Here is a 57,671-nt window from a genome sequence, read left to right on the forward strand (position 1 = left end):
CACCCAAAACCCCCCACCCTGGCCCCCTTTTTCTCCTGGGGGGGTGGGGCCCCCCCCCCCCCCCCGGGGCCCCCCCCGGGGGTTTTGGGGGGGGGGGGGGGGGGGGGTTTTTCCCCCCCAACCCCCCCCCCCCACCCGCGTCACCGCCTAACCGATGCCACGCCACCCCTCGGGATCGACCCCACCCGGCACCGGGGCCGCCTCGTCGTACGGCTGCCGCGTGAACACGAAGGAGCCGAGGTCCAGGTGGCTCACGGACCCGTCCGGTCGCCGTACGGCCTGCAGAAGCTCTCCCGCGTAGTAGCCCTCCAGCCCGGTCCAGGTGCCGTCGCCGTTCGGGCGGAACCGCGAGCGGCGTCCATTGCCGGACAGCGGCTCCAGCGAGGCGAGCCCGTCGGCCGTGAGCCGCAGGGCGAAGGCGTACGTTCCCCAGTACCACTGCCCCGTGAGCTCCAGCACCGACGGGTCGACCTCCCGCAGTGGCCTCCACGGAGCGGGGATGCGCGGCTCCGCCTTGGCGACGATACGGACGAGATCGGCGCAGACGCCGGACACCAGAGGGCCCGAGGTGCAGTTGGCCAGCACGACCGCCGCTACGTCGTCCTCCACACTGATGCTCACACTCGCCAGGAAACCCGGCAGGGACCCGCTGTGTCCCACGAGCAGCCGGCCGTGGCGGCTCTGCACCTGCATGCCGAGGCCGTAGGCGTCACCGGACGTCAGGTCCGCGGCTTCCGGCGGCGCCGCAGGAGTCCGCATCTCCCGCAGGGACTCGGCGCTCAGCACACTCTCGTCGCCCCTCACCAGGAAGGCCGCGAACCGGGCCAGGTCTGCCGTGGTCGACCAGAGTTGACCGGCGGGTGCCATACGGCCGAGGTCCTCGGCGGGCTCGGGCAGCAGCACGTCGGCCCAGGGGTGCACGGCCCAGCCACCCGCGTGCGGGGCCTCGGGTCGCACACCGGTCCGGTCGAGCCCCAGTGGTTCGAGCACTTCACGCCGTAGTGCCTCCTCCCAGGAGATCCCCCGCAGCTCCTCCACGAGCGCGCCCAGCAGTGTGTAGCCGGGGTTCGAGTAGTGGTGCCGCCGGCCGACGGGGTGCAGAAGAGGCTGCTCGCCGAGCACATCGGACAGTTCCGGCCGCAGGGATCCGGGCGTGCGCTCCCACCACGGCCCGGGCGACTCGGCCGCCAACCCGCCCGTGTGTGCCAGCAGTTCGGCGATCGTGGCCTCGCCCGCGCCGGTACCCGGCACGTACTTCTCCAGCGGATCCCCGAGCCCGAGCAGCCCCTCGTCCCGCAGACGCATCACCAGAACGGCGGTGAAGGTCTTGGTGATCGAGCCGATGCGGTACTGGACGTGCTCGTCGGGCTCTTCACCGGCCACCGATGTCCGGGCGCCGTGCCACACCGCGCGCCCGTCCCGGACGACGGCTGCGACCAGCGACGGCGCCCGTCCCTCGGCCTGTGCCACGGCGATCCGGTGCAGCAGCGCACGGCGCGTGGCGGGAAGCAGCTCTTCCTGATGTGTCGTCATGGCCTCAGTTCACCTGGCCCGGCCCGGCAAGTCGACCTTATTTCGCCGCCGGTACCTGATCAGGTCTGCGCCGGTACCGGATCAGGTCTGCGCCATGTCCACGAACCGCGAGTAGTGCCCCTGGAAGGCGACCGTGATCGTCGCCGTCGGGCCGTTTCGGTGCTTGGCCACGATCAGGTCGGCCTCGCCCGCGCGCGGCGACTCCTTCTCGTAGGCGTCCTCGCGGTGCAGCAGGATGACCATGTCGGCGTCCTGCTCGATGGAACCGGACTCACGCAGGTCGGAGACCATCGGCTTCTTGTCCGTGCGCTGCTCGGGACCACGGTTCAGCTGGGAGAGCGCGATGACCGGGATCTCCAGCTCCTTGGCCAGCAGCTTGAGATTACGGGACATGTCCGAGACCTCCTGCTGACGGCTCTCGGCACGCTTGGAACCCCCGGACTGCATCAGCTGGAGGTAGTCGATGACCACCAGCCGGAGGTCGTTGCGCTGCTTGAGGCGGCGGCACTTGGCGCGGATCTCCATCATCGACAGGTTCGGGGAGTCGTCGATGTAGAGCGGGGCCGCCGAGACGTCCGGCATCCGCCGGGCCAGGCGTGTCCAGTCCTCGTCCGTCATCGTGCCGGACCGCATGTGGTGCAGGGCGACCCGCGCCTCGGCGGACAGCAGACGCATCGCGATCTCGTTGCGCCCCATTTCGAGCGAGAAGATCACGCTCGGCAGGTTGTTCTTGATCGAGGCCGCCCGCGCGAAGTCCAGCGCGAGCGTCGACTTACCCATGGCGGGACGCGCGGCGATGACGATCATCTGGCCCGGGTGCAGCCCATTGGTGAGCGAGTCGAAGTCCGTGAACCCCGTGGGCACGCCGGTCATCTCGCCGCTGCGCGAGCCGATCGCCTCGATCTCGTCGAGCGCGCCCTCCATGATGTCGCCGAGCGGCAGATAGTCCTCGCTGGTGCGCTGCTCGGTGACCGCGTAGACCTCCGCCTGGGCGCGGTTGACGATCTCGTCGACGTCGTCGTCGGCCGCGTATCCCATCTGCGTGATGCGCGTACCCGCCTCGACCAGGCGGCGCAGCACCGCCCGCTCGTGGACGATCTCCGCGTAGTAGGCGGCGTTGGCGGCCGTCGGCACCGTCTGGACGAGGGTGTGCAGATACGAGGCCCCGCCGACCTTGTTGATCTCACCGCGCTTGGTCAGCTCGGCCGCGATCGTGATGGGGTCGGCCGGCTCGCCCTTGGCGTAGACGTCGAGGACGGCCTGGTAGATCGTCTCGTGGGCCGGCTTGTAGAAGTCGTGCCCCTTGAGGATCTCGACGACATCGGCGATGGCGTCCTTGGAGAGCAGCATGCCGCCGAGGACGGACTGCTCGGCCTCGATGTCCTGCGGCGGTACCCGCTCGAACGCCGGGGCGGCACCGCCGTCCCATGCCCCGTTGTCCCCGCCGCGCTCGTGTTGCTCGTCGCGGCCTCGGGACCCCTCGCCACGTCGGCGGGAGGCGGGCAGACGATCACTGGGACCGCTGTCGGCCCACGGGTCGTCCAAGGGCTCGGAAATGCTCACCGAGCCACCTCCTCCCGTCCGCCGCAGCAGACCTCGCCGTGCCCCTCTTTTCTACGGCACGGCACTGACAAATGAGACGCCCAACTCCGGTTGACCAACGCCGGTTTTGTGACGTTTTGAAAACCGGCAGACGGAGCGGGCGCCGGACCACGTTAGGCCTGTCGGCACCGTCAGCCAATCTGGTTATCCACAGGCCATGTGGACGACGGCCCAGATGCTGTGGAGAACTCCTCAAAACCTGTGCACGACCCGGTGGACAGGCCTGTGAACAAGCTTCGACCTGCCCGGAAGAGAGGGCTCTGAACTGCGGCTTTGCCGTCCACCGGCTGTGCAGAAGAAAAACTTCCCCAACCGGTGCAAGATCACTTCGAACAGTGCACAGCAGTGCGCACCTCCGGACGGAGAGTAAGGGACGCAAGGCCATTGCATCTCTTACCTGTGGACGATTAGATTGGTGCACATGACACAGGCCCCCGCGCGCCGCACCACCGGCCGCAGACAGCACGACCGAGAGATCGTCGCTCTGGCCGTGCCGGCCTTCGGCTCCCTCGTCGCCGAGCCCCTCTTCCTCATGGCCGACACCGCCATCGTGGGCCATCTGGGTACGGCCCAACTCGCCGGCCTCGGCGTCGCCTCGGCCCTGTTGATGACCGCCGTCAGTGTCTTCGTCTTCCTCGCTTACGCCACGACAGCGGCGGTCGCCCGTCGCGTCGGCGCGGGCGACCTCCAGGCCGCCATCCGCCAGGGCATGGACGGCATCTGGCTGGCCCTGTTCCTCGGTGCTGCCGTCGTCGCAGTCACCCTGCCGACGGCGTCCGGCGTCGTCGATCTCTTCGGTGCTTCGGACGCTGCGGCTCCCTACGCGACCACCTACCTGCGCATCTCCGCGCTCGGCATACCGGCCATGCTCGTCGTCCTCGCCGCGACCGGTGTTCTGCGCGGTCTGCAGGACACCAAAACCCCTCTCTATGTGGCCGTCGCCGGCTTCGTCGCCAACGGCGCCCTCAACGCGGGGCTCGTCTACGGCGCCGACCTGGGGATCGCCGGCTCCGCCTGGGGCACCGTCATCGCCCAGTGGGGCATGGCCGTCGTCTACCTCGCCGTAGTCCTGCGCGGGGCACGCAAGCACGGTGCCTCGCTGCGCCCGGACGCAGCCGGGATCAGGGCCTCCGCACAGGCCGGTGTGCCCCTGCTGGTTCGTACGCTCTCCCTGCGGGCGATCCTGATGATCGCCACGGCGGTGGCCGCCCGTCTCGGGGATGCCGACATCGCCGCACACCAGATCATCCTGTCCCTGTGGAGCCTGCTCGCCTTCGCCCTCGACGCCATCGCCATCGCGGGGCAAGCCATCATCGGCCGCTATCTGGGAGCCGGTGACGCACAAGGGGCTCGCGAGGCCTGCCGTCGCATGGTCGAGTGGGGGATCGCCGTCGGGGTCGTCCTCGGCATCCTCGTCGTCATCACCCGACCGGCATTCCTGCCCCTGTTCACCAGTGACTCGGCGGTCAAGGACGCGGCGCTGCCCGCCCTGCTGATCGTCGCCCTCTCGCAGCCGATCTCGGGGATCGTCTTCGTCCTGGACGGGGTCCTGATGGGCGCCGGCGACGGCCCCTACCTGGCCTGGGCGATGCTGATCACTCTGGCGGTGTTCACCCCGGTCGCCCTGCTGGTGCCGGTACTCGGCGGAGGACTCACCGCCCTCTGGGCCACCATGACGCTGATGATGACCGTGCGGATGCTGACGCTGTGGCTCCGAACCCGCTCCGGCCGTTGGATCGTGACGGGCGCGACCCGCTGACCGCCGGGTTGGGCCCACGCTGACCCTGTTTCACGTGAAACACGGTGTTTCACGTGAAACGACGATGGGGGGCCGCACCCTTCGGGGTGCGGCCCCCCATCGCTCACTACTTCAGCGAGCGCGGCACTCAGGCCGCGACGACCTCGATGTTGACCTTGGCGGCAACCTCGGGGTGCAGACGCACGGACGTCTCGTGAGCGCCCAGCGTCTTGATCGGCGAGCCCAGCTCGATGCGGCGCTTGTCGACCTCGGGGCCACCGGAAGCCTTGATCGCGGAAGCGATGTCGGCCGGGGTGACGGAACCGAAGAGACGACCGGCGTCGCCGGAGCGGACCGCCAGGCGGACCTTGACGCCCTCGAGCTGGGCCTTCACCTGGTTGGCCTGCTCGATGGTCTGGATCTCGTGGATCTTGCGAGCACGACGGATCTGCTCGACGTCCTTCTCGCCACCCTTGGTCCAGCGGATAGCGAACTTCCGCGGGATCAGGTAGTTGCGAGCGTAACCGTCCTTGACGTCGACGACGTCGCCCGCGGCACCGAGGCCGGAGACCTCGTGGGTGAGGATGATCTTCATGTGTCGGTCACCCTTCCCTTATCGCGCGGTGGAGGTGTAGGGCAGCAGCGCCATCTCACGGCTGTTCTTCACGGCCGTGGCGACGTCACGCTGGTGCTGCGTGCAGTTGCCGGTCACGCGGCGGGCACGGATCTTGCCACGGTCGGAAATGAACTTCCGCAGCATGTTCGTGTCCTTGTAGTCCACGTACGTGACCTTGTCCTTGCAGAATGCGCAGACCTTCTTCTTCGGCTTGCGCACAGGCGGCTTCGCCATGGTGTATCTCCTGTGTGATCAAGAAGTTGGGGTACGAACCCGCCCTAGAAGGGGGGCTCGTCCGAGTAGCCGCCGCCACCGCCACCGGTGCCGCCGGAGCCACCGCCCCAGCCGCCACCGGCGCCCTGGTTGCCACCGGCGGGAGCGCCGGTCGCCCACGGGTCGTCGGCGGGAGCGCCGCCGCCCTGCTGGCCGCCACCGGGGCCGCCGCCCCAGCCGCCACCACCCTGGCCGCCACCGCCACCGCCACCGCCGCCGTAGCCGCCCTGGCCACCGCGGCCGGTGGTCTTGGTGACCTTGGCCGTGGCGTTGCGCAGGCTGGCGCCGACTTCCTCGACGTCCAGCTCATAGACCGTGCGCTTGACGCCCTCACGGTCCTCGTAGGACCGCTGCTTCAGCCGGCCCTGCACGATGACGCGCATGCCTCGCTGGAGCGACTCGGCGACGTTCTCCGCCGCCTGACGCCAGACCGAGCAGGTCAGGAACAGGCTCTCGCCGTCCTTCCACTCGTTCGTCTGGCGGTCGAAGGTGCGGGGAGTGGACGCGACACGGAACTTCGCGACGGCCGCACCGGAGGGGGTGAAGCGCAGCTCGGGGTCGTCGACAAGATTGCCGACCACCGTGATGACGGTCTCGCCTGCCATGGGGGAACCTCTCGGCGGGTTTGCTCTGGCTGCTTGCTACTCGAATCCCGGAATCAGCTGAGCGGGTGAGCTCAGTGGGTCTCGGGACGGAGGACCTTGGTCCGGAGGACCGACTCGTTCAGGTTCATCTGGCGGTCGAGCTCCTTGACGACCGCAGGCTCAGCCTGAAGGTCGATGACCGAGTAGATGCCCTCGGGCTTCTTCTTGATCTCGTACGCGAGACGACGACGGCCCCAGGTGTCGACCTTCTCGACCTTTCCGCCGCCGTCACGGACGACAGAGAGGAAGTTCTCGATCAGCGGGGAGACAGCGCGCTCCTCGACGTCGGGGTCGAGGATGACCATCACCTCGTAGTGACGCATGTGGAACCCACCTCCTTTGGACTCAGCGGCCACGGTCGTTCCGTGGCAGGAGGGTTGTGATGCGTAGCAACGGTATCGGCCACCACTGACAGTCGGGGGTTCTGTCGAGAAGCCCCCGTCGTGACATGGGCAGACACCGGTGCGGACGGTACAGACTACCCGCACAGTGGCTTCCGGTTGAAATCCGGCCGCGGGGGCAGCCAATCTGTACACATCGGGTGTGTATGGCGCTACGATGCGCCGACTTTCGCAGGAGGTGCCCTATGGCACAGGCATTGCGACCCAACACCGCCGGCGGCCTCTTCGCCACGGACGGCAAGCCCCACCCCCTCCAGGACGCCCTGCTCGCGGTGACCCTGGTGCTGGGCATCACGTCGTTCATCACGGCCCTCGTCGACGAGGACCTGCATCTGCTGAGCTCCTGGACCGGCCTGGTGGGCATCATCACCGGCGCGTACGGCCAGTGGGTCTCGGAGACGACCAGGGAGCGCTTCGGCCTGATCCTCGGCCTCGGTGCCGCGGGGGTCGGCTTCTTCCTGGGTATGGCGCACGGCGGTCTCTTCGGCGGTCTCATCGACTGACGCCAGGGACATCCCCTCCTGAACATCGGGTGACGCCCCGGCCGCTCACGGGCCGGGGCGAAGGTTCCGTACGCCCAACCGGCGCGCATCCAAGGCGCAGTAGGCTTCGCGCGAGAGCCGGAGCCCCTGACCCCATGGGGACACACCAGCCCGAGGAGCGCCCCGAAATGAGCCTGACCCTGAGGACCATCAGTCGAGAGCAGCATCTGGCCTACATCCAGAGCCTGCCGTCGGCGAGCCACATGCAGGTCCCGGCCTGGGCTGACGTCAAGGCGGAGTGGCGCTCCGAGAACCTCGGGTGGTTCGACGACAGGACGGGCGAGCTGGTCGGTGCCGGCCTGGTTCTCTACCGGCAGCTTCCCAAGATCAAGCGCTACCTCGCCTACCTGCCCGAGGGACCGGTCATCAACTGGTTCGCGCCGAATCTGCAGGACTGGATCGAGCCGATGCTGGCGCACCTGAAGCAGCAGGGCGCCTTCTCGGTGAAGATGGGCCCGCCGGTGGTCATCCGGCGCTGGGAGGCCACCTCCATCAAGGCGGGCATCCAGAACCCCGACGTGAAGCGGCTGCGCGATATCGAGGCCGACCACATCGAGCCGCGCGCCTTCGAGGTCGCCGACAAACTGCGCCGCATGGGGTGGCAGCAGGGCGAGGACGGCGGCGCCGGCTTCGGCGACGTCCAGCCCCGCTATGTCTTCCAGGTGCCGCTGGCCAACCGCTCCCTGGAAGAGGTCCACAAGAACTTCAACCAGCTGTGGCGCCGTAACATCAAGAAGGCCGAGAAGGCCGGCGTCGAGGTCGTCCAGGGCGGCTACCAGGACCTCGAGGAATGGCAGCGGCTGTACGAGATCACGGCCGTGCGCGACCACTTCCGGCCGCGCCCGCTGTCGTACTTCCAGCGCATGTGGACGGCCCTCAACAGCGAGGACCCCAACCGCATGCGGCTGTACTTCGCCCGGCACAACGGCGTGAACCTGTCGGCGGCGACGATGCTGATCGTCGGCGGGCACGTCTGGTACTCCTACGGCGCCTCCGACAACATCGGCCGTGAGGTCCGGCCCTCGAACGCGATGCAGTGGCGGATGCTGCGCGACGCCTACGCGCTCGGCGCCACCGTGTACGACCTGCGCGGCATCTCCGACTCGCTGGACGAGACCGACCACCTCTTCGGCCTGATCCAGTTCAAGGTGGGCACGGGCGGCCAGGCCGCCGAGTACCTCGGCGAGTGGGACTTCCCACTGAACAAGCTGTTGCACAAGGCGCTCGACATCTACATGTCGCGCCGCTGATGTCCCGTTCAGTGCTTCTATACCTCTGACACGCTCCACCGTCTGACACGCGGCACCCTCTGACACACGGCAACCACAGATTCACGGCAACCACGAGAAAGGTTCCAGGTCCGGCCATGGCGCTCACGCTCTACGTCGACACCGCGCGCTGGCGGGCGCACCACAAGCACGTGCAGGAGCAGTTCCCCGGCCTCGTGCCGGTCTGCAAGGGCAACGGCTACGGCTTCGGGCACGAGCGGCTGGCGGAGGAGGCCACACGGCTGGGCTCGGACGTCCTCGCCGTCGGCACGACGTACGAGGCCGCCCGGATCAAGGACTGGTTCGGCGGTGACCTGCTGGTGCTGACGCCGTACCGGCGCGGCGAGGAGCCCGTGCCCCTGCCGGACCGGGTCATCCGCTCCGTCTCGTCGATAGACGGCGTGTACGGCCTGGTCGGTGCCCGTGTGGTGATCGAGGTGATGTCCTCGATGAAGCGGCACGGCATCGGCGAGCAGGATCTGGCCCAGCTGCACGCCGCCATCGAGAACGTCCGCCTGGAAGGCTTCGCGATCCACCTGCCGCTGGACCGCACCGACGGCTCGGACGCGGTCGAGGAAGTCATCGGCTGGATGGACCGGCTGCGCGCCGCCCGGCTGCCTCTGCACACCATGTTCGTCAGCCACCTCAAGGCCGAGGAACTCATCCGGCTCCAGCAGCAGTTCCCGCAGACCCGGTTCCGTGCCCGCATCGGCACGCGGCTGTGGCTGGGGGACCACGAGGCCACCGAGTACCGCGGCGCGGTCCTGGACGTCACGCGTGTGGCCAAGGGCGAGCGCTTCGGCTACCGGCAGCAGAAGGCGGCCTCCGACGGCTTCCTGGTGGTCGTGGCGGGCGGTACGTCGCACGGGGTGGGCCTGGAGGCCCCCAAGGCGCTGCACGGCGTCATGCCGCGTGCCAAGGGCGTCGCCCGGGCCGGCCTCGCGACGGTCAACCGGAACCTTTCTCCGTTCGTCTGGGGCGGCAAGCAGCGCTGGTTCGCCGAACCGCCGCACATGCAGGTCTCGATCCTGTTCGTGCCCGCGGACGCGCCGGAGCCGAAGGTCGGCGAGGAACTCGTGGCCCATCTGCGGCACACCACCACGCAGTTCGACCGGATCGTGGACCGCTGACCGGCACCCGCACCGACGGACCCAGCACAGCAAGAAGGCCGTACACGGGAAACCGTGTACGGCCTTCGCATCGTTCGTACGGCCTTCGCACGGGTTCGCTCAGAGCGAACCGCCCGGTGCGCCGTGCCTGCCCCACTCGACCTGCGGCCCGTCGAACTGAGCGGCCGCGTGCCGGGCGGGACGTGCCGCGGGCCCGAGGACGAAGACGTCCTTCGCGCCGTCGAGCACCCCGCCCGACGGATCGTCGTCCCCGGACCGGCGAACGGGATCCCGCTCCGGCAGGAAGATGTCGCGCACGATCATGACGCACAGATACAGCGTCCCCAGCAGGTGCAGGCCGATGGCCCAGTGGTAGCCGTCGGTGGGCAGCCCCTTGTGGGCGTCCCCGCTGGTCGTGTACGCGAGGTACAGCCAGATCCCCAGGAAGTACGCCACCTCGCAGGCCTGCCAGATCAGGAAGTCCCGCCACTTCGGCCGGGCCAGGGCGGCCAGGGGCACCAGCCACAGGACGTACTGCGGCGAGTAGACCTTGTTGGTGAGGATGAACGCCGCGACGATCAGGAAGGCCAGCTGGGCGAGCCGTGGGCGGCGTGGTGCGGTCAGCGCGAGCACGGCGACTCCCGCGCAGCACACCAGCATCAGCAGCGTGGCGAGCGTGTTGACGGTGTCGGTGCTGAGTGGGTCGTCCGAGTTCTGCGCCATGATCAGCCAGAAGGAGCCGAAGTCGACGCCCCGTTCCTGGCTGAACGTGTAGAACTTCGACCAGCCCTCGAACGCGAAGAGCATCACCGGCCCGTTCACGACGACCCAGGCGACGGCCGCGCCGCCCAGAGCCGTCCCGAACTCACGCCACTTGCCCGCCCGCCAGCAGAGCACCAGCAGTGGCCCGAGGATCAGGAACGGATAGAGCTTGGCGGCCGTGGCGAGTCCCAGGAGGACGCCGAAGGCGAGGGAGCGGCCGCGCGACCACATGAGCATCGCCGCGGCCGTCAGGGCGACCGCCAGCAGGTCCCAGTTGATGGTCGCCGTCAGGGCGAAGGCGGGTGCCAGGGCGATCAGCAGGCCGTCCCAGGGACGCCGGGCGTGGGTACGCGTCACACAGACGGCGATGACCGACGCGCAGATCATCAGCATCCCGGCGTTGACCATCCAGTACCACTGCTCCTGGGCCTGGATGGTGCCGCTGCCGGGCGTGAGCCAGGAGGCGACCTGCATGAAGACACCGGTGAGCACCGGGTACTCCAGGTACTGCATGTCACCGGGGAGCTTGTCGAAGTACGGCACGAGCCCGTCGGCGAAGCCGCGCCCCTGGTAGAGGTGCGGGATGTCCGAGTAGCACGCGTGCGTGTACTGGGAGCTGGCACCGAAGAACCAGGCGCCGTTGTAGCAGGGTGCTTTCTGGACCAGACCGAGGGCGAACATGCCGATCGCCACCAGCGCGATCACCCGTACGGGAGTCCACCAGGACACCCCGAGCACAGCACGCCGCCCGAGCGGTCCGCCGATCAGCTCGCTGCCGGCCGCAGCGACCTTGTCCTCGTGGGTCGGCCGCACCGGGTCCGGCTCGTGGACGCTCGCTTGCGTCGATTCTGCACTGGCCATGCCGCACATCCTGCCGTACGTGTCCATCAATACGCCGAGGGCCGCCGCACCGGGTAGGTGCGGCGGCCCGTGTTTCACGTGAAACGTCTTCACGTTTCACGTGAAACACCCATGCCGGGCGATCAGCCGGCTATCCGGCGGGGCCTCCGAAGATGCCGCCGTTGCCGTTTCCTCTGCTGTTGCCGCCGTCCAGATTCGTGTCGGTCGGCGTAGGCTCGGGGCTCACTCCTCCATCCGTGCCCCCGTTGTCCGCGCCACCGTTCTGCCCGCCACTGTCGCTCTCGCACCCGAAGAACCCACAAGTGTCGCTCGGCGAGGGCGACGGAGAGGTCGGGGTCTCGCTGGGCGTAGCGCTCGGCGACTCGGTCACGGTCTCGCTGGGCGTGACGCTCGGCGTCGGGGTCGGCGACGGAGCGCCCACCTCGTGCTGGATCTCACCGATCCTCTCCGCCTCCGGGAAGCCGAGGTCGGGCTCGCCCTTCAGTGCGGCCTTCATGTACTCGGTCCACACCTGGGTGGGAGTGTCACCACCGTGGATGGACTCCTCACCCGCCGTGCCGTTCATGGAGAGCAGCTTGGCGCTCTTGGGATCCTCACGGAACATCGCGACCGAGGTCGACAGCTGCTGGGTGTAACCGACGAACCAGGCCGACTTGTTCTCGTCCGTGGTACCGGTCTTACCGGCCGCCGTACGGCCCAGGGCCAGGGCGTTCTTACCCGTACCGTTCTGAATGACGTTTTCCAGAGTGTCCGTGACGTTGTTGGCCACGTTCTCGGGCATCGCCTGCGTGATGCGCGGCTTGTCGAAGCCTTCGATTTCCTTCCCGTTGAACTTGACGCTGGTCACGGAGTACGGGGAGGCCTGCTTGCCGGCGGCGGCGAACGTCGCGTAGGCGTCGGCCATGCGGATCGCACTGGGAGTCGACGTACCGAGCGCGAACGACGGGTTGAGGGTCGCGAAACTGGCGTCCAGGATGCCGGACTTCTCGGCCACGTCCCGCACATTCCTCATCCCGACGTCCATGCCGAGCTGGACGAACGGGGTGTTGACGGACTGCTCCATCGCCTTGCGCAAGGTGATGTAGCCCCAGGGGTGGTCGCTCTCGTTCTCCTGGAAGAACGGTGTGTTGTCCTTCTTCAGGACGTAGGAGCCGTCGTTGTTCCTGACCTTGAGGTGGTCGTTGCCGTTGTACTTGCTCAGCGGCGAGAGGGGCCCGTCGCTCCGGTAGGTGCCGTGCTCCATGGCGGCGGCGAGCACGAACGGCTTCCACGTCGAACCGACCGGGACACCCGAGGTGTCCGCGTTGTTGTTGAAGTGGCCGTTCTCGTACCCCGCACCACCGTAGAGGGCGACGATCGCGCCGTCCTTGGGCTTCACCGACGCCGCGCCGAACTGGACGTGCTTGTCCAGCTCACGCTTCTCCGGGTTCAGCTTTTCCTTCTCGACCTTCTTCACGGCCTTGGCCAGCGCCTCGACCTTGTTCTTCTCGAAGGTCGTCTTGATCTGGTAGCCGCCCTGGTCGAACTGCTGCTCCGTGATGTTGGAGTGGTTCAGGACGTACTTCTTGGCCGTGTCCACCAGGTAGCTGATCTGGCCGCTCATGCCCTTGGTCGCCTTGCGGCCCTGGGGCATGGGGTACTCCTTGATCGCCTCCTGGTACTGGGTGTCCGTGAGCTTCTTGTCGTTGTGCATCTGCTCGAGGATCCACCCCCAGCGCTGCTTGGAGCGCTTGGTGTTGGCCTCTCTCGATGCCGCGGTGTCGAGGCTCGCGTTACCCGCAGGGTCGTAGTACGTCGGGCCCTTGAGCAGCGCGGCGAGGAAGGCGCACTCACTCGGCGTGAGCTTTTCCGCATCCTTGCCGTAGTAGGTCTGGGCGGCGGCCTGAATGCCGTAGGCGCCACGCCCGTAGTACGAGGTATTGAGGTACCCCTGGAGAATCTCGTCCTTCGTGAGCTTCGTGCCCACCTTGATCGAGATGAACATCTCCTTGAACTTACGGGTGATCGTCTGTTCCTGGCTCAGGTAGGTGTTCTTGACGAACTGCTGGGTGATCGTCGAGCCGCCCTGGGTGTCGCCGCCCCGGGCCATGTTGGCCAGGGCCCGGGCGATGCCCATCGGGTCGACGCCCGAGTCCTTGTAGAAGGTCTTGTTCTCGGCCGAGATCACCGCCTGCTGCATGGCCTTGGGGATCCGCTCGATCCCGACGTTCTGCCGGTTCTGGCCGCTACCCGTCGCGACCATCTGCTGGCCGTTGGACCAGTAGTAGACGTTGTTCTGCGACAGCGCCGCCGCGTTCTCCTCGTTCGGGACACCGACCATCGCGTACCCGATGCCCGCCACGGCCACCAGGCTGCCGAAGAAGCCGATGCACAGGCCGGAGACGAGCCTCCAGGACGGCAGCCAGCGCTGCCAGCCGTACTTGCCGGCCCGCGGATAGTCGATCAGCCGCTTCTTGTCGGAGTAGGCAGGCGCACGCCCCCTGCCTCGCCCGGGCCCGGCCGGACCGCCGGGAGCGGCACGCCGGCCGCCACGGGTCGGCTCTGCCGCTCTGCGTCGGCCGCCTCCGGTGCTTCTCTGCGCCGCACGCCGGGCCTCGGCCCGACCGCCGTACGGACGCTCCTCACCCCCCGAGCCGTAGGAGTCCGACCCATAGGAGTCGGACGGAGACCCGGTGGCGCCTCGCGGGGCCGCACGGCGGCCGGGGGACGAGCCGGACTGGCCGCGTCGGGCCGCGGCACGTCCGCCTCCCTGCGGCTGCGGCGGTTTGCGACGGTGCTCGCTCATCGAACGACTACTCCTCGGGCAGGCGCACCCCTGCGCGCCTGGAAACGGCGGCTAGTTTCCGGTCCCCCCGAAGTACGGATGCGGTCGGCTCCGCATTCATCGGTCCCGCATGCACCCGTACTACACCGAAGACGACGACGCCCTCAGGCGTCACTTGGTTCCCGGTGATGTGCATGGCGCACAGACTACGCACCGCCAAAACCTGCCGAGGCCTGAAGTTCACCTCAAATCAGGCAACTCGTGTCTGATGAATCGGTGATGTGATCCCGTTCACCGCATCCCCCCTTGTCGCATCCGGAAGGCCGTTCTATCGTCGTGATGTATCGAGTCGATACATCAGCGCGACACATCGGGCCGACACATCGGCCCGAGACATCAGCCCGAGCCATCGGGTACCGCGGCAGAGAGGAGGCGACGATGAGCCGGCGTTCCGGGATCCTCGAGTTCGCCGTACTCGGCCTCCTCCGCGAATCTCCGATGCATGGCTATGAGCTGCGCAAACGACTCAACACATCACTGGGTGTGTTCCGTGCGTTCAGCTACGGGACGCTGTACCCCTGCCTCAAGACGCTGGTCGCCAACGGCTGGCTGATCGAGGAGCCGGGGAACGACACCGAGGCCGCTCCCCTCACCGGCCGCCGCGCCAAGATCGTCTACCGGTTGACGGCGGAGGGTAAGGAGCACTTCGAGCAGTTGCTCTCGCAGACCGGGCCCGAGGCGTACGAGGACGAGACATTCGCCGCCCGTTTCGCTTTCTTCGGGCAAACCTCACGCGATGTACGCATGCGCGTGCTGGAGGGCCGCCGCAGCCGGCTGGAGGAGCGCCTGGAGAAGATGCGGCTCTCCCTGGCCCGGACCCGGGAGCGCCTCGACGACTACACGCTTGAGCTCCAGCGCCACGGGATGGAGTCCGTGGAGCGCGAAGTGCGCTGGCTGAACGAGCTCATCGAGAGCGAGCGGGCGGGACGGGACCTGAAGGGTTCCGCCTCGGGGGAGCCCGGTTCGCGTGACACCACATCTGGAGCGTCGGGCGGCCTGCCCCGGACCGGGGGCGACCCCCGTCCGGATACGCCCGACGACACCGCCACGTGAGAGCCCGCCCAGGGCCTCACTCGTACACACAGGGAGCAACCGGAATGGGTTCGGTTCGCGTAGCCATCGTCGGTGTGGGCAACTGCGCCGCATCGCTGGTGCAGGGAGTCGAGTACTACAAGGACGCCGACCCGGCGTCCAAGGTGCCGGGCCTGATGCACGTCCAGTTCGGCGACTACCACGTCCGCGACGTCGAGTTCGTCGCCGCGTTCGACGTGGACGCCAAGAAGGTCGGCCTCGACCTGGCGGACGCCATCGGCGCCTCCGAGAACAACACCATCAAGATCTGCGACGTACCCAGCACCGGTGTGACGGTCCAGCGCGGCCACACGCTCGACGGCCTCGGCAAGTACTACCGCGAGACCATCGAGGAGTCCGCCGAGGAGCCGGTCGACGTCGTCCAGGTCCTCAAGGACAAGCAGGTCGACGTCCTCGTCTGCTACCTCCCCGTCGGCTCCGAGGACGCGGCGAAGTTCTACGCCCAGTGCGCCATCGACGCCAAGGTCGCCTTCGTCAACGCCCTTCCGGTCTTCATCGCCGGCACCAAGGAGTGGGCGGACAAGTTCACCGAGGCGGGCGTCCCGATCGTCGGCGACGACATCAAGTCCCAGGTCGGCGCCACCATCACGCACCGCGTCATGGCGAAGCTGTTCGAGGACCGGGGCGTGGTCCTGGACCGCACGATGCAGCTGAACGTCGGCGGCAACATGGACTTCAAGAACATGCTGGAACGCGACCGCCTGGAGTCGAAGAAGATCTCCAAGACGCAGGCCGTCACCTCCCAGATCCGCGACCGCGACATGGGTGCGGACAACGTCCACATCGGCCCGTCCGACTACGTGGCCTGGCTCGATGACCGCAAGTGGGCGTACGTCCGCCTGGAGGGCCGCGCGTTCGGTGACGTCCCGCTGAACCTGGAGTACAAGCTCGAGGTCTGGGACTCCCCGAACTCCGCCGGCGTCATCATCGACGCCCTGCGCGCCGCGAAGATCGCCAAGGACCGCGGTATCGGCGGCCCCGTGCTCTCCGCATCGAGCTACTTCATGAAGTCCCCGCCCATCCAGTACTACGACGACGAGGCCCGCGAGAACGTCGAGAAGTTCATCAAGGGTGAGGTCGAGCGCTGAGGCGCCGCAACCAGTCGCTCCTGCCAGGGCTGTGAGGGTCCCCGGGTCGTACGACCCGGGGACCCTCTCCGTATGTGAGGCTGTGCCCCATGGCCGTCGTCCGTGACCTGCGTGTCCTGTTGCGTTTCCAGGGCTTCAGGCGCCTGCTCGGCGTGCGCCTGCTCTCCCAGGGCGCCGACGGCGTCTACCAGGTCGCACTCGCCGCGTACGTGGTCTTCTCGCCGGAGAAGCAGACCTCGGCAGCCGCGGTCGCCTCCGCCATGGCGGTGCTGCTGCTCCCGTACTCCCTCGTCGGCCCCTTCGCCGGTGTCCTGCTGGACCGCTGGCGGCGCCGTCAGGTCCTGCTGTACGGCAGCCTGCTGCGCGCACTGCTGGCTTCGGCCACGGCCCTGCTGATACTCAGTCCTGCCCCGGACTGGCTCTTCTACGTCTCCGCCCTGTGCGTCACCGCCGTGAACCGTTTCGTCCTCGCCGGGCTGTCCGCCGCCCTGCCCCGAGTGGTCGACGCCGAGCGCCTGGTCATCGCCAACTCCCTTTCCCCGACCGCGGGAACGCTGGCGGCGACCGCGGGCGGCGGTCTCGCCTTCGGCGTCCGCCTGGTGGTGGCGGACTCCGACGCCGCCGTGGTGCTCGTGGGAGCCGTGCTGTATCTGTGCGCCGCCCTGGCGTCGCTCAGCATGGCGCGGGAACTCCTCGGCCCCGACCGGAGCTTGGTACGCGTGCGGATCGGGACGGCTCTCACGGGCACCGCTCGCGATCTGGCGGCGGGCGTACGCCACTTGGCCGCACCGCAGCGTCGGGAAGCGGCCTGCGCGCTCGTGGCCATGTCGCTGATGCGCTTCTGCTACGGCGCCCTGCTGGTGATGCTGCTGATGCTCTGCCGGTACGCGCTCAGCACGACCACGGACGACGGACTCGCCCTGCTGGGGCTGGCGTTGGGCTTCTCCGGCGCCGGCTTCTTCGCGGCGGCCGTGGTGACGCCCTGGACCGCGGGGCGGCTCGGGCCTGGCCGCTGGATCGTCGTGTGCGCGGGGGCCGCGGCGCTGCTGGAGCCCGCTCTCGGGCTGCCGTTCGCCGCTGCCCCTCTGCTGGCCGCGGCGTTCCTCCTGGGCCTGACCACCCAGGGGGCGAAGATCGCCACGGACACGATCGTCCAGTCCTCCGTCGAGGACGGCTTCCGTGGCCGGATCTTCTCGGTCTACGACGTCCTTTTCAACGTCGCTTTCGTCGGCGCCGCCGCCATCGCGGCCCTGATGCTGCCGCCGGACGGCCGATCCGTGCCGCTGGTGATCACGATCGCCGTTATCTACGCGGCGGTAGCTATGACTATGGGTCGGTTTGACCGCCAGTAAGTGTCACATCAATGACACAGAGCCACGTCCGGCTACTGCGGTGCCAGTGGGGACCGCTACCTTACGTGGGTCTTATCTCGCGACATGTTCGCGTCACTCCACCATGTTCTAGGGGGACCCCCAAGTGACTACTCCGCCGCCCCAGGGCAACCCGTTCGCGCAGGGTCAGCCCCCGCAGGCCCCGTACCCGCCGCAGGGCGGCTACCCCCAGCAGCCCGGCCAGCCCGGCTTCCCGCCTCAGGGGGCGGCTCCGTACGCTCCGGTTCCGCCGCAGCCGACCGGCCGCAAGCTCAGCTTCAAGACCATCAAGAACATCGCCATCGTCATCGCGGTGGCGGGCATTGCCATCGGCGGCTACATAACGAGCCGGGACGACGCCAAGACGGCGGCCGTCGGCGACTGCATGCACCGCGGTAGCACCAACGACGACAACCCGGACCTCGAAGTCGTCGAGTGCAGCGATGCGAAGGCTCAGTACGTGGTGCTGGCCAAGATCGAGGGCTCATACCTCACCCAGACTCTGGCGTCGAGCAAGTGCGAGGCCGAGGCCAAGGACTTCCAGTACACGTACACCGAGAGCGGTGACAGCAAGGACTTCCTGCTCTGCCTGAAGGACAAGAAGTAAGGCAGACACAGCGAGGGGCGGTGTTTCACGTGAAACACCGCCCCTCGGTCCGTCTCCCGGGGTCATGTTTCACGTGAAACATGACCCCGTTTCACGGCCTCAGCTCTCCTGCTCGGCCCACCACTCCTTGAGCGCTGCCACCGCGGAGTCGTGCTCCATCGGCCCGTTCTCCAGGCGCAGCTCCAGCATGTGCTGGTACGCGCGGCCGATGACCGGGCCGGGTCCGACGCCGAGGATCTCCATGATCTGGTTGCCGTCGAGGTCGGGACGGATCGAGTCCAGCTCCTCCTGCTCCTGAAGCTTGGCGATCCGCTCCTCCAGACCGTCGTACGCGCGTGACAGGGCCGCCGCCTTGCGCTTGTTGCGCGTGGTGCAGTCCGAGCGGGTCAGCTTGTGGAGGCGGTCGAGAAGCGGACCGGCGTCACGGACGTAGCGGCGGACCGCCGAGTCCGTCCACTCGCCGGTGCCATAGCCATGGAACCGCAGGTGGAGTTCGACCAGACGTGAGACGTCCTTCACCAGCTCGTTGGAGTACTTCAACGCCGTCATGCGCTTCTTGGTCATCTTCGCCCCGACCACCTCGTGGTGGTGGAACGAGACCCGGCCGTCCTTCTCGAAGCGACGCGTACGGGGCTTGCCGATGTCGTGCAGCAGGGCGGCCAGGCGGAGAGTCAGGTCGGGACCGTCGTCCTCCAGCGCCATCGCCTGCTCCAGGACGATCAGCGAGTGGTCGTAGACGTCCTTGTGCCGGTGGTGCTCGTCACGCTCCAGGCGCAGGGCCGGCAGCTCGGGCAGCACGCGGTCGGCGAGGCCCGTGTCGACGAGCAGCGTCAGGCCCTTGCGGGGGTGCGGCGAAAGGACCAGCTTGTTCAGCTCGTCCCGCACCCGCTCGGCCGAGACGATCTCGATACGCCCGGCCATCTCCTTCATCGCCGCGACGACCTCGGGGGCGATCTCGAAGTCGAGCTGAGCCGCGAAGCGCGCGGCCCGCATCATCCGCAGGGGATCGTCGGAGAAGGACTCCTCCGGCGTGCCAGGAGTACGCAGCACACGGGACGCGAGGTCCTGGAGCCCGCCGTGCGGATCGATGAACTCCTTCTCCGGCAGCGCGACGGCCATCGCGTTCACCGTGAAGTCACGGCGGACGAGGTCCTCCTCGATGGAGTCGCCGTACGACACCTCGGGCTTGCGCGAGGTCCGGTCGTACGCCTCCGACCGGTAGGTGGTCACCTCGATCTGAAAGCGTCGATCAGCGTCTCCGACGCGGGCATCCTTCTGCACTCCGACAGTGCCGAAGGCGATCCCGACCTCCCAGACGGCGTCCGCCCACGGGCGCACGATCTTGAGCACGTCCTGGGGGCGAGCATCGGTCGTGAAATCCAGATCGTTGCCGAGCCGGCCCAGCAGCGCGTCCCGGACCGAGCCGCCGACCAGGGCAAGTGAGAACCCGGCCTCCCGGAAGCGGCGGGCGAGGTCGTCGGCGACAGGAGCGACCCGCAGCAGTTCACTCACCGCGCGGTGCTGCACCTGGCTCAGGGCACTGGGCATTTCTTCGTTGGCGTTCGGCACAACAGAAGAGGGTACGTGGCCCGGGCGCCCCCGACCTCACCGTATGACGCATGCAGACACGTCCCTCCATACGCGCACAAGGGATGCTCTTGAGAAGGAGACAACCGCTCTCCGTCATACAGCGACATACCGGACACCTCGGCGCCGGGCCGCGATCTTGTGGAACGGACCGCGGCACTTCCCCTCAGCGCGCATCGTTACCATGCGTGGACGCACATTCCGACGACCACTGACGACGACGAGGGACGGGCGAGCGCGTGGCCGAGGCGGCAGACTTCCAGGGGACCAGTGCCTCACCTGCCCGCCGGTGGCTGCGGCGCACCGGGGCACTGCTCGCCGGTGCGCCCCTGCTGGCCGGACTCCTCCAGTTGCCCGCTGCGACGCCGGCGGACGCGGCCGGGCAGGAGTCCCTCCAGGCCGCCTCCGGCACGAGCGGCTCGGTGTCCGTCGCGGTCGACTCACTCAGCCCCAGCGCCCCCACCGAGGGGGACACGGTGAACGTGACAGGCACGGTGACCAACAACGGCAAGCAGCCGGTCACCGACGCCCACGTCGACCTGCGGGTGGGGCCCTCGCTCGACACCCGCTCCGCCGTCGACGGCCTGGCCAAGAAGAGCGACGACGTCCAGGGCCCCGCCGGCGAGCCAGTCGGCGCCAAGTACACCGAGAAGTTCCCCAAGCTCACCCCCGGAGTGGCGGAGCCCTTCAACATCTCCGTGCCGGTCGACGAGCTGGACCTCGGCCAGGACGGCGTCTACCAGCTGGCCGTCGCGCTCTCCGGTGAGACCGCCGCGCAGCCCTGGGACCAGGTTCTCGGCGTCCAGCGCACGTTCCTGCCGTGGCAGCCGGAGGAGGCCGGCACGAAGACGAAGACCACGTTCCTGTGGCCGCTCGTCTCCGACGTCCACATGACGGCCGAGACGGGGTCAAACGAGCAGCAGACGCCGGTCTTCAGCAACGACGACCTCGCCGAGGAGATCGCCCCCGGCGGGCGCCTCGACCAGATGGTGTCACTGGGCAAAGGCCTCGACATCACATGGGTGATCGACCCGGACCTGCTGGCGTCCGTCGACGCGATGACGAGGAACTACGAGGTCAGGGGCGAGGACGGCGCCACGACCCCCGGCAGGAACCAGGCGGCCGCCAAGCAGTGGCTCGCCGAGCTCCAGCAGGCGGTGGCGGGCAAGGAGGTCGTCGCTCTGCCGTTCGGCGATCCGGACCTGGCCTCCCTCGCCCACAACGGCACGGCCGTCACGGGCTCGCTGAGCCACCTCAAGGAGGCCACCGACGCCGTCGACAACACGGTGCAGACGATCCTCCACGTGAAACCGTCCAAGGACTTCGCGTGGCCCGTCGACGGCGCCGTCGACCCGTCGATCATGAAGGTCGCGACCTCGGCGGGCGCCGACAAGGTGATCGCCCGCAGCGACAGCCTCCAGGACAACCTGTCGTACACGCCCTCCGCGGCCCGGCCCATCGGCGGCGGCACCACAGCGGTCGTCGCGGACTCCAGGATGTCCACGGCGTTCCAGGGCAACCTGACGACGGCCTCCGCGTCCACACTCGCCGTGCAGCGCTTCCTGGCTCAGAGCCTGACGCTCGGCCTCCAGACCGGCAAGCAGCGCAGCGTCGTCGTCGCCCCGCAGCGCATGCCCTCCGTGAACCAGGCGCAGGCGATGGCCGAGGCGCTGGGAGTCCTTCAAGGCGGGAACTGGTCCGAGTCGCAGGACCTCACGGCCGCCGCGAAGGCCAAGCCGGACCCGTCGGCCAACAGGAAGGTGCCGCCCGCCTCCGCATACCCCTCCTCGCTGCGCAAGCAGGAGCTGCCGCGGGCCGCCTTCGAGCAGATCGCGAGGACGCAGGACAATCTCGGCAACTTCAAGGTGATCCTCACCGACGAGTCCCGGGTGGTCACTCCCTTCGGGCGGGCCATGAACCGCGAGATGTCCACGTCGTGGCGTGGCCGGGGCGTCGCGGCGGTGGGATACCGCGACGACGTCGAGTCCTACCTCGGCGGACTGATCGGCGGGGTCAAGCTGATCGATAAGTCGGAGACCAAGCTCTCCGGCCGCAGCGCGACGATCCCGGTGACCGTCCAGAACAACCTGGTCCAGGGCGTCGAGCACCTGGAGCTGCGGCTCACGTCGCAGAACCCGACGCGACTCAAGATCGGCGGCTACGCCTACGACGAACAGCGGGTCGCCGTGAACGGCGGGCACAGCCAGTCGGTGAAGTTCACCACGTCCGCCAACGCCAACGGCCGGGCGAAGGTGGAGGCCCAGCTGTACACGGAGGACGGCCAGAAGTACGGCGAGCCCGTCACCTTCGACGTGAAGGTCACCGAGGTCACGCCCACCGTGATGCTGGTCATCGGCGGTGGCGTCCTGCTCCTGGTCCTCGCCGGCTTCCGTATGTACACCCAGCGCAAGCGCGCCGCCGCTCGCGAGGCCGCCGAGGACGCCGCCGCGGAGGCGGACGACGACGTCGACAGCCCGATCGGCGCTCCGCAGAACCCGGAGGCCCCCGGCGACCGTCTCAACGAGGAGTCCGAGACCGGCTCCCGGGCAGACGCCCCGCAGCAGCCGAGTGACCCGGCCCCGGACACCGCAGCGGAAAGCGCCGACCCGCCCGGCACGGGTGAGAGAGTGGACCGTTGAGATGTCGTGGCCGGTGGGCCCGGGACGATGAGGTGGGGTAACCATGAACGCGCCGTACGACGGTGACCACGGCCGTGGCGTGGGCAGCTCGGGCCACCCCGAGTCGGGCGGGCCCGAGGGCTCGCCGCCCGAGCACGGCCAGGTGCCGCCGCAGCCGCCCGCGGACATGTACCTCCAGGACGCCTACGGCCAGGACCCCTACCGGGCACAGGACCTCTCCGCCCAGGACCCGGTCGCCGAAGCGCGCTACGACCGGGCCGCGCATCCTCCGCCTCCTGAGGGCACGTACCAGCCGCAGCAGCAGTTGTACGCCCAGCCGCCGCAGTCGCCGTACGCGCCCGACCCCCGGGTGTGGGCCCAGACGCCTCCGCCGGAGCCGGAGGGCCCGACCAGGCACCTGCCGTACGGCGACGACGCCCGGACCACCCAGTTCGTGGGCGTGGACGACCTCGTCTCCCAGGCGGGCGAGCCGCGCCAGGAGCCGGACGCGTTCGCGCATCTCTTCCGGGACCAGCAGCAGGGCAGCGGCCACCCGTCCTACGAGTCGCCGTCGGTCCCCGGCCCGTCACCGGCCCCGGGCCAGATGGCGCAGGGGCAATACGCGGCACAGGAGCAGTACGCGGCACAGGGGCAGTACGCGGCGGGCCAGTACCCGGCACCCGGCGAGACCGCGGCGACGCCGGCGGTGGACGACACCCCCGCCCCGGAGGCCGCTGCCTCGCCCGCTCCGAAGAAGGGCGGCCGCGCCGCGGGCCTGATGAAGTCCAGCGCCGTGATGGCCGCGGGCACGATGGTCTCCCGTCTCACCGGCTTCATTCGCTCCGCGCTGATCGTGTCGGCCCTCGGCGTCGGTCTCCTCGGTGACACCTTCCAGGTCGCCTACCAGCTGCCGACGATGATCTACATCCTCACGGTCGGCGGCGGTCTCAACTCCGTCTTCGTGCCTCAACTCGTGCGCGCCATGAAGGAGGACGAGGACGGCGGCGAGGCGTACGCCAACCGCCTGCTGACCCTCGTCATGGTGTCGCTCGGCACGCTCACCGCACTCTCGATCTTCGGCGCGCCACTGCTGATCCGCATGCTGTCCGACCCGGTCGCCAGCGACCCGGCGGCGAACCAGGTCGGCATCACCTTCGTCCAGTACTTCCTGCCCTCGATCTTCTTCATGGGCGTCCACGTGGTGATGGGACAGATCCTCAACGCCCGCGGGAAGTTCGGCGCGATGATGTGGACCCCGGTCCTGAACAACATCGTCATCATCGTGACGCTGGGCATGTTCATCTACGTCTACGGCACCGCCGCCGAGTCCGGGATGAAGGTCACGAACATCCCGCCGGAGGGCCAGCGCCTGCTCGGTATCGGCGTCCTGCTCGGCCTCGTGGTCCAGGCGCTGGCGATGATCCCCTACCTGCGCGAGACCGGCTTCCGGCTGCGGCTGCGCTTCGACTGGAAGGGTCAGGGCCTCGGCAAGGCCATCACGCTCGCCAAGTGGACGGTCCTGTTCGTCCTCGCCAACCAGGCGGGCGCCATGATCGTCATCCAGCTGTCCACCGCGGCGGGCAAGGCCTCACCGGTCGATGGCACCGGTTTCGCCGCCTACGCCAACGCCCAGCTGATCTGGGGCCTGCCGCAGGCCATCATCACGGTCTCCCTCATGGCCGCCCTGCTGCCGCGCCTGTCGCGCTCGGCGGCCGAGGGCGACGGCGGTGCCGTCCGCGACGACATCTCCCAGGGCCTGCGCAACACGGCGGTCGCCATCGTGCCGACCGCGTTCGGTTTCCTCTCCCTCGGCATCCCCATGTGCACGCTGATGTTCGGCTCCTCCGGCACCAGCGAGGCCACCAACATGGGCTTCATGCTGATGGCATTCGGTCTCGGCCTGATTCCGTACTCCGTGCAGTACGTCGTCCTGCGCGCCTTCTACGCCTACGAGGACACCCGAACTCCCTTCTACAACACGGTCATCGTGGCCGCGGTCAACGCGGGCGCCTCGGCGGTCTGCTACTTCGTCATCCCGTCGCGCTGGGCCGTCGTCGGTATGGCCGCCTCGTACGGCCTGGCCTACGCGATCGGCGTCGGCGTCGCCTGGCGCCGGCTGCGCAAGCGGCTCGGCGGGGACCTCGACGGCGCCCGTGTCCTGCGGACTTACGCCCGGCTGTGCATCGCGTCGGTCCCGGCCGCCCTGCTCAGCGGCGCGGCCTGCTACGGCATCGGCCGCACGCTCGGCCAGGGCGTCGTGGGCTCGCTCGCCGCCGTACTGGCCGGAGGCGCCGTTCTACTCGTGATCTTCTTCGTCGCCGCCCGCCGCATGCGCATCGAGGAACTCAACTCGCTGGTCGGCATGGTCCGCGGACGCCTGGGACGCTGAGTCGGGGGTGGGCGCACAACCATCGTCAGCCACCGCGTGTCGTGCATAGCGGCGGACTGTGGGCACAATTGGTTTCGGCGTCGAACGGCGCGCAACGGATGCCGGGCGGCGCGCAATGGATGGGGAGGCAGGAACGACGGTGGCGGAACGGAGTACGGCTGCCGTCGACGTGGCAGACAACAGCGGCGAGTCGTCGCTGACCGCACAGGCGGACCAGTCCACGGCCGACGGGGTGGCCAAGAACCGGGAGCGGGACACGGACAGCGACGAGGTACAGGAGAGCACCCGGGCCGACGGTCCAGGGAAGACCTCGCCGCCTGAACTGCACAGTGGTCACAAACTCGCCAGACGCTACCGCCTCGAGGAGTGCGTTACCCGTCTGGACGGTTTCAGCAGTTGGCGTGCCGTGGACGAGAAGCTCCGCCGTGCCGTCGGCGTGCACATCCTGCCCGCGGACCACTCACGGGCCCGGTCCGTCCTGGCCGCCGCCCGCTCCTCCGCCCTGCTGGGCGACCCGCGCTTCGTCCAGGTGCTGGACGCGGTGGAGGAGAACGACCTCGTCTACGTCGTCCACGAGTGGCTTCCGGACGCGACCGAACTGACCACGCTCCTCGCCGCCGGGCCGCTGGAGCCGTACGACGCCTACCAGATGATCAGCCAGGTCTCCTCCGCCATGGCCGCCGCCCATCGCGAGGGCCTCGCCCATCTGCGGCTGAACCCCAACGCCGTCCTGCGTGCCTCGACCGGCCAGTGGCGCATCCGGGGGCTCGCGGTGAACGCCGCGCTGCGGGGCGTCGCGTCCGACACCCCGCAGCGCACCGACACCGAGGCGATCGGCGCCCTGCTGTACGCGGCGCTCACCCAGCGCTGGCCGTACGAGAGCGATGCCTACGGGCTGTCCGGCCTGCCGAAGGACATCGGCCTGATCGCGCCCGACCAGGTGCGTGCCGGCGTGCACCGCGGCCTCTCCGAACTCTCCATGCGCGCGCTCGCCAACGACGGCGCCACCGCCTCCCGCCACGAGTCGCCGTGCACCACCCCGGAGGAGCTGGTGAAGGCGATCGGCGAGATGCCCCGCATCCGCCCGCCGGAGCCGGCGTTCACCGCCCCGCCCGAGTACCAGCGCACGTCGTATCAGCAGGGCACGTACGGCCGCCAGGCCCCACGCCCCGGTGCCACCCAGCCGGTCCTGACCCCGCCGCCCCCGTTGCAGAGCCGCACGGGCAAGGCCCTGAAGTGGGCCGTGTCCGCACTCCTGATCGCCGCGCTGGGCCTCGGCAGCTGGCAGCTGGCGGACGCCCTCATGGACCAGGGCGGCAAGAGTGACGACCCGGGCAAGACGCAGAACAACGACGGCGGCGACAAGAACAAGAACCGCCCGGCACCCAAGCCGATCGCCATCAAGGGCGCCGAGGAGTACGTCGCCAAGGGCGACGCCCAGCACCCCAACGACGTCACCAAGACCTACGACGGCGACCCGTCCACGGCCTGGCGCACCAACAGCTACCTGGACGGCCCGAAGATGGTGATAAAGCCCGGTGTCGGCATCGTCTACGACCTCGGGTCCGAGAAGGAAGTCTCGGCCGCGACGCTCTCGCTGCGGTACGGCAGCGACCACACCACGGTGGAGCTGTACGCGACCGACACCCTCGGTTCGTCCACGCCACTGAGTGCCATGAAGAAGCTGGGCACGGCCACGACGAGCAGCACCTCCGCGAAGGTGACCGTCGACAAGCCGGTGAAGAGCCGGTACCTCCTGGTGTGGCTCACGGCCCTGCCGTACTCCGGCGACGACCCCACCAACTTCAGCAACAAGGGCTACAAGCAGGCCATCACCGAAGTGAAGTTCACGGGCTGAGAGCCGGCCGAGGGGAAGGGGGTTCGATGGCGGACCGCGCCGAGCACAGCGGTGCAAGTGATCAGGACCTCCTCGCCCGGCATGTCGAGGGCGACCCCGACGCCTTCGGTGAGATCGTGCGGCGGCACCGCGATCGGCTCTGGGCCGTCGCCCTGCGGACGCTGGGAGACCGCGAGGAGGCCGCTGACGCGGTGCAGGACGCCCTCGTCTCCGCCTACCGGGCCGCCCACACCTTCCGGGGCCAGTCGGCCGTCACGACGTGGCTGCACAGGATCACGGTGAACGCCTGCCTGGACCGCGCCCGCAAGGTCGCCTCCCGGAAGACCTCTCCCGTCGACGACACCGAGCGCCTGGAGCAGCTGCTGGAGCCGCACGAGTCGGCTTCGGCGCCCGCTGAGCGGAATGATCTCCACCGGCAGCTCATCGAAGCGCTGGGAACCCTGCCGGCCGACCAGCGAGCGGCGCTCGTCCTGGTGGACATGCAGGGCTACCCGGTCGCCGAGGCGGCCCGCATCCTCGACGTGCCGACCGGCACCGTGAAGAGCCGGTGTGCGCGCGGGAGAGCGAGACTCCTGCCCCTGCTCACCCACCTACGGCCGGACAGCACCGGTGGGAGCGAGAAGCCTGGCAGGGAAGGGAACCGGACGCAGGGGCCAGCCGTCCCACCCGCAGCGGGACCGCACCGAGCGGAACCACCGGACGCAGGACCGAGCGACCCAGCGGCAGTGAAGGGCGGAGGTGGACGAGCGTGACGTCGACGACAGACATGGCCGGGCACCCGGACGTCGCGGAGATCTCCGACCTCACCGAGGGTCTCCTCCCACCGTCCCGGAGCACCGACGTGCGCCGGCATCTGGACGGGTGCGAGTTCTGCGCGGACGTCTACGCCTCTCTGGAGGAGATCCGCGGGCTGCTCGGCACGCTGCCGGGCCCACCGCGCATGCCCGCCGATGTCGCAGGCCGCATCGATGCCGCCCTCGCCGCCGAGGCCCTGCTGAACGCCAAGGGGCCGGAGACCGCAGAGCACCAGACGCCGGTGAGCACGCCCCATGCCACGTCCGAGAGCGGCAGCGGTGCGCATGTTTCACGTGAAACATCGACTCCCGCCGACCGCCCCGCCGGACGCCCCCGCTCTGCCACCACCGGCCCGGGCCGCAAGGACCGAACACGGAACGGGCGCCGAAGGATCGCCGTTCTGGGGACCGTCTTCACCGTCGCCGTCCTGGGGCTGGGCTCAGTCCTGCTGTCGTCACTCGACGACGGCACACCCTCGCGTGACACGGCGGGCGGACCGCAGACCGCCCCTGCGGACACCTTCTCCGAGGGGAAGCTCGAGAAGCAGGTCACCGATCTCCTGGCGGACCAGCAGGGCAAGGAGGGCGGCGGCTCCCGCACCCCCTTCGGCGCGAAGACTGCCGAACCCCACCATCCTCGGGTCTTCCGGGAGCCCGCCGTGCCCGCCTGCGTCCGCGACGGCATCGGGCGCAAGGACGCGGCCCTCGCTGTCGAGAACGGCAGGTATCAGGGGAAGAAGGCCATGCTGGTGCTGCTCCCCGACGCATCCGACGCCACTCGGGTCACCGCCTATATCGTCGACGCGACCTGTGTGGATCATGCCTCGGCCAACGCCGAGGGCAAGGTCCTTCTTCAGCGCTCGTACCCGTCCGCCTGAAGCGCGCCTTCGTCTTCACTCTGCGCGGTACCCGCCCCGGGGCCGCATCTCCGTGTGCCCGGACACAGCGGGAATGCTCGCCCCTTAGGATCCGTTGGGTGGGGTGAGAGTTCCGAGAGGAGCTCCCACCGGTCGAACGACGCAGTCCAGAGACGAGGAATCAAGCCGTGAGCGACGTCCGTAACGTGATCATCATCGGCTCCGGGCCCGCCGGCTATACGGCGGCGCTCTACACCGCACGCGCGTCGCTGAAGCCACTGGTGTTCGAGGGCGCCGTCACCGCCGGCGGTGCGCTCATGAACACCACCGACGTCGAGAACTTCCCGGGCTTCCAGGACGGCATCATGGGCCCCGAGCTCATGGACAACATGCGCGCCCAGGCGGAGCGCTTCGGCGCCGAGCTCGTCCCGGACGACATCGTCGCCGTCGACCTGACCGCTGAGATCAAGACCGTCACGGACACGGCGGGTACCGTCCACCGCGCCAAGGCTGTCATCGTCGCCACCGGCTCGCAGCACCGCAAGCTCGGTCTGCCGAACGAGGACGCTCTCTCCGGCCGTGGAGTCTCCTGGTGCGCCACCTGTGACGGGTTCTTCTTCAAGGACCAGGACATCGCCGTGATCGGTGGTGGCGACACCGCCATGGAGGAGGCCACCTTCCTCTCGCGGTTCGCCAAGTCCGTGACCGTCGTCCACCGCCGCGACACCCTGCGCGCCTCCAAGGCCATGCAGGAGCGTGCCTTCGCCGACCCGAAGATCACGTTCGTGTGGGACAGCGAGGTCGCCGAGATCCAGGGCGACCAGAAGCTCTCTGGTCTGAAGCTGCGCAACCTCAAGACCGGCGAGCTCTCGGACCTGCCGGTGACCGGTCTGTTCATCGCGATCGGCCACGACCCTCGCACCGAGCTCTTCAAGGGTCAGCTCGACCTGGACGACGAGGGCTACCTGAAGGTGGCCGCGCCGTCGACGCGCACCAACCTGACCGGTGTCTTCGCCGCCGGCGACGTGGTCGACCACACCTACCGTCAAGCGATCACCGCGGCGGGGACCGGCTGCTCCGCTGCTCTCGACGCCGAGCGCTACCTCGCCGCCCTCGCGGACGAGGAGCAGCCCGAACCCGAGAAGACCACCGTCTGACCTCTCCCTACCCGCCCCACGCACCAACCAGTTAAGGAGCCCGCCGTGGCCGGCACCCTGAAGAATGTGACCGACGACTCCTTCGAGCAGGACGTCCTCAAGAACGACAAGCCCGTTCTGGTGGACTTCTGGGCCGCCTGGTGCGGTCCGTGCCGTCAGATCGCGCCGTCCCTCGAGGCGATCGCCTCCGAGTACGGCGACAAGATCGAGGTCGTCAAGCTGAACATCGACGAGAACCCGGGTACGGCCGCCAAGTACGGCGTCATGTCCATCCCGACCCTGAACGTCTACCAGGGTGGCGAGGTCGCCAAGACCATCGTGGGCGCCAAGCCGAAGGCCGCGATCGTTCGCGACCTCGAGGAGTTCATCGCCGAGTGAACCGGCGGAGCCGTCGGAGCGACGGTGCATGTTTCACGTGAAACACGAATGGGCCAACCCGGAAGGGTTGGCCCATTCGTTTGAGTACCTGCCGCCACAGCGGCCGCCGAATACCGCCCTACAGCGGCCGCAGCGCCGGCTCCTTCTGCACGGCTCCCAGGAGCCGGTCCAGGGCCATCTCGACGTCTTCCTTCCAGGAGAGCGTCGACCGCAGTTCCAGCCTCAACCGGGGATAGGTGGGGTGCTGCCGAACCGTCTTGAAGCCCACCGCCAGGAGGTGATCGGCGGGCAGCACACAGGCCGGTTCCTTCCAGCGCGCATCCCCGAACGCCTCGATCGCTTTGAACCCCCGCCGCAGCAGGTCCTTGGCGACCGTCTGGACCATAACCCGGCCGAGCCCCTGCCCCTGGTACCCCGGCACGATGAACGCGGTCATCAGCTGAACCGCGTCGGGGGAGACGGGACTCGTGGGGAACGCCGTGGAGCGCGGGACATAGGCGGGGGGCGCATAGAGCACGAAGCCCACGGGCACGTCGTCGACGTACACGACTCGGCCGCAGGAGCCCCAGTCCAGCAGAACGGCCGAGATCCAGGCTTCCTTCTCCAGTGCGGACTCGCCCGCCTTTACCGCGGCCTCACCGCTGACCGGGTCGAGCTCCCAGAAGACACACGACCGACAGCGTTGGGGGAGGTCCTGAAGGTTGTCCAACGTGAGCGGTACGAGCCGGCGACCCATGAAGGCTGATCCTCGCTTCCTTCGCCTGCCGCGTCGCGGGCGGCTGTGAGAGCGCTCCGTTCCCTGAGGAGACTGCCGATGAACCCACCGACCGCCCCCAGCCCCAAACCGGCGCTCACCAGTCCGGTGCGGCTCATCGTTCGCATGGCCCCTGCCTTCCTCTCAGAGGTACTGCCGGGTGGTTGCGCCGTATCCGAACGCATCGTATCCACGATGCGATTCCATCGATACCGCCAGAAAGGAAAGAGCGAGCCACGTTCCGGCACACACCGGACATGGCCCGCTCTGTCATCCACAACAGCGGCTCCCGCCGGAGGCTCAGGACTCGCTCTCCTCGGAGTCGCCCTCCAGCAGGCTCTTCTGCAGAACCGGTCCCTCGCCGGGAGCGAGTGAACCGAGGATCCGCTCAAGGTCCTCCATGGAGGCGAACTCGACGGTGATCTTCCCCTTCTTCTGGCCCAGGTCGACCTTCACCCGCGTCTCGAAGCGGTCCGAGAGCCGTGTGGCGAGCTCGGACAGCGCGGGAGAGACACGAGCACCGGCACGCGGGCCCTTGGGCCGCTGGGCCTTCTGGGGACGCGAGCCCATCAGGGTCACGATCTCCTCGACGGCCCGCACCGACAGCCCCTCGGCCACGATGCGGTGAGCAAGCCGGTCCTGCTCCTCCGAGTCCTCGACGGACAGCAGGGCCCGAGCGTGACCGGCGGAGAGCACTCCGGCGGCGACCCGACGCTGCACCGCCGGAGAGAGCTTCAGCAGGCGCAAGGTGTTGGAGACCTGTGGGCGGGATCGGCCGATGCGGTCCGCCAGCTGGTCGTGCGTGCAGTTGAAGTCCCGCAGCAACTGGTCGTAGGCGGCTGCCTCTTCCAGCGGGTTCAGCTGGGCTCGGTGCAGGTTCTCCAGCAGAGCGTCCAGGAGGAGCTTCTCGTCCTCCGTGGCGCGCACGATCGCCGGGATCGCCTCCAGCCCCGCCTCGCGGCAGGCCCTCCAACGGCGCTCGCCCATGATGAGCTCGTAGCGGGCGGGACCCACTTGCCGTACAACCACCGGCTGGAGGAGTCCCACTTCCTTGATGGAGGTGATGAGCTCGGCCAGCGCATCCTCGTCGAAGACCTCACGCGGCTGCCGCGGGTTCGGCGTGATGGAGTCGAGGGGAATCTCGGCGAAGTGCGCACCGATGGGCGCCGCAGGCGTGGCGGGAGCACTGGGCTGCGCCGGTTCCTCTGTTTCACGTGAAACGTTCGGCAGGGTCGCCACCTTCGCTGCGGCCACCCCACGGTCGTTCGGCAGCACGGGTACTGCCGCGGGGGACGTGGAAACGGCACTCCCTGCCGCAGCCTGGGCTACCGACTTCTCCGTCGGCGCAGCAGGGATCAGTGCGCCGAGACCACGGCCCAGCCCCCTCCGTCGCTCGCTCACTGAATGCCCTCCACCATGCTCGGGTCGTTCTGCTGTGCGCCGATATGGGCGTGCGTCGCGTCATAGCTGATGCCGACACCCTTCAGCGCGATCTCTCGTGCCGCCTCTAGATAAGAGAGGGCACCACTCGAACCAGGATCGTAAGTCAGGACCGTCTGCCCATAACTCGGCGCCTCGGAGATACGGACGGACCTGGGAATGCTCGTCCGCAGCACCTCGTCGCCGAAGTGGGTGCGCACCTCTTCCGCGACCTGGGACGCGAGTCGCGTCCGGCCGTCGTACATGGTGAGGAGGATGGTCGACACATGCAGGGTGGGGTTGAGATGCCCCCGCACCAGGTCGACGTTACGCAACAGCTGACCCAGACCCTCCAGCGCGTAGTACTCGCATTGGATCGGGATCAGAACCTCCTGGCCCGCCACCAACGCATTGACCGTCAGAAGGCCGAGCGAAGGCGGACAGTCGATGAGGATGTAGTCCAGTGGCTGTTCGTACGCCTGGATGGCGCGCTGCAGCCGGCTCTCTCGTGCCACCAGGGACACCAGCTCGATCTCCGCACCGGCGAGATCGATCGTGGCAGGGGCACAGAAGAGACCCTCGACATCGGGGACCGGCTGGACGACCTCGGAGAGCGGTTTACTCTCCACCAACACGTCGTAGATGGACGGGACTTCGGCGTGATGGTCAATGCCCAGCGCGGTGGACGCATTGCCCTGTGGGTCGAGGTCGACCACCAGAACCCGGCCACCGTGCAGGGCCAGCGACGCGGCAAGGTTGACGGTCGTCGTCGTCTTGCCCACACCGCCCTTCTGGTTGGCGACCACCATGATGCGGGTTTGCTCGGGCCGTGGCAGGCCCTCGCCAGCGCGGCCTAGAGCCTCCACCGCCAGTTGGGCAGCACGACCGATGGGAGTGTCGTCCATCGGAGGCGGTGTTTCACGTGAAACATCCGCCCCCATCGACTCGGTACGGGGACCGGGGACCGGATCGGTCATCGGTCCCGCGATGTTGGCGTCGGACCGCAAGGATTCACTCTCCTCGACTTCAGGCTCGCAATGAACAGAGCCTCCCATGTCTTCGGGGTCGTGAACCAGTGAGGCCTTCCGTTCTGTGGAGAAATCCACCTCTGTGGACAACTCAGTTCCCTCATCGAGTGACCCGAGAGGCTTACGGTCGCGGGGTTCGGCCGCAGCGCGGCCACGACTGATGATGCCGTGCAGCAGTGAGCGACGTTTCACGTGAAACACGATGCACAGTCGCCGTGGCCCAACTGCCGCGACACTCCGGCTTGCGTACGTTTGGCGGCTTGTGTGGAGTACGTCTCGTCCTCAGGACGGATCAGCGTCGTCGGACGGGATCGCCGTTCCCCTCAGGTTCACCGTTCCCCGCGGGGATCAGCGTCGCCGACGAGCCCGCCCCGTGCGAGCCGCCTTGGCTCGCTTCGCCGCGAAGCGCACCCCACCGGGACTCTCCCCGACCTCCACCCGTACGACTGTGGACATCGGATCCACCACGCCCTCACCGACATGCAGGATGGACGTCTCCACCGCACCCAGCTTGCTCAGGGCCGCCGACGCGCTCTTCAACTCCTCCTCGGCGGCGTCACCCTTGAGCGCGAGCATCTCCCCGTACGGCCGCAGCAGAGGGATGCCCCATGTGGCGAGGCGGTCGAGGGGCGCGACGGCTCGGGCCGTCACGACGTGGACGGGCTGGATCTTGCCCATGACCTCCTCGGCCCGGCCGCGCACGACGGTCACATGATCCAGGCCGAGCAGTTCCACGACCTCGGAGAGGAAGTTGGTGCGCCGCAGCAGTGGCTCCAGCAGCGTGATCTTCAGGTCCTCCCGGACCAGTGCCAGCGGGATCCCGGGGAGGCCGGCGCCCGAGCCGACATCGCACACCGTCACGCCCTCGGGCACGACCTCCGAGAGCACCGCGCAGTTCAGCAGGTGCCGCTCCCACAGGCGGGGCACTTCACGCGGGCCGATGAGACCGCGCTGCACGCCCGCCTCAGCGAGCAGCTCGGCGTACCGCACCGCATCCGCGAAGCGATCACCGAACACCTCGCGCGCCTGCTCGGGCGCGGGGGGAAGCTCCGCTGCCTCCGTCACGGGGGACCGTCCTTCCGTACCGCGTCAGCGCGCACCCGCGCCGACACCAGAACCACCAGAACTATCAGGCTGACAAAGTTCGGCCCCGCCTGCGCAACAGACGGGGCCGGGGAACGTAGAGGCCGATCAGGCGGGAAGCACGACGACGAAGCGCTCCGGCTCCTCGCCCTCGGACTCGCTGCGCAGGCCCGCGGCCTTGACCGCGTCGTGCACGACCTTGCGCTCGAACGGCGTCATCGGGTCCAGCTTCACGGCCTCACCGCTGCTCTTGACCTCGGCCGCGGCCTTGGCGCCCAGCTCCGAGAGCTCGGAGCGCTTCTGAGCGCGGTATCCCGCGATGTCGAGCATCAGCCGGCTGCGGTCACCGGTTTCACGGTGCACGGCCAGACGGGTGAGCTCCTGGAGCGCCTCCAGCACCTCGCCGTCCCGGCCGACCAGCTTCTGCAGGTCGCGGCTGCCCGTGTCGCTGATGATCGAGACAGAGGCACGATCGGCCTCGACGTCCATGTCGATGTCGCCGTCGAGGTCGGCGATGTCGAGCAGACCCTCCAGGTAGTCCGCCGCGATCTCGCCCTCCTGCTCCAGGCGGGTCAGGGTGTCTGCACCCTCGGCAGCGGCGGAGGTGGTGCCTTCCGTCACGGGATGGACTCCTTCTTACTTCTTGGACGGGGACTTGGGCCGCTGCGGGCCCTTGCGCTGTCCGGACTGGGCCTTGCTGCGGGTACCGCTGCCGGACTTCGCGCCGCCCTTCTTGGCAGCGGGGGCGGGCTTGGCGTCCTCGGGCGCGTCGGACTTGGTGAGCGACGTCTTCTGCTCGGACTCCTCGGCCGCCTTGGCGGCAGCGGACTGGCGCTGTGCCTTGGTCTGCCGCTTGGGCTGCTGACGCTTCGGCGTGCCGGTGGTCGGCGTACCGTCCTCGGCCTCGACAGCGGCAACGGTGTCGCTCTTGATCACGGTGCCGTCGGTCTGAGCGGCGAGGCCGGCCTTGCTGAGGCCGTTGATGAACTTGCGCTCGAACTCGTTACGGTCGCGTCCCTTGGCGACGATCGCCTTCACGATGACCTTGTCACGCCGCCGGCTGACCTTGCCGTGCGTCGTGACGTGCTTGTGCAGGCGCTCCAGGTACGCGGCCTGGGCCTTGGAACCCGGGGTCGGGTTGTTGTGGATGACGTACATCTGCTGGCCCATGGTCCACACGTTGGTGGTCAGCCAGTAGACGAGGACACCGACCGGGAAGTTGATGCCGAAGACGGCGAACATGACGGGGAAGACGTACATCAGCATCTTCTGCTGCTGCATGAACGGGGTCTTCACCGTGGTGTCGACGTTCTTCGTCATCAGCTGGCGCTGGGTGAAGAACTGCGACGCCGACATCAGGACGATCATGATGGCGGTGACCACGCGGACGTCGGTGAGGGAGGCACCGAGTGCTTCCACCTTCGACGCGCTGTCGGTGAACTTCACCGCCAGCGGCGCACCGACGATGTGCGCCTTCTGCGCGCTCTCCAGAAGACTGGTGTTGATCACGCCGATGGTGTCGTTCGACGCGATGCTGTTGAGCACGTGGTACAGGGCGAAGAAGAACGGGGACTGCGCCAGGATGGGAAGGCACGAGGAGAGCGGGTTGGTGCCCGTCTCCTTGTACAGCTTCATCATCTCTTCGGACTGACGCTGCTTGTCGTTCTTGTAGCGCTCCTGGATCTTCTTCATCTCGGGCTGGAGCGTCTGCATGGCCCGGGTCGCCTTGATCTGCTTCACGAAGAGCGGGATCAGGCAGATACGGATCAGGATCACCAGGGACACGATCGACAGGCCCCAGGCCCAGCCGGTGTCGGGGCCGAAGATGGCGCCGTACACCGAGTGGAACTGGACGATGACCCAGGAGACGGGTGTGGTGATGAAGCTGAAGAGGCTGGCAATCGTGTCCACTAATCATGCTCCTTGGGCATGGGACGGTGTCTCTGCGGCCGGGCTCGAAGGACTCGGGGGACTTGTGGGAGAAGTCTGTCCTTCGATGGCCGGGTCGGCGGCGGAGGGCCCGCCCTTGCGTGCACGCCACGCGTTACGCAGCATTTCGTGCCACCGCGGGCGCTTGCGCGGCGGGACATGGTCCACACCACCCAGCGACCACGGGTTGCACCGCAGGATGCGCCAGGCCGTGAGTGCCGTTCCCTTGATGGCACCGTGCCGGTCGATGGCCGTGAAGCCATAGTGGGAGCACGACGGGTAGTACTTGCAGACCGGCCCGAGCAGCGGACTGATCGTCCACTGGTAGAGCTTGATCAGAGCAAGCAGCGGGTACTTCATCGCGCGCCCCCTCCCAGCAGCCGCTGGAGGGCGGCGTCCAGGTCTCGGGCCAGCTGTGCATGGTCGGCGTCGCCCGCACCGGGCAGTGCTCGTACCACTACCAGGCTACCGGGGGGCAGCTGGGCGACTCGGTCGCGCATCAGGTGGCGAAGCCTGCGCTTGACTTTGTTGCGTACGACCGCACCACCCACGGCTTTGCTCACGACGAAACCCGCACGCGTCGGGGGAGCGCTCTCCCCAGGCGCATGCGGGTCCGTGGCACCGCTACGAAGGTGGACGACGAGGTTCGGGCGTCCAGCCCGACGTCCTCGCCGTACCGCGGTCGCGAAGTCCTCGCGCCGCCTCAGCCGGTTCTCGGTGGGCAGCACGACGTCATGACCTGATCAGAATCAGGCGGACAGGTTGGCGCGACCCTTGCTGCGACGGTTCGCGAGAATCGCGCGACCGGCACGGGTACGCATCCGCAGGCGGAAGCCGTGGGTCTTCGCGCGACGACGGTTGTTCGGCTGGAAGGTGCGCTTGCTCACTCGGGGGCTCCAGAAGAAATCGGTAGTTGCGGGGTGCCGTCCTGGCTGTCACCGTGCGCCCACGAGTAGCTCGCAGTTACGCCCGAGTGCACCGCTGACCGATCACCCAAATGATCTGTGCCCATCGGAGGCAGGCGGCAGCAGCCATCGACAACTCGACCTGGTTACGGTACGCGCGGCTACGCCATCCGGTCAAACCAGCAGCTGCCCGCAGACACTTGTCCACAGGCTGGGGACAACAACTTGAACCGCAGTGGCCGCCCTGACTACCGTGACGGAACTCCGATTCGTTCCCTTATCCCTGCCCCACCCGATTTACATCCCGAGCCGTCCCAGAACCACACGTTCGTGGGACCTGTGAGAGAGCGTGCCCTGTGGCTGACGTACCTGCCGATCTTGCCGCAGTGTGGCCACGCGTATTGGAGCAGCTCCTCGGGGAGGGCCGCGGCCAGGGCGTCGAGTCCAAGGACGAGCACTGGATCCGGCGCTGCCAGCCGCTCGCGCTGGTCGCGGACACGGCCCTGCTCGCCGTACCGAACGAATTCGCGAAAGGCGTACTCGAGGGCCGCCTTGCGCCCGTCGTCAGCGAGACCCTGAGCCGCGAGTGCGGCCGCCCGATCCGGATCGCGATCACCGTCGACGACTCCGCGGGCGAGCCCCCGGCCACACCGGCGCCCCAGCCCCGTCCCCAGTCGCGCTACGAGGAACCCGAGATTCCGGCCGCGCGCCAGGACCGCGACGGTTACGAGGGGTACGGCCGCCACCGCGCCGACCAGCTGCCGGAAACGGCCGGCGACCAGCTCCCGCCTACGCGCGGAGATCAACTTCCCACCCCTCGTCCCGCGTACCCGTCCGAGTACCAGCGCCCCGAGCCCGGCTCCTGGCCGCGGCCGACGCAGGACGAGTACAGCTGGCAGCAGCAGCGCCTCGGCTTCCCCGAACGTGACCCGTACGCGTCACCGAGCCAGGACGCCTATGGCTCCCAGGACGCCTATGGCCAGGACTCGTACGGATCTCGTGGGACCTCACAGGAGTCGTATGGATCCCATGGCCAGGGATCACACAGGTCACAGGGATCCCATGGGTCGCAGGACTCCTACGGCGCGTCCTCCCAGGACGCCTACGGCTCCCCGTCCCAGGACTACCGCCCGCAGTCCATGGAGCGCCCCTCCTACGACCAGCCGCGCTCCGACTACGAGAGGTCACGCCCCGACTACGACCAGCGCGATCCGGTCCGCCGGGAGCTGCCCGAGCCGCCGGCCGGCTCGGGCCACGTGCACCGCGGCGGCCCCGTCGGCCCGAACCTGCCCACGACCGGTGCGCCCGGCCCGCTGGCCGCGCAGCCCGCGCCGGCGACCGGCCCGGGGGAGCCCACCGCGCGCCTGAACCCGAAGTACCTCTTCGACACGTTCGTCATCGGCGCCTCCAACCGCTTCGCGCACGCCGCCGCGGTCGCCGTCGCCGAGGCACCGGCGAAGGCGTACAACCCCCTGTTCATCTACGGGGAGTCCGGGCTCGGCAAGACGCACCTGCTGCACGCGATCGGGCACTACGCGCGCAGCCTCTACCCGGGCACGCGGGTGCGGTACGTGAGCTCGGAGGAGTTCACCAACGAGTTCATCAACTCCATCCGCGACGGCAAGGGCGACAGCTTCCGCAAGCGCTACCGCGAGATGGACATCCTGCTCGTCGACGACATCCAGTTCCTGGCGGACAAGGAGTCGACGCAGGAGGAGTTCTTCCACACCTTCAACACGCTCCACAACGCCAACAAGCAGATCGTGCTGTCCTCCGACCGGCCGCCCAAGCAGCTGGTCACTCTGGAGGACCGACTGCGGAACCGTTTCGAGTGGGGTCTGATCACCGACGTGCAGCCGCCCGAACTGGAGACGCGGATCGCGATCCTCCGCAAGAAGGCGGTGCAGGAGCAGCTGAACGCGCCGCCGGAGGTGCTGGAGTTCATCGCGTCCCGGATCTCGCGCAACATCCGCGAGCTGGAGGGCGCGCTGATCCGGGTCACGGCGTTCGCCTCGCTCAACCGGCAGCCGGTCGACCTCGGCCTGACGGAGATCGTCCTCAAGGACCTGATCCCCGGCGGCGAGGACTCCGCGCCCGAGATCACGTCCACGGCGATCATGGGCGCGACGGCGGACTACTTCGGGCTGACCGTCGAGGACCTGTGCGGCACCTCGCGCGGCCGCGCCCTCGTCACCGCCCGGCAGATCGCCATGTACCTGTGCCGTGAGCTCACGGACCTGTCGCTGCCGAAGATCGGCGCGCTGTTCGGCGGCCGTGACCACACGACGGTCATGCACGCCGACCGCAAGATCCGCAATCTGATGGCCGAGCGCCGCTCGATCTACAACCAGGTCACCGAGCTGACCAACCGCATCAAGAACGGCTGACAGGCCGGTCGTACGACGCCGAAGGGCGCTCCCGGAGCAGGTTTCCGGGGGCGCCCTTCGGCGTGACGGCGGCACGGCCGTCGTCATGCCACGGCCGACCTCGTCACGCCGAAGCCGGCCGTCGTCCCGCTGTCGGCCGCCGGCTGTTCGAATACCTGCGGGGTTACGGCCGCTCTCCACAGATTCGGTGACTTTTTCCCGTCCACACCCTGGGGACCGGGAAGTTGTCCAGACTGTGTCCACAGAGGCCTCGAGTGAAGGACCATCAGACCAGCTCAGTGGCATGTGGATTCGTGGACGAACGATCTCCACAGGCTGTGGACAACGCGGGGATCCACAGGCTGTGCATCGAGTTGTCCACCGGCAACCCACAGGTTGAGGCCGGTTGTCCCCAGCGATCCCCAGCTTCTCCACATCGCTGTCCACTGTTCGGCAACGCGACGCGCCTCCTCACCGGGTCGAGTGAAAGGCGTCACACGAAGGTGCCGGGTTGGGCTGTGGGAAAGCCGGGTAAAACTGGGGACGGCGCTGGGGAGAACTCGCCTCCCCCTGTGCACGGGGTGTGCAGAACTTTCCGTTCTCCACAGAGACCCCTGGTTGTCCACCGCCGTCACCCACAGGGCCAGTGGACAAAATTCCCGCTTTGAGCTGGGCAAACGTGGTTATCCACGGTATCCACAGGCCCTACTACTACTCCCGACTAGAGAGAGCTGGGAATTCGTTTCGAAGCGGGTCCTGTGCACAACTCGCTCTCCGGCGCCCGACTGCCCCTCGTCACGACTTGACCCCGAGAGGCACCTACTGTCAGTGCGGTGCGTCAGACTGGTCCCCGGTGTCCTCCCCATCCCAGGGACCGTCGACACCGACACAGACGACGAGGGCCAGGCAGAGCGAGAAGCGCCGGCAACAGCAGGAGGCGGCAACAGTGAAGATCCGGGTGGAACGCGACGTACTCGCGGAGGCAGTGGCCTGGGCGGCACGCAGCCTCCCGGCCCGTCCGCCGGCGCCTGTGCTCGCCGGCCTGCTGCTGAAGGCCGAGGACGGCCAGCTGAGCCTGTCCAGCTTCGACTACGAGGTCTCCGCGCGGGTCTCCGTGGAGGCCGAGGTCGAGGAAGAGGGCACGGTGCTCGTCTCCGGCCGCCTCCTCGCGGACATCTGCCGCGCTCTCCCCAACCGTCCGGTGGAGATCTCCACAGACGGTGTACGGGCGACGGTGGTCTGCGGCTCCTCCCGGTTCACACTCCACACCCTGCCTGTGGAGGAGTACCCGGCCCTGCCGCAGATGCCGAACGCGACGGGCACCGTCCCCGGCGAGGTCTTCGCCTCCGCGGCCGCCCAGGTCGCCATCGCGGCCGGCCGTGACGACACGCTGCCCGTCCTCACCGGCGTCCGCATCGAGATCGAGGGCGACACGGTCACGCTGGCGTCCACCGACCGCTACCGCTTCGCGGTCCGCGAGTTCCTGTGGAAGCCGGAGAACCCGGAGGCCTCCGCGGTCGCCCTGGTGCCCGCCAAGACGCTCCTGGACACCGCCAAGGCCCTCACGAGTGGCGACCAGGTCATCCTGGCGCTGTCCGGTTCGGGCTCGGGCGAGGGCCTGATCGGCTTCGAGGGCGCCGGCCGCCGTACGACGACCCGCCTGCTGGAGGGCGACCTCCCGAAGTACCGCACGCTGTTCCCGACGGAGTTCAACAGCGTCGCCGTGATCGAGACCGCCCCCTTCGTCGAGGCCGTCAAGCGTGTGGCCCTGGTCGCCGAGCGGAACACCCCGGTGCGCCTCAGCTTCGAGCAGGGCGTGCTCATCCTGGAGGCCGGCTCCAGCGACGACGCACAGGCTGTGGAAAGGGTCGACGCCCAGCTCGAGGGCGACGACATCTCGATCGCCTTCAACCCGACGTTCCTGCTGGACGGCCTGAGCGCCATCGACTCCCCGGTCGCCCAGCTGTCCTTCACGACGTCCACGAAGCCCGCGCTGCTCAGCGGCAAGCCGGCGCTGGACGCCGAGGCGGACGAGGCCTACAAGTACCTGATCATGCCGGTGCGGCTCAGCGGTTGAGTTCCGACCGGTTGTCCACAGGCTGGGGGCAAACCCGCAGGTGAGGGCCTACGACTGAGCGCGTATGCCCACAGATGTGCGCGAGCGTCCGGGTTTAGGCTCGGCGCGGTACGAAAGTGCCGCAACGCCACATCGGACACCTGCAAAGCTAAGGAACACAACTGATGGAGCTCGGTCTCGTCGGCCTCGGCAAGATGGGCGGCAACATGCGCGAGCGGATCCGCCGCGCGGGCCACACCGTCTTCGGATACGACCGCAACCAGGACCTCGCCGATGTCCACAGCCTGCCGGAGCTTGTGGGCAAGCTCAGCGGCCCGCGTGTGGTCTGGGTGATGGTCCCGGCCGGCGAGGCCACGCAGTCCACCATCGACGAGCTCGCCGAACTGCTGGAGCCCGGTGACGTCGTCGTGGACGGCGGCAACTCCCGCTGGACGGACGACGAGAAGCACGCCGAGGAGCTGGCCGCCAAGGGCATCGGCTTCGTCGACTGCGGTGTCTCCGGCGGCGTCTGGGGCCTGGAGAACGGCTACGCGCTGATGTACGGCGGTGACGCGGAGAACGTCGCCAAGGTGCAGCCGGTCTTCGACGCCCTCAAGCCGGAGGGCGACTTCGGCGCGGTGCACGCGGGCAAGGTCGGCGCGGGCCACTTCGCGAAGATGGTCCACAACGGCATCGAGTACGCGATGATGCAGGCTTATGCCGAGGGCTGGGAGCTGCTGGAGAAGGTCGACTCCGTGACCGACGTCCGGGAGGTCTTCCGCTCCTGGCAGGAGGGCACGGTCATCCGCTCCTGGCTGCTGGACCTCGCGGTCAACGCGCTCGACGAGGACGAGCACCTGGACAAGCTCCGGGGTTATGCACAGGACTCCGGTGAGGGACGCTGGACTGTGGAAGCCGCCATCGACCACGCGGTGCCGCTGCCGGCGATCACCGCGTCGCTGTTCGCGCGGTTCGCCTCCCGTCAGGAGGACTCGCCCCAGATGAAGATGATCGCGGCGCTGCGGAACCAGTTCGGCGGCCACGCGGTCGAGAAGAAGTAACCGAGCACCGAGGGAGATCGGCGAAACGACCATGCACGTCACGCATCTGTCGCTGGCCGACTTCCGTTCGTATCCCCGGGTCGAGGTCCCGCTCGACCCGGGGGTGACGGCCTTCGTCGGCCCGAACGGGCAGGGCAAGACCAACCTCGTCGAGGCCGTCGGCTATCTCGCCACCCTCGGCAGCCACCGCGTCTCCTCCGACGCCCCCCTGGTCCGCATGGGCGCCGAGCGCGCGATCATCCGGGCCCAGGTGCGGCAGGGCGAGCGGCAGCAGCTGGTCGAGCTGGAGCTGAACCCGGGGCGCGCCAACCGGGCCCGTATCAACCGCTCCTCGCAGGTCAAGCCGCGTGACGTGCTGGGGATCGTACGGACCGTGCTGTTCGCCCCGGAGGATCTCGCCCTGGTCAAGGGCGACCCCGGTGAGCGGCGCCGCTTCCTCGACGAGCTGATCACCGCCCGGTCCCCGCGCATGGCCGGAGTCCGCTCCGACTACGACCGGGTCCTCAAGCAGCGCAACACGCTTCTCAAGTCGGCCGCGCTGGCCCGTCGGCACGGCGGCCGCAGCATGGACATGTCGACGCTCGACATCTGGGACCAGCATCTCGCGCGCGCGGGCGCCGAGTTGCTCGCCCAGCGTCTGGATCTGATCGCCGCCGTGCAGCCGCTCGCCGACAAGGCGTACGAGCAGCTCGCCCCCGGTGGCGGCCCGGTCGCCCTGGAGTACAAGCCGTCCGCGCCCGGCGAGGCGCACACCCGCGAGGATCTGTTCGAGCAGCTGATGGCCGCGCTCGCCGAGGCTCGCAAGCAGGAGATCGAGCGGGGCGTCACCCTGGTCGGCCCGCACCGGGACGACCTGCTGCTCAAGCTCGGCCAGCTGCCCGCCAAGGGCTACGCCTCCCACGGCGAGTCCTGGTCCTACGCGCTGGCGCTGCGCCTGGCCTCGTACGACCTGCTCAGAGCCGAGGGCAACGAGCCGGTGCTGGTGCTCGACGACGTCTTCGCCGAGCTGGACACCCGCCGCCGTGAGCGACTCGCCGAGCTCGTGGCGCCCGGCGAGCAGGTCCTGGTGACGGCCGCGGTCGACGACGACGTACCGCATGTGCTGTCCGGGGTGCGGTTCGCCGTGTCCGAGGGGGCGGTGGAGCGCGTATGACGGAGAACACACCGGAGAACGCACCCGACAGCGCACTGGGGAACACGCCGGAGAGTCCGTCTGGGAAGCCGCCCGGGCCCCGGCCTCCCGAGCCGTCCGGCGTGGACCTGGCGCGCGTGGCGCTCCGTGCCGCCAAGGAAGCCGCACGCGCGCGTGGGGACGCGGCGCAGCAGAAGAAGCAGGCGCGCCGCGGTGGACTGCGCTCCGGCGCGCGCGCCGACGGCCGCGACCCCATGGCGCTCGGCTCCGCGATCAACCGGCTGATCACCGAGCGCGGCTGGGAGGCCCCGGCCGCGGTGGGCGGGGTGATGGGCCGCTGGCCGCAGATCGTCGGCGAGGACGTGGCCAAGCACTGCGTGCCGGAGAGATACGACGAGGACGAGCACGTCCTGTCCGTGCGCTGCGACTCGACGGCCTGGGCGACGAACCTCCGGCTGCTCGCCCCGACCCTGGTCGCACGCCTCAACGAGGACCTGGGGCACGGCACGGTGAAGATGATCAAGGTGCAGGGCCCCGGCGGGCCCAACCGCCGCTACGGCCCGTTGCGCGCCCCCGGGAGCACCGGCCCGGGCGACACATACGGCTGACGGGGCCCCTGTCCCGAAGCTGGCGTCCCCTCCCGGAGGCTCTCCGAGCACCGGCCCGGGCGGACACGTACGGCTGACAGGCCCCCTGTCCCGAAGCTGACGGGATCCCCTCCCCGAGGCTCTCCGAGCGCCCGGCAAGGGCCGTGCGGGAGGCCCTGCGGGGGCCCGATCGGCACCCGTTTCCCGCCAATCCACAGCACGTGACTGACATCACAAAAATGGGCGCCGACGGTCCGTCCGGAGCCCCGGCGCCCCTCTCTCCGCACCACCGCACACGGTTGCGAATCGCGACCTGACTCCGAAGTAGCCAAGGGCTGACGGCCGGAAGCGCTGAGTGCCTCCGTGAGCCTCTTGGAGCCCCCATCCGCATATCGGGAGTCGGGGAAGACCGGTTGAGGGCGGCACATGCGGACTCAGGTACCGGCAAACCCCCATCAGTGTCAGTGCTACCGGTAGACTGGAAGCAATCCCGCCCCAATCGTGGGGACCGTCCGGGAAAAGCTGAGCAACGCTGATCAAGGCTTACCAACGCAACATGCCGCAGCCGCTCCGGCAACCCGCCGACGAGCCTGGCTCGTGCTGTGCCAGAAAGGGCGCTTCGTGGCCGATTCCGGCAACCCCAACGAGAACATCCCGTCCACCGAGGCCCCGGCCGGAGTCGCCGAGGCCTCCGTAACGGCGTCGTACGACGCCAGTGCCATCACCGTCCTCGAGGGTCTGGACGCGGTCCGCAAGCGACCCGGCATGTACATCGGCTCGACCGGTGAGCGAGGACTGCACCACCTCGTGTACGAGGTCGTCGACAACTCGGTCGACGAGGCGCTGGCCGGCCACGCGGACACCATCGACGTGACGATCCTCCCCGACGGCGGCGTCCGGGTCGTCGACAACGGCCGTGGCATCCCGGTGGGCATCGTCGCCTCCGAGGGCAAGCCGGCCCTTGAGGTCGTGCTGACCGTGCTGCACGCGGGCGGCAAGTTCGGCGGCGGCGGTTACGCGGTCTCCGGCGGTCTGCACGGCGTGGGTGTCTCCGTCGTGAACGCGCTGTCCTCGAAGGTCGCCGTCGAGGTCAAGACCGACGGCTACCGCTGGACGCAGGACTACAAGATGGGCGTCCCCACGGCGCCGCTCGCCAAGCACGAGGCCACCGAGGAGACCGGCACCTCGGTCACCTTCTGGGCCGACCCGGACATCTTCGAGACCACGGACTACTCCTTCGAGACGCTCTCGCGGCGCTTCCAGGAGATGGCGTTCCTCAACAAGGGCCTGCGCATCAATCTCACCGACGAGCGTGAGTCCGCGAAGGCCACCTCCGGTGCGGACGAGGCGGGCGCGGACGAGACCGCCGACGTCAAGACGGTCAAGTACCACTACGAGGGCGGCATCGTCGACTTCGTGAAGTACCTCAACTCCCGCAAGGGCGAGGCGGTTCACCCCACCGTCATCGACCTGGAGGCCGAGGACAAGGACAGGCAGCTGTCCCTCGAAGTCGCCATGCAGTGGAACAGCGGCTACACGGAGGGCGTGTACTCCTTCGCCAACATCATCCACACCCACGAGGGCGGTACGCACGAAGAGGGCTTCCGGGCCGCGCTGACCTCGCTCATCAACAAGTACGCGCGTGACAAGCGACTGCTGCGCGAGAAGGACGACAACCTCACCGGTGACGACATCCGCGAGGGTCTGACCGCGATCATCTCGGTCAAGCTGGGCGAGCCCCAGTTCGAGGGCCAGACGAAGACCAAGTTGGGCAACACCGAGGTCAAGACCTTCGTCCAGAGGGTCGTCTACGAGCACCTGAACGACTGGCTGGACCGCAACCCGAACGAGGCCGCGGACATCATCCGCAAGGGCATCGCGGCGGCCACCGCGCGCGTGGCTGCCCGCAAGGCCCGCGACCTGACGCGCCGTAAGGGCCTGCTGGAGACGGCGTCCCTGCCGGGCAAGCTCTCCGACTGCCAGTCGAACGACCCGACCAAGTGCGAGATCTTCATCGTCGAGGGTGACTCCGCCGGCGGCTCGGCCAAGTCCGGCCGCAACCCGCAGTACCAGGCGATCCTCCCGATCCGCGGCAAGATCCTCAACGTCGAGAAGGCGCGCATCGACCGGATCCTGCAGAACCAGGAGATCCAGGCGATGATCTCCGCGTTCGGCACGGGTGTGCACGAGGACTTCGACATCGAGAGGCTCCGCTATCACAAGATCATCTTGATGGCGGACGCGGACGTCGACGGCCAGCACATCAACACCCTGCTGCTGACCTTCCTGTTCCGCTTCATGCGGCCCCTGGTCGAGGCCGGGCACGTGTACCTCTCCCGTCCGCCGCTCTACAAGATCAAGTGGGGCAAGGACGACTTCGAGTACGCCTACTCCGACCGCGAGCGCGACGCCCTCATCGAGATGGGGCGCCAGGCCGGCAAGCGCATCCGGGACGACTCGGTGCAGCGCTTCAAGGGTCTCGGCGAGATGAACGCCGAGGAACTGCGCATCACGACCATGGACCAGGAGCACCGCGTCCTCGGCCAGGTCACCCTCGACGACGCCGCCCAGGCCGACGACCTGTTCTCGGTCCTCATGGGTGAGGACGTCGAGGCCCGCCGCGCGTTCATCCAGCGCAACGCCAAGGACGTCCGCTTCCTCGACATCTGAGTCGGTCTCAGCTGACCGCACCAGGAAGGACCTTCACCAGCAATGACCGACGAGAACACTCCCGTGACGACGCCCGAGGGTGAAGCCCTGGCCATGCGCGTCGAGCCCGTCGGGCTCGAGACGGAGATGCAGCGCTCGTATCTCGACTACGCGATGTCCGTCATCGTCTCGCGTGCGCTGCCGGACGTCCGCGACGGCCTCAAGCCCGTCCACCGCCGCGTGCTGTACGCCATGTACGACGGCGGCTACCGCCCCGAGCGCGGCTTCTACAAGTGCGCCCGCGTCGTCGGCGACGTCATGGGCAACTACCACCCGCACGGCGACTCCTCCATCTACGACGCGCTCGTGCGTCTCGCCCAGTCCTGGTCGATGCGCATGCCGCTCGTCGACTCCAACGGCAACTTCGGCTCCCCGGGCAACGACCCGGCGGCGGCCATGCGGTACACCGAGTGCAAGATGGCGCCGCTGTCGATGGAGATGGTCCGTGACATCGACGAGGAGACCGTCGACTTCACGGACAACTACGACGGCCGCTCCCAGGAGCCGACCGTCCTGCCGGCCCGCTTCCCGAACCTGCTGATCAACGGCTCGGCCGGGATCGCGGTCGGCATGGCGACCAACATCCCGCCGCACAACCTGCGCGAGGTCGCCGCCGGTGCCCAGTGGTACCTGGAGAACCCCGAGGCGTCCCACGAGGAGCTCCTGGACGCGCTGATCGAGCGCATCAAGGGCCCGGACTTCCCGACCGGCGCGCTCGTCGTCGGCCGCAACGGCATCGAGGAGGCGTACCGCACCGGCCGCGGCTCCATCACCATGCGCGCGGTCGTCGAGGTCGAGGAGATCCAGAACCGCCAGTGCCTGGTGGTCACGGAACTGCCGTACCAGGTCAACCCGGACAACCTCGCCCAGAAGATTGCCGACCTGGTCAAGGACGGCAAGATCGGCGGCATCGCGGACGTCCGCGACGAGACGTCGTCCCGCACGGGCCAGCGGCTCGTCATCGTGCTCAAGAGGGACGCGGTCGCCAAGGTCGTCCTCAACAACCTCTACAAGCACACGGACCTGCAGACGAACTTCGGCGCCAACATGCTGGCGCTGGTGGACGGCGTGCCGCGCACGCTCTCGCTCGACGCGTTCATCCGCCACTGGGTGACGCACCAGATCGAGGTCATCGTCCGCCGTACCAAGTTCCGCCTGCGCAAGGCCGAGGAGCGGGCGCACATCCTGCGCGGTCTGCTGAAGGCCCTGGACGCCATCGACGAGGTCATCGCGCTGATCCGGCGCAGCGACACCGTCGAGATCGCGCGCGGGGGCCTGATGAGCCTTCTGGAGATCGACGAGATCCAGGCCAACGCCATCCTCGAGATGCAGCTGCGCCGACTGGCCGCCCTGGAGCGCCAGAAGATCGTCCAGGAGCACGACGAGCTCCAGGCGAAGATCACCGAGTACAACGAGATCCTGGCCTCCCCGGTCCGTCAGCGGGGCATCGTCAGCGCCGAGCTGGCCGCGATCGTCGAGAAGTACGGCGACGACCGCAAGACCAAGCTGATCCCGTACGAGGGCGACATGTCCATCGAGGACCTGATTGCCGAGGAGGACATCGTCGTCACGGTCACCCGGGGCGGCTACATCAAGCGCACCAAGACCGACGACTACCGCGCCCAGAAGCGCGGCGGCAAGGGCGTCCGCGGCACGAAGCTCAAGGAAGACGACATCGTCGACCACTTCTTCGTGTCCACGACGCACCACTGGCTGCTGTTCTTCACGAACAAGGGCCGCGTCTACCGCGTCAAGGGCTACGAGCTGCCCGACGCCGGCCGGGACGCGCGCGGCCAGCACGTCGCGAACCTGCTCGCCTTCCAGCCCGACGAGGCGATCGCCGAGATCCTGGCGATCCGCGACTACGAGGCGGTTCCTTACCTCGTTCTCGCCACCAAGGCCGGACTTGTGAAGAAGACGCCTCTGAAGGATTACGATTCGCCGCGTTCCGGCGGTGTGATCGCGATCAACCTCCGGTCGATGGAGGACGGTTCGGACGACGAACTGATCGGAGCGGAACTGGTCTCGGCCGACGATGATCTGCTTCTGATCAGCAAAAAGGCACAGTCGATCAGGTTCACCGCCTCGGACGAAACCCTGCGCCCCATGGGCCGCGCCACCTCGGGTGTCAAGGGCATGAGCTTCCGCGAGGGCGACGAGCTGCTCTCGATGAATGTTGTTCGACCGGGTACGTTCGTGTTCACTGCCACCGACGGCGGGTACGCGAAGCGGACCAACGTCGACGAGTACCGCGTCCAGGGCCGCGGCGGCCTCGGCATCAAGGCCGCCAAGATCGTGGAGGACCGTGGATCTCTCGTCGGCGCCCTGGTGGTCGAGGAGACCGACGAGATCCTCGCCATCACGCTGGGCGGCGGTGTGATTCGTACGCGAGTCAACGAGATCAGGGAAACCGGCCGTGACACCATGGGCGTCCAACTGATCAATCTGGGCAAGCGCGATGCCGTCGTGGGCATCGCACGCAACGCCGAGGCGGGACGCGAGGCGGAAGAGGTCGACGGCGACGTGGTCGTCGACGAGACCGCCGAAGGTGCCGCGACCGCCGGCACGGACGAGGGTGAGGCGCCCTCGGCCGAGTAGCACGAGGAGTGAGTCAGCGTGAGCGGAGCCACGGGCGCCGGACCGACCGGTACCCCGAAGGGTACGGATACGGACGACGGCGGCCGTGGCTCCGCCGCGCGTGCGGCTGATCCGCACACGACCAACCTGAAGGCGATCAAGTCCCCGACCAAGGACTCGTCCGACAGGCATGAATCACAGGGGGGAACTGTGACGGACACCAGAGGTCCGCAGACCCAGCAGAACACCGCTGGAGCGGGCCCGTCCGCATCCGGCGCCCAGCGGCAGCCCGAGCCGGCCGCGCAGACGGCTTCCCCCCTGCCGGGGGAACGGCATGCACAGCAGCAGGCGGGGCCGTACCACCCGCCGCAGGCCTACCCGGCGCAGGCCGCCGCGGGCGGAGCCGGTGCCGCCGCCGCTGCCGTACGGCGTCCGCGCACCGGTGCGCGCACCACGCCGCGTGTCCGCAAGGCCCGCCTGCGGGTGGCCAAGGCCGACCCGTGGTCGGTGATGAAGGTCAGCTTCTTGCTCTCCATCGCCCTGGGCATCTGCACGATCGTGGCGGCCGCGGTGCTGTGGATGGTGATGGACGCGATGGGCGTCTTCTCCACGGTCGGCGGCACGATCTCCGAGGCGACGGGCTCCAACGAGTCCAACGGCTTCGACCTCCAGGCCTTCCTGTCGCTGCCCAACGTCCTGATGTTCACGTCGGTCATCGCGGTCATCGACGTCGTTCTTGCGACGGCCCTCGCGACGCTCGGCGCGTTCATCTACAACCTGTCCGCGGGCTTCGTGGGCGGTGTGGAGCTGACGCTCGCCGAGGACGAGTAGCTCTCCCCGGCGGCGGCTGTCGGTGTCCCGACAACCGATTTTGGGACTGCCCATGTCGTGCGCTAATCTTCAGGGGTCAGCGCGCGGGACACACACCGCAGAGCGCGGCGGGGCTATAGCTCAGTTGGTTAGAGCGCATCCCTGATAAGGATGAGGCCACAGGTTCAAATCCTGTTAGCCCCACCAGCGAAAAGACCCCCGGTCCACAGGGCCGGGGGTCTTTTGGTACCAACGGTTTGACACACACCGCTCGTCGGCCGCCAGGTGAACGTCGCCCTCCCAGACGTAGAAGCCGTCGTCCAGCCGGAAGCTGAACAAATGACCACCTCCGAGCCCGAGTGCATCCTCGATGGCGGCTGGATCATCGACACGAACCTGAGGCCTCTGTGTGAATCGGTCGCAGAGTTCGCGGGATACGAGTTCAGTGAATCGGACTGGCAGGCTGTCGAAACGGCGCTGCCCGCGACGGACGTCGAACAGGCCACCTGGTACGACTATCCGATGTCGGGTCGGCTGCCCCTGACGCTGCTCGTCGCAGCCGACCCAGGGTCGTCCGTGGTCTTCATCAGAGTCGCAGGTGTTACCGACGGCCGCACCAGAGCACAGATCGAGGCGGCGCTACACATCTTCGCGACTTGGGAACTGGCCCGGCAGCCCCGCTAGGCCGTGTGTCCGGCGCTGATCACGGTGCTGACAGCAGCCGGCCCGCCCTACGCTTACCTCGCAGGTAATCGCGGCGTACGGAGCGCCTGGCTACGTTCAAGGCGTCGTACCGGAGCGAACGAAGGAAGCGGACGTGCCCGCATATGGCTTTGCGCACCTGCGTGACCGCCGTCATCACCCTGACATCCTTGAGTACTTGGAACGCATCCAGGACACTCTCGACCCCTTCCACGGCCGCTTCCTGATCCACGGCCCGCCGACCGAGGTGGTGGAGGGGAGCTGGCCGGGCAGCATGGTGCTGATCGAGTTCCCCGGCCTGGCCGAGGCCCGCGCCTGGTACGCGTCCCCCGCGTATCAGGAGATCCTGCGGCTGCGGACCGACCACATCGACGGGGACGTCGTGCTGGTCGAGGGCGTCGGTCCTGAGTACGACCCGCGTGAGCGTGCGGAGAAACTCAGGGATTCCTGAGGCCGCTGTGACGCCTGATGACGCTCCGGCGCTTCTTCAGTGAGGCCGGTCGGCCTCCCAGAGCATTCCCTTGGGGGGAACCTTGACGAGAAGCACCATGCCCAGACGCGTCCTGGCCCGGACGGTGGGCGTTGTCGCGGCGCTGGCCGTCGCGCTCGCGGTCGCGCCGCTGGCGGGCACCGCGCAGGCCTACGGCGCTGCGTCGGGAACGCTGAGCTTCAGCGGTGACGCGGGTGAGCCCATATCCGGCGGTCAGTCGTACGCGTACACGGCCGGAGCGGTCCAGATGTTCGACGTCCAGGGGAGCACGGACGGGAACAGCCTGACCGTCGCCGTGGACGCGGAGCCGGGCACGCTGTGGCGTCTCATCGTCGCCGCCCCCGATGGCCAGAAGCTGACCGAGGGCACGACGTACACCGGGGCGAAGCAGTGGCCCGACGCCCAGCCGGAGGATCCGGAACTGGTGTTCAGCGGGATCGACAACGGGACCGAGAAGGGGTGCAACACCAACTCCGGTTCCTTCACCGTCGAGCACATCGCCTTCGGCCCCTATGGCTACGTCAGCGAGCTCGATGCCACCTTCGAGCAGTACTGCAACGGCTCGGCGGTGCCTCTGCGCGGTGCGGTGCACGCGGTCATGCCCGAACCCCCGGCCGAACTCGCCATGGGGATGACCCTCGACCCCCAGGGCACGGCGGAGGTCCCCGAGGGGCGGATCACCGTCGGCGGCACCGTGACGTGCAACAAGCCCGCGAGCGTCTCGCTCGCCGGCCAGGTCTTCCAGATCCAGAAGAAGGGGACACCGGGCGCGTCCTACCAGACGACCGTGGCCTGCACGCCGGGCGCGCCCGTGCCGTGGTCGGTCAGCCTGACCAGCCAGGAGCCCGGCACCTCGTTCCAGCCCGGTAGCGCGACGATGCGCAGCAGGGCCCGGGCGGATGACCGGGACTACCCGGTGACGGTCGACACCGGACAGCAGGAGTCACAGATCACGCTCTCCAAGGGCTGATCGCCGTTGAAGAAGGCCCGGTGGCTCCTCGGAGCCGCCGGGCCTGTACGCGCGTCGCCGGGAGGTACAGGTGATATCAGCGCTGCAGGGGAGTGAGATGGTCCGCCGGGTCGCCGTCGGCGTCGGTGTCGTCGTCGGTGCAGTCGGAGGTGGGTGACGCCGTCGTGTCCGCGAGCGGGCGGTGGCGGCAGCTGGGGGACTTTCCGTGGGCCTCGGCGTGGATGCGCTGCTTCATCGTGGGGGGCAGGGCCTTGGCGTAGGACAAGGACCAGGGGGCGGTCGCCGCCGGTGCCGTCCGCTGCTGCGGGATGAGCGCGCTGTTGCGCTTCTGCTCGGCCTGCGGTACCGCCGCCGCGGCGGTCGTGGTGACGAATCCGAGCGCCGTGCACAGCGCGAGGAAGGCGGTGACGATGGCGGTCCACAGCTTCATGACCTTGTTCCGGGCCATAACCCCTCACTTTCGGGTTGGGCGATTTGCGTACTTTCCTCATGATGTGTATGGGGGGCGAGAAGTGGTGGACCGACGCCCGTGGCGCGTCGATGTTCAGATGAACACCACCCGGATGGACGCAAGAGGGGAGAAAAGCTGAGGAAGGAGGAGAAGAGCGGTCGAAGTAACCGTCCGTCGGCGTGTGATCACTCTCCGGCCGGATCGGTGGACTCCGCTTCTATCGCGGTTTCCCGGGCGGGAGTTGAGGTCCGGCTCAGGTCACCGATCGGTATCGGTCGGTGTGTATAGTCGGGCGCCAGAGGTCCCCTACGTCAAGGAAAGACGAGGTCGCGCGGTGAAGAAGCTTCTCCTGGTCGCACTGGCCGCCATCGGCGGGCTCCTCGTGTACCGCCAGATCCAGGCGGATCGCGCCGAGCAGGATCTGTGGACGGAGGCGACTGACTCCGTGCCCACGGGTTCGTGAGTCACGACATCCCAAAGCGAGTACACCCCGGCCGCCTCGCGGTCGGGGTTTCGTGTGTTCGGGCGGACGGCGGGGCGGTGGACGCGGCGGCGGGGCAGGATGGGCCACGGTTCCACGGTTGGTGGACGCACGGCGGTTCTGCGGTCCGGTGACGTGAGGGGTGGCGCGTGAGGGGACGGTGTTGTACGGCTTGGGGGCGTGCGGCGTGGGGGCGAGCGGGTGTGTTGCGCGGTCGTCACGGTCGGCGTCCGTCGGTGGTCGTGCGCCTGGGCGCCGTGGCGGTGGTGCTGGGGACGACGGCTGCCGTGGTGCCCGGACAGGCCGCCCTGGCCGCCGCCGGAGCGTCCGGTACGGCCCAGTCGCCGAGCCCGTACGCCTTCGCCGGTGACGCCCGGAGCATCAAGGGGGCGAGGAGCACCGCCGACGCCGTGGCGCTGACGCCCGGCACGGTCTACAAGAGCTCCCTGCCGAGCAGCGGCAAGGTCAGCTACCGCCTCCAACTGGACGCCACGTCGAACGCGTACGTCTCCGTCACCGCCGTCCCCTCCCCCGGCAGCACCGTCTCGGTCATCGACGGGCTCAAGGTGTCCGTGGAGGACGACGACGGCACCCCCTGCTCCAGCGATGTCACGCCTTTCGGCGCCGCCCGCAGCCCGCACCCGATCGCGGCGTGGGGCCGGCGCGAGATCTCGCCCACCAAGCCGCTGTGCCGGGGGGCCGGGAACTACTACGTGTCCGTCGAGCGCGCCGACCCGAAGGGCGAGGGCTCCTCGCCCGACGCCTGGGACCTGGAACTCGTCGCCATGACGGAGCCCCGGACGGAGAAGACCGGGCCGACCAGCGCGCCCCAGGTGTGGAACTCCGCCTCGCCCCAGCCGCTCCAGGAGGAGGCCGAGGACCGCCGGGGCGGTGCGGGGTTCGCCGCGGCGACCCCGCTGGACCAGGGAGTCTGGCGGGACGACATCCGGCCCGGCCAGACCCTCTTCTACGAGGTGCCGGTCGACTGGGGCCAGCAGCTCCACATCACCGCCGACCTGGGCAGCACGGCCTCCGGCGGCACCGGCTACACGTCCGATGCGCTGGACCTGGCCCTGTACAACCCGGCGCGCGGCCCCGTCGCCGACGTGGGCGTCGGCTACAACGGCGGCCAGAAGTCCGGCAGCCTGCCTCCTTTGCCGCCGGTCGACCACGCCAACCGCTACGCCGTCATCAACCAGGTCGGTGCGATGCGCTTCGCCGGCTCCTACTACCTCGTCGCGCACCTCGCGGAGAGCGTCGCCGACAGCTTCGGGGACGGGCCGTTCCCGATGACCCTGCGGGTCCGGGTGAGCGGTCAGCCGCGCAGCGGTCCCGGCTACGTGGGGGAGTCCGAGCCGAAGGGCGTCTTCGAGGTCTCGGACGAGGACCGGGAGGCAGCGGCCGAAGGCGTGGCCGGGGGTGACGACACCGCGATGCGGGTCGTCGCCGTGGGCGGCATCGGCACCGGGAGCGCGCTCCTGGTGGGGCTCGGGGTGTGGACCGTGGTGGCTCGGCGCAGGAGCGCCGGGTGAGCGCCCGGGCTGATGTGGGCTGATGTCCGCGAGGGCTCAGATGCGGGTCAGGGCCCAGAACCCTACGGCGTAGCAGGCCAGGGCGAGGAGCAGAAGCGGGACTGCCACCTTGGCCGGCGGGCCGGGGCGGCGGGGACGGTGTGCCCGGTGCCGTGAAGTGCCCTGGCCGGACGGAGACCCTTGTCCGGGCGGCGGGGCTTGCGGGGTCGGGGTCTGCGTGGTGTACGGGGCCGTGGAGGTATGGGTGGGCTGCTGTGTCGCCGGGGGCAGCGGCTGGCTGGGGTAGCCCGCGTGGTGCGGGTACGCCGGCGGCGCCGGCTGTGACGGGGACACGGGGTGTGTGGCGTCGTAGGGGGAGTAGAGGGCGTGCTGGGGTGAGGCCTGCGCCTGTGCTTCTGCTCGTGCCTGTGCCTGTGCGTCATGGCCCGGCGTGGGGGAGCCGGTGCCCGTGGCCTGCGGCGGCGGCAGGTGGAAGCTGCCGGTGTCCGACATGGAGGACGGCTGGGCGTGAGCGGCCGGCGGGGCGGTGTCCTGGCCGGGGCCGGGCTGTACGGCCGCTGCGCCCGGGCCTTGCCGCGACGCCGACGCGTCCGTTCCCGAGGGGGCCGGGGCGTCCTGCCGGGACTGCTGCTCGTCAGCCGGACGGTACCGCTCCTCGTTCGTCGCCGGGCCGGCCGGTTCGTCCTCTCTCGGCGGCAGACCCCGCGCTCTCTCCAGCGGGCCGTCCGGCGCGAACCCCGGGGGCAGCGGGCCGAGTTGGTCGAAGATCTCGATCAGTTCATCGTCCGGCCCGGGCTCGGGCAGGAGCTCCGCGGCGGCGGCGAGCGCCTTGCGCGCCCCCGTGGCCGTACGGAACCGGGCCTGCGGGTCCGGCTGGAGCAGCATGGCCACCACCTGCCACAGCGGCTCCGGGATGCCCTTGGGCGCACCGGGAGTCCCGTGCTCGGCGAAGTACTGGATGAGCGCCTTGCTGTCCGGCTTGGCGCCCTCCAGCAGATACAGCGCGACCAGGCCTACGGCGAACAGGTCGGCGGGGAAGTCCGGTTCCGCGCCCATCATCTGCTCGGGCGCGAGATAACCGGGCGTCCCCACCACGAGGTTGGTCTCGGTCAGGCGGGGCTCGCCCAGCCGCATCGCGATGCCGAAGTCGGACAGCCGCAGCCGCGGCCGGCCCGTGCCGGTGGCTTCCAGCAGGATGTTGGCGGGTTTGACGTCACGGTGCACGACATCCTCCGCGTGGACCGCGGCCAGGCCCGCCAGCAGCTGGTCGAGCAGCGTGCAGACGAAGGCCGGCGGCAGGGGCCCGTAGTCCCCGACGAGGTGGACCAGTGAGCCGCCCGCGACCAGGTCCATGGTGAACAGGACCTTGTCGTCGTCGGCGGCCCAGCTGGTCGGAGCGAGCACATGGGGATGGTCGATCCGCAGCGCCTGCTCCCGGACGAAGCGCAGCAGCGAGTGCGCGTCGCTCTGGAGCAGGACCTTGGCGGCCACATAGCGGCGGCGGCGGTGGTCCCAGGCACGCCAGACGGCGCCGACCCCTCCGCGCCCGATCGGATCGACCAGTTCGTACCGGCCGGCGAACACCTCACCCATGGCTGTACGTCGCTCCTCCCCCTGTGGTCTCCCCCCTTGCTTCCCCCTCGACGAGCGTGACGACTCCCCGACGGGCGAAACGACTCCCAGCGCCCCCCATGACTCCCCCGATCGACTCCCCCGATGAGCGATACACGTCCCCCTCGCGTCGAACGGTCCCCCGTGCGGCCCACGCCCCCTCGTGTCCGCCCGTACCGTGACGCAGCCCCCGTCACCTCACCCGAAGCCCGGTGCCGAACCCCCTTCGGCGAACGGGCGACGGGGTCAGTTCTGGTGGGACTGGTAGTGCGCGACCGCGTCCGACGTGCGGCCGGCACCGTACACCCGGAGGAACTCGGCCAGCTCCGGGTGGGTCGGGGCGAGCGTCTCCGCGGCGTCGATGATGTCACCCGCCGCCGCCACCGAGCGCAGCAGCGACTGGATCTCCCGGACGACCCGCTTGACCGTGGGCGCCCCCGAACTGCTCGTCGTCTGTGTGGTGTTGCTGAGCACCGAGCCCCCCTGTGACTTCTTGATCTCCTCCATGCGCTCCGTGGCCTCGGCCGCGCTCACGCTGCCGTCCGCGACCTGCCCCGCCAGGTCCTGCAGCAGCTGCACCCGCTGTACCACAGCGGGATTGCCGATCTTCGCCCGCTGGCCGCTCATGAGCTGCGACAACATCGGTGCGGACAGTCCCAGAACCCCCGCCAGACGAGCCTGGTTGAGACCAAGATCGTCGATGAGCCTACGGAAGAGCGCCCCCAGCGGCTCCCCGTACCAGTTCCGCTGCAGTTCCCGCGCTCTTGCGGTGGCTTCCTGCTGTGCGGCGTCCATTGCGTCTCCCCATCGCTTCCCCAAGTACGGCGGTTCGCGGTAGCGAACCACGCCGAGCATCTTACGGAGAGTGGTCGGCGACGGGGACCCCCAATCCTTTTGCGGAATCATGGGGGTAACCCGGTACTCTGGTCTCCGACGCCCGCCGGGACAAGATTTTCTCCGGGCGGCGTTCCTCTTCCGGGGCCTTAGCTCAGTTGGTAGAGCGCTGTCTTTGCATGGCAGATGTCAGGGGTTCGACTCCCCTAGGCTCCA

49 protein-coding genes and 2 tRNA genes are annotated in these 57,671 nt (G+C 68.7%); 30 read left to right on the forward strand and 21 right to left on the reverse strand.

The genetic code is table 11. From position 1 onward, the window contains the following. Positions 1 to 147 precede the first annotated feature (147 nt). A complete protein-coding gene (locus tag ACIBL4_RS24530) occupies positions 148 to 1,533 on the reverse strand; it encodes a serine hydrolase domain-containing protein (RefSeq protein ID WP_399413529.1) in 1,386 nt (461 codons plus the stop codon). A gap of 81 nt (positions 1,534 to 1,614) precedes the next feature. Beyond that, positions 1,615 to 3,096 (reverse strand): replicative DNA helicase, encoded by a 1,482-nt coding sequence (gene dnaB / locus ACIBL4_RS24535; RefSeq protein ID WP_399413531.1) that lies wholly within the window; start codon positions 3,094 to 3,096, stop codon positions 1,615 to 1,617. 460 nt (positions 3,097 to 3,556) lie between these two features. On the opposite strand from dnaB, the gene ACIBL4_RS24540 reads away from it, so the two are divergent. After that, positions 3,557 to 4,894: an MATE family efflux transporter gene (locus ACIBL4_RS24540; protein ID WP_399413533.1), complete on the forward strand. Its 1,338-nt coding sequence runs from the start codon at positions 3,557 to 3,559 to the stop codon at positions 4,892 to 4,894. 127 nt (positions 4,895 to 5,021) lie between these two features. On the opposite strand, the gene rplI is transcribed toward ACIBL4_RS24540, so the two are convergent. The 4 genes from rplI to rpsF all read right to left on the reverse strand — a co-directional run bounded on the left by rplI (position 5,022) and on the right by rpsF (position 6,729). Then, positions 5,022 to 5,468, reverse strand: a complete 447-nt coding sequence (gene rplI / locus ACIBL4_RS24545; RefSeq protein ID WP_010032778.1) for a 50S ribosomal protein L9 — start codon at positions 5,466 to 5,468, stop codon at positions 5,022 to 5,024. An 18-nt stretch (positions 5,469 to 5,486) separates the two neighbouring features. Continuing rightward, positions 5,487 to 5,723 (reverse strand): 30S ribosomal protein S18, encoded by a 237-nt coding sequence (gene rpsR, locus ACIBL4_RS24550; protein WP_003949403.1) that lies wholly within the window; start codon positions 5,721 to 5,723, stop codon positions 5,487 to 5,489. A 44-nt stretch (positions 5,724 to 5,767) separates the two neighbouring features. After that, the gene (locus ACIBL4_RS24555; protein ID WP_399413535.1) at positions 5,768 to 6,367 is read right to left on the reverse strand and encodes a single-stranded DNA-binding protein; all 600 of its coding nucleotides are present in this window, start codon (positions 6,365 to 6,367) and stop codon (positions 5,768 to 5,770) included. A 71-nt stretch (positions 6,368 to 6,438) separates the two neighbouring features. Further along, positions 6,439 to 6,729, reverse strand: coding sequence for a 30S ribosomal protein S6 (gene rpsF / locus ACIBL4_RS24560; protein ID WP_003991486.1), 291 nt, complete (start codon positions 6,727 to 6,729; stop codon positions 6,439 to 6,441). A 263-nt stretch (positions 6,730 to 6,992) separates the two neighbouring features. Here rpsF and ACIBL4_RS24565 point away from each other — a divergent pair, with 263 nt between their 5' ends. The 3 genes from ACIBL4_RS24565 (at position 6,993) to ACIBL4_RS24575 (ending at position 9,747) form a co-directional block, all read left to right on the forward strand. Continuing rightward, entirely contained in the window at positions 6,993 to 7,310 is a 318-nt protein-coding gene (locus tag ACIBL4_RS24565; protein WP_399413538.1) for a hypothetical protein, read from the forward strand. 167 nt (positions 7,311 to 7,477) lie between these two features. Beyond that, on the forward strand, positions 7,478 to 8,599 hold the full coding sequence (femX, locus tag ACIBL4_RS24570) for a peptidoglycan bridge formation glycyltransferase FemX (RefSeq protein WP_399413540.1): 1,122 nt from the start codon (positions 7,478 to 7,480) through the stop codon (positions 8,597 to 8,599). Between the two features lie 116 nt (positions 8,600 to 8,715). Beyond that, complete coding sequence (locus tag ACIBL4_RS24575; RefSeq protein ID WP_355862010.1) at positions 8,716 to 9,747, forward strand: alanine racemase; 1,032 nt, start codon at positions 8,716 to 8,718, stop codon at positions 9,745 to 9,747. A gap of 99 nt (positions 9,748 to 9,846) precedes the next feature. Here the strand turns inward: ACIBL4_RS24575 and ACIBL4_RS24580 are convergent, their stop codons facing one another. After that, positions 9,847 to 11,358 (reverse strand): glycosyltransferase family 87 protein, encoded by a 1,512-nt coding sequence (locus ACIBL4_RS24580; protein ID WP_399414135.1) that lies wholly within the window; start codon positions 11,356 to 11,358, stop codon positions 9,847 to 9,849. A 121-nt stretch (positions 11,359 to 11,479) separates the two neighbouring features. Then, positions 11,480 to 14,134, reverse strand: a complete 2,655-nt coding sequence (locus ACIBL4_RS24585) for a transglycosylase domain-containing protein (protein WP_399413542.1) — start codon at positions 14,132 to 14,134, stop codon at positions 11,480 to 11,482. 417 nt (positions 14,135 to 14,551) lie between these two features. Here ACIBL4_RS24585 and ACIBL4_RS24590 point away from each other — a divergent pair, with 417 nt between their 5' ends. The 4 genes from ACIBL4_RS24590 to ACIBL4_RS24605 all read left to right on the forward strand — a co-directional run bounded on the left by ACIBL4_RS24590 (position 14,552) and on the right by ACIBL4_RS24605 (position 18,330). Further along, positions 14,552 to 15,226 (forward strand): helix-turn-helix transcriptional regulator, encoded by a 675-nt coding sequence (locus ACIBL4_RS24590; protein ID WP_399413544.1) that lies wholly within the window; start codon positions 14,552 to 14,554, stop codon positions 15,224 to 15,226. Positions 15,227 to 15,270: 44 nt separating this feature from the next. Next, positions 15,271 to 16,353, forward strand: coding sequence for an inositol-3-phosphate synthase (locus ACIBL4_RS24595; protein ID WP_399413546.1), 1,083 nt, complete (start codon positions 15,271 to 15,273; stop codon positions 16,351 to 16,353). An 89-nt stretch (positions 16,354 to 16,442) separates the two neighbouring features. Next, a complete protein-coding gene (locus ACIBL4_RS24600; protein WP_399413548.1) occupies positions 16,443 to 17,705 on the forward strand; it encodes an MFS transporter in 1,263 nt (420 codons plus the stop codon). Between the two features lie 124 nt (positions 17,706 to 17,829). After that, positions 17,830 to 18,330: a hypothetical protein gene (locus ACIBL4_RS24605; protein ID WP_399413551.1), complete on the forward strand. Its 501-nt coding sequence runs from the start codon at positions 17,830 to 17,832 to the stop codon at positions 18,328 to 18,330. A gap of 99 nt (positions 18,331 to 18,429) precedes the next feature. Here the strand turns inward: ACIBL4_RS24605 and ACIBL4_RS24610 are convergent, their stop codons facing one another. Then, positions 18,430 to 19,899, reverse strand: a complete 1,470-nt coding sequence (locus ACIBL4_RS24610; RefSeq protein WP_399413553.1) for a CCA tRNA nucleotidyltransferase — start codon at positions 19,897 to 19,899, stop codon at positions 18,430 to 18,432. A gap of 257 nt (positions 19,900 to 20,156) precedes the next feature. Between ACIBL4_RS24610 and ACIBL4_RS24615 the strand changes: the two genes are divergently transcribed. From ACIBL4_RS24615 to trxA, 7 genes are all read left to right on the forward strand, one after another. Continuing rightward, a complete protein-coding gene (locus ACIBL4_RS24615; RefSeq protein WP_399413555.1) occupies positions 20,157 to 22,556 on the forward strand; it encodes a DUF6049 family protein in 2,400 nt (799 codons plus the stop codon). A 43-nt stretch (positions 22,557 to 22,599) separates the two neighbouring features. Continuing rightward, entirely contained in the window at positions 22,600 to 24,924 is a 2,325-nt protein-coding gene (murJ, locus tag ACIBL4_RS24620; protein WP_399413557.1) for a murein biosynthesis integral membrane protein MurJ, read from the forward strand. A 139-nt stretch (positions 24,925 to 25,063) separates the two neighbouring features. Continuing rightward, positions 25,064 to 26,782 (forward strand): protein kinase family protein, encoded by a 1,719-nt coding sequence (locus ACIBL4_RS24625; protein ID WP_399413559.1) that lies wholly within the window; start codon positions 25,064 to 25,066, stop codon positions 26,780 to 26,782. A gap of 26 nt (positions 26,783 to 26,808) precedes the next feature. Further along, a complete protein-coding gene (gene sigM, locus ACIBL4_RS24630) occupies positions 26,809 to 27,534 on the forward strand; it encodes an RNA polymerase sigma factor SigM (RefSeq protein WP_399413561.1) in 726 nt (241 codons plus the stop codon). Continuing rightward, on the forward strand, positions 27,531 to 28,454 hold the full coding sequence (locus tag ACIBL4_RS24635) for an anti-sigma factor family protein (RefSeq protein WP_399413563.1): 924 nt from the start codon (positions 27,531 to 27,533) through the stop codon (positions 28,452 to 28,454). The genes sigM and ACIBL4_RS24635 overlap by 4 nt, the downstream gene beginning before the upstream one ends. 167 nt (positions 28,455 to 28,621) lie before the next feature. Beyond that, entirely contained in the window at positions 28,622 to 29,590 is a 969-nt protein-coding gene (gene trxB / locus ACIBL4_RS24640; protein ID WP_399413565.1) for a thioredoxin-disulfide reductase, read from the forward strand. 45 nt (positions 29,591 to 29,635) lie between these two features. After that, positions 29,636 to 29,968 (forward strand): thioredoxin, encoded by a 333-nt coding sequence (gene trxA, locus ACIBL4_RS24645; RefSeq protein ID WP_359189731.1) that lies wholly within the window; start codon positions 29,636 to 29,638, stop codon positions 29,966 to 29,968. 118 nt (positions 29,969 to 30,086) lie between these two features. Here the strand turns inward: trxA and ACIBL4_RS24650 are convergent, their stop codons facing one another. The 9 genes from ACIBL4_RS24650 to rpmH all read right to left on the reverse strand — a co-directional run bounded on the left by ACIBL4_RS24650 (position 30,087) and on the right by rpmH (position 37,068). Next, a complete protein-coding gene (locus tag ACIBL4_RS24650) occupies positions 30,087 to 30,704 on the reverse strand; it encodes a GNAT family N-acetyltransferase (protein WP_399413568.1) in 618 nt (205 codons plus the stop codon). 318 nt (positions 30,705 to 31,022) lie between these two features. Beyond that, the gene (locus tag ACIBL4_RS24655) at positions 31,023 to 32,123 is read right to left on the reverse strand and encodes a ParB/RepB/Spo0J family partition protein (RefSeq protein WP_399413570.1); all 1,101 of its coding nucleotides are present in this window, start codon (positions 32,121 to 32,123) and stop codon (positions 31,023 to 31,025) included. Next, positions 32,120 to 33,196 (reverse strand): ParA family protein, encoded by a 1,077-nt coding sequence (locus ACIBL4_RS24660; RefSeq protein WP_392035600.1) that lies wholly within the window; start codon positions 33,194 to 33,196, stop codon positions 32,120 to 32,122. Before ACIBL4_RS24660 ends, ACIBL4_RS24655 begins: the two co-directional genes overlap by 4 nt. A 321-nt stretch (positions 33,197 to 33,517) precedes the next feature. Further along, complete coding sequence (rsmG, locus tag ACIBL4_RS24665; RefSeq protein ID WP_059414784.1) at positions 33,518 to 34,234, reverse strand: 16S rRNA (guanine(527)-N(7))-methyltransferase RsmG; 717 nt, start codon at positions 34,232 to 34,234, stop codon at positions 33,518 to 33,520. A 126-nt stretch (positions 34,235 to 34,360) separates the two neighbouring features. Further along, positions 34,361 to 34,873, reverse strand: a complete 513-nt coding sequence (locus ACIBL4_RS24670) for a protein jag (protein ID WP_399413572.1) — start codon at positions 34,871 to 34,873, stop codon at positions 34,361 to 34,363. Between the two features lie 15 nt (positions 34,874 to 34,888). Beyond that, a complete protein-coding gene (yidC, locus tag ACIBL4_RS24675) occupies positions 34,889 to 36,163 on the reverse strand; it encodes a membrane protein insertase YidC (RefSeq protein WP_399413574.1) in 1,275 nt (424 codons plus the stop codon). A gap of 3 nt (positions 36,164 to 36,166) precedes the next feature. Beyond that, positions 36,167 to 36,541 carry a membrane protein insertion efficiency factor YidD gene (gene yidD, locus ACIBL4_RS24680; protein ID WP_356928059.1) on the reverse strand — a complete coding sequence of 125 codons (375 nt, stop codon included), beginning with the start codon at positions 36,539 to 36,541 and terminating at the stop codon, positions 36,167 to 36,169. Next, entirely contained in the window at positions 36,538 to 36,909 is a 372-nt protein-coding gene (gene rnpA, locus ACIBL4_RS24685) for a ribonuclease P protein component (RefSeq protein ID WP_399413576.1), read from the reverse strand. The genes yidD and rnpA overlap by 4 nt, the downstream gene beginning before the upstream one ends. A 21-nt stretch (positions 36,910 to 36,930) precedes the next feature. Next, a complete protein-coding gene (gene rpmH, locus ACIBL4_RS24690; protein ID WP_018846094.1) occupies positions 36,931 to 37,068 on the reverse strand; it encodes a 50S ribosomal protein L34 in 138 nt (45 codons plus the stop codon). Positions 37,069 to 37,442: 374 nt separating this feature from the next. Here rpmH and dnaA point away from each other — a divergent pair, with 374 nt between their 5' ends. The 12 genes from dnaA (at position 37,443) to ACIBL4_RS24750 (ending at position 52,546) form a co-directional block, all read left to right on the forward strand. Then, positions 37,443 to 39,473 (forward strand): chromosomal replication initiator protein DnaA, encoded by a 2,031-nt coding sequence (dnaA, locus tag ACIBL4_RS24695; protein WP_399413578.1) that lies wholly within the window; start codon positions 37,443 to 37,445, stop codon positions 39,471 to 39,473. A 925-nt stretch (positions 39,474 to 40,398) separates the two neighbouring features. Then, positions 40,399 to 41,529, forward strand: a complete 1,131-nt coding sequence (dnaN, locus tag ACIBL4_RS24700; protein ID WP_086560490.1) for a DNA polymerase III subunit beta — start codon at positions 40,399 to 40,401, stop codon at positions 41,527 to 41,529. 164 nt (positions 41,530 to 41,693) lie between these two features. Then, positions 41,694 to 42,569, forward strand: coding sequence for a phosphogluconate dehydrogenase (NAD(+)-dependent, decarboxylating) (gene gnd, locus ACIBL4_RS24705; RefSeq protein ID WP_399413581.1), 876 nt, complete (start codon positions 41,694 to 41,696; stop codon positions 42,567 to 42,569). Between the two features lie 31 nt (positions 42,570 to 42,600). Further along, positions 42,601 to 43,722, forward strand: a complete 1,122-nt coding sequence (gene recF / locus ACIBL4_RS24710) for a DNA replication/repair protein RecF (protein WP_399413583.1) — start codon at positions 42,601 to 42,603, stop codon at positions 43,720 to 43,722. Continuing rightward, entirely contained in the window at positions 43,719 to 44,309 is a 591-nt protein-coding gene (locus tag ACIBL4_RS24715; protein WP_399413585.1) for a DUF721 domain-containing protein, read from the forward strand. The genes recF and ACIBL4_RS24715 overlap by 4 nt, the downstream gene beginning before the upstream one ends. A gap of 576 nt (positions 44,310 to 44,885) precedes the next feature. Beyond that, positions 44,886 to 46,958 (forward strand): DNA topoisomerase (ATP-hydrolyzing) subunit B, encoded by a 2,073-nt coding sequence (gene gyrB / locus ACIBL4_RS24720; protein ID WP_399413587.1) that lies wholly within the window; start codon positions 44,886 to 44,888, stop codon positions 46,956 to 46,958. A 42-nt stretch (positions 46,959 to 47,000) separates the two neighbouring features. Then, positions 47,001 to 49,595: a DNA gyrase subunit A gene (gene gyrA / locus ACIBL4_RS24725; RefSeq protein WP_399413589.1), complete on the forward strand. Its 2,595-nt coding sequence runs from the start codon at positions 47,001 to 47,003 to the stop codon at positions 49,593 to 49,595. A gap of 18 nt (positions 49,596 to 49,613) precedes the next feature. Then, a complete protein-coding gene (locus ACIBL4_RS24730) occupies positions 49,614 to 50,405 on the forward strand; it encodes a DUF3566 domain-containing protein (protein WP_399413591.1) in 792 nt (263 codons plus the stop codon). A gap of 109 nt (positions 50,406 to 50,514) precedes the next feature. After that, positions 50,515 to 50,591: transfer RNA gene (locus ACIBL4_RS24735), tRNA-Ile, on the forward strand. Between the two features lie 132 nt (positions 50,592 to 50,723). Further along, positions 50,724 to 51,068: a hypothetical protein gene (locus ACIBL4_RS24740; protein WP_399413593.1), complete on the forward strand. Its 345-nt coding sequence runs from the start codon at positions 50,724 to 50,726 to the stop codon at positions 51,066 to 51,068. Positions 51,069 to 51,201: 133 nt separating this feature from the next. After that, a complete protein-coding gene (locus ACIBL4_RS24745; protein ID WP_399413595.1) occupies positions 51,202 to 51,537 on the forward strand; it encodes a DUF1330 domain-containing protein in 336 nt (111 codons plus the stop codon). A 97-nt stretch (positions 51,538 to 51,634) separates the two neighbouring features. Beyond that, a complete protein-coding gene (locus ACIBL4_RS24750) occupies positions 51,635 to 52,546 on the forward strand; it encodes a hypothetical protein (protein ID WP_399413597.1) in 912 nt (303 codons plus the stop codon). A gap of 76 nt (positions 52,547 to 52,622) precedes the next feature. Here ACIBL4_RS24750 and ACIBL4_RS24755 read toward each other — a convergent pair whose 3' ends face one another. Further along, on the reverse strand, positions 52,623 to 52,994 hold the full coding sequence (locus ACIBL4_RS24755) for a DUF6344 domain-containing protein (RefSeq protein ID WP_399413599.1): 372 nt from the start codon (positions 52,992 to 52,994) through the stop codon (positions 52,623 to 52,625). A 337-nt stretch (positions 52,995 to 53,331) separates the two neighbouring features. On the opposite strand from ACIBL4_RS24755, the gene ACIBL4_RS24760 reads away from it, so the two are divergent. Together ACIBL4_RS24760 and ACIBL4_RS24765 are read left to right on the forward strand one after the other, a co-directional pair. After that, on the forward strand, positions 53,332 to 53,460 hold the full coding sequence (locus tag ACIBL4_RS24760) for a DLW-39 family protein (protein ID WP_003999697.1): 129 nt from the start codon (positions 53,332 to 53,334) through the stop codon (positions 53,458 to 53,460). Positions 53,461 to 53,714: 254 nt separating this feature from the next. Next, entirely contained in the window at positions 53,715 to 55,010 is a 1,296-nt protein-coding gene (locus ACIBL4_RS24765) for a hypothetical protein (RefSeq protein WP_399413601.1), read from the forward strand. A 36-nt stretch (positions 55,011 to 55,046) separates the two neighbouring features. Here the strand turns inward: ACIBL4_RS24765 and ACIBL4_RS24770 are convergent, their stop codons facing one another. Together ACIBL4_RS24770 and ACIBL4_RS24775 are read right to left on the reverse strand one after the other, a co-directional pair. Further along, positions 55,047 to 56,603, reverse strand: a complete 1,557-nt coding sequence (locus ACIBL4_RS24770; RefSeq protein ID WP_399413603.1) for a protein kinase — start codon at positions 56,601 to 56,603, stop codon at positions 55,047 to 55,049. A gap of 264 nt (positions 56,604 to 56,867) precedes the next feature. Further along, complete coding sequence (locus ACIBL4_RS24775) at positions 56,868 to 57,416, reverse strand: DNA-binding protein (RefSeq protein WP_243380052.1); 549 nt, start codon at positions 57,414 to 57,416, stop codon at positions 56,868 to 56,870. 182 nt (positions 57,417 to 57,598) lie between these two features. Here ACIBL4_RS24775 and ACIBL4_RS24780 point away from each other — a divergent pair. Next, a tRNA-Ala gene (locus tag ACIBL4_RS24780) sits at positions 57,599 to 57,671 on the forward strand.

The sequence above is a fragment of the Streptomyces sp. NPDC050416 genome, from assembly GCF_044458845.1.
Taxonomy (GTDB): domain Bacteria; phylum Actinomycetota; class Actinomycetes; order Streptomycetales; family Streptomycetaceae; genus Streptomyces.

What these genes read in the sequence shown, in the direction of transcription:
- ACIBL4_RS24530 (WP_399413529.1), bottom strand. Translation starts at nt 1,533, where the DNA reads ATGACGACACATCAGGAAGAGCTGCTTCCCGCCACGCGCCGTGCGCTG.
- ACIBL4_RS24540 (WP_399413533.1), top strand. Translation starts at nt 3,557, where the DNA reads ATGACACAGGCCCCCGCGCGCCGCACCACCGGCCGCAGACAGCACGAC.
- rplI (WP_010032778.1), bottom strand. Translation starts at nt 5,468, where the DNA reads ATGAAGATCATCCTCACCCACGAGGTCTCCGGCCTCGGTGCCGCGGGC.
- rpsR (WP_003949403.1), bottom strand. Translation starts at nt 5,723, where the DNA reads ATGGCGAAGCCGCCTGTGCGCAAGCCGAAGAAGAAGGTCTGCGCATTC.
- ACIBL4_RS24555 (WP_399413535.1), bottom strand. Translation starts at nt 6,367, where the DNA reads ATGGCAGGCGAGACCGTCATCACGGTGGTCGGCAATCTTGTCGACGAC.
- rpsF (WP_003991486.1), bottom strand. Translation starts at nt 6,729, where the DNA reads ATGCGTCACTACGAGGTGATGGTCATCCTCGACCCCGACGTCGAGGAG.
- ACIBL4_RS24565 (WP_399413538.1), top strand. Translation starts at nt 6,993, where the DNA reads ATGGCACAGGCATTGCGACCCAACACCGCCGGCGGCCTCTTCGCCACG.
- femX (WP_399413540.1), top strand. Translation starts at nt 7,478, where the DNA reads ATGAGCCTGACCCTGAGGACCATCAGTCGAGAGCAGCATCTGGCCTAC.
- ACIBL4_RS24575 (WP_355862010.1), top strand. Translation starts at nt 8,716, where the DNA reads ATGGCGCTCACGCTCTACGTCGACACCGCGCGCTGGCGGGCGCACCAC.
- ACIBL4_RS24580 (WP_399414135.1), bottom strand. Translation starts at nt 11,358, where the DNA reads ATGTGCGGCATGGCCAGTGCAGAATCGACGCAAGCGAGCGTCCACGAG.
- ACIBL4_RS24585 (WP_399413542.1), bottom strand. Translation starts at nt 14,134, where the DNA reads ATGAGCGAGCACCGTCGCAAACCGCCGCAGCCGCAGGGAGGCGGACGT.
- ACIBL4_RS24590 (WP_399413544.1), top strand. Translation starts at nt 14,552, where the DNA reads ATGAGCCGGCGTTCCGGGATCCTCGAGTTCGCCGTACTCGGCCTCCTC.
- ACIBL4_RS24595 (WP_399413546.1), top strand. Translation starts at nt 15,271, where the DNA reads ATGGGTTCGGTTCGCGTAGCCATCGTCGGTGTGGGCAACTGCGCCGCA.
- ACIBL4_RS24600 (WP_399413548.1), top strand. Translation starts at nt 16,443, where the DNA reads ATGGCCGTCGTCCGTGACCTGCGTGTCCTGTTGCGTTTCCAGGGCTTC.
- murJ (WP_399413557.1), top strand. Translation starts at nt 22,600, where the DNA reads ATGAACGCGCCGTACGACGGTGACCACGGCCGTGGCGTGGGCAGCTCG.
- sigM (WP_399413561.1), top strand. Translation starts at nt 26,809, where the DNA reads ATGGCGGACCGCGCCGAGCACAGCGGTGCAAGTGATCAGGACCTCCTC.
- ACIBL4_RS24650 (WP_399413568.1), bottom strand. Translation starts at nt 30,704, where the DNA reads ATGGGTCGCCGGCTCGTACCGCTCACGTTGGACAACCTTCAGGACCTC.
- ACIBL4_RS24660 (WP_392035600.1), bottom strand. Translation starts at nt 33,196, where the DNA reads ATGGGAGGCTCTGTTCATTGCGAGCCTGAAGTCGAGGAGAGTGAATCC.
- yidD (WP_356928059.1), bottom strand. Translation starts at nt 36,541, where the DNA reads ATGAAGTACCCGCTGCTTGCTCTGATCAAGCTCTACCAGTGGACGATC.
- gnd (WP_399413581.1), top strand. Translation starts at nt 41,694, where the DNA reads ATGGAGCTCGGTCTCGTCGGCCTCGGCAAGATGGGCGGCAACATGCGC.
- recF (WP_399413583.1), top strand. Translation starts at nt 42,601, where the DNA reads ATGCACGTCACGCATCTGTCGCTGGCCGACTTCCGTTCGTATCCCCGG.
- ACIBL4_RS24715 (WP_399413585.1), top strand. Translation starts at nt 43,719, where the DNA reads ATGACGGAGAACACACCGGAGAACGCACCCGACAGCGCACTGGGGAAC.
- gyrA (WP_399413589.1), top strand. Translation starts at nt 47,001, where the DNA reads ATGACCGACGAGAACACTCCCGTGACGACGCCCGAGGGTGAAGCCCTG.
- ACIBL4_RS24740 (WP_399413593.1), top strand. Translation starts at nt 50,724, where the DNA reads ATGACCACCTCCGAGCCCGAGTGCATCCTCGATGGCGGCTGGATCATC.
- ACIBL4_RS24750 (WP_399413597.1), top strand. Translation starts at nt 51,635, where the DNA reads ATGCCCAGACGCGTCCTGGCCCGGACGGTGGGCGTTGTCGCGGCGCTG.
- ACIBL4_RS24755 (WP_399413599.1), bottom strand. Translation starts at nt 52,994, where the DNA reads ATGGCCCGGAACAAGGTCATGAAGCTGTGGACCGCCATCGTCACCGCC.
- ACIBL4_RS24770 (WP_399413603.1), bottom strand. Translation starts at nt 56,603, where the DNA reads ATGGGTGAGGTGTTCGCCGGCCGGTACGAACTGGTCGATCCGATCGGG.
- ACIBL4_RS24775 (WP_243380052.1), bottom strand. Translation starts at nt 57,416, where the DNA reads ATGGACGCCGCACAGCAGGAAGCCACCGCAAGAGCGCGGGAACTGCAG.